The sequence below is a fragment of the Aeromonas sp. Marseille-Q5825 genome, assembly GCF_946892685.1.
GTDB classification, from domain to species: Bacteria; Pseudomonadota; Gammaproteobacteria; order Enterobacterales; family Aeromonadaceae; genus Aeromonas; species Aeromonas rivipollensis.
In genome coordinates, this window is record NZ_CAMPOU010000001.1 from 910,256 (window position 1) to 967,926 (window position 57,671).

43 protein-coding genes, 3 tRNA genes and 1 pseudogene (2 of these 47 running past the window's edge) are annotated in these 57,671 nt (G+C 63.6%); 32 read left to right on the forward strand and 15 right to left on the reverse strand.

Features of this window, described 5'->3' with window-relative positions; translation table 11 throughout:
• Positions 1 to 22 (reverse strand) — tRNA-Asn (locus tag OC537_RS04285); it reaches 54 nt to the left of the window's first position.
• A gap of 2 nt (positions 23 to 24) precedes the next feature.
• Positions 25 to 100: transfer RNA gene (locus OC537_RS04290), tRNA-Asn, on the reverse strand.
• A 545-nt stretch (positions 101 to 645) separates the two neighbouring features.
• Between OC537_RS04290 and dauA the strand changes: the two genes are divergently transcribed.
• Together dauA and OC537_RS04300 are read left to right on the forward strand one after the other, a co-directional pair.
• On the forward strand, positions 646 to 2,382 hold the full coding sequence (dauA, locus tag OC537_RS04295; protein WP_042648100.1) for a C4-dicarboxylic acid transporter DauA: 1,737 nt from the start codon (positions 646 to 648) through the stop codon (positions 2,380 to 2,382).
• 181 nt (positions 2,383 to 2,563) lie between these two features.
• Positions 2,564 to 2,651, forward strand: a tRNA-Ser gene (locus OC537_RS04300).
• A gap of 499 nt (positions 2,652 to 3,150) precedes the next feature.
• Here OC537_RS04300 and OC537_RS04305 read toward each other — a convergent pair.
• Positions 3,151 to 4,365 (reverse strand): hypothetical protein, encoded by a 1,215-nt coding sequence (locus OC537_RS04305; protein ID WP_262109709.1) that lies wholly within the window; start codon positions 4,363 to 4,365, stop codon positions 3,151 to 3,153.
• A gap of 884 nt (positions 4,366 to 5,249) precedes the next feature.
• On the opposite strand from OC537_RS04305, the gene hybO reads away from it, so the two are divergent.
• The 11 genes from hybO to OC537_RS04360 all read left to right on the forward strand — a co-directional run bounded on the left by hybO (position 5,250) and on the right by OC537_RS04360 (position 16,497).
• Positions 5,250 to 6,383: a hydrogenase 2 small subunit gene (hybO, locus tag OC537_RS04310; protein ID WP_262109711.1), complete on the forward strand. Its 1,134-nt coding sequence runs from the start codon at positions 5,250 to 5,252 to the stop codon at positions 6,381 to 6,383.
• Between the two features lie 2 nt (positions 6,384 to 6,385).
• The gene (gene hybA, locus OC537_RS04315; RefSeq protein WP_262109713.1) at positions 6,386 to 7,429 is read left to right on the forward strand and encodes a hydrogenase 2 operon protein HybA; all 1,044 of its coding nucleotides are present in this window, start codon (positions 6,386 to 6,388) and stop codon (positions 7,427 to 7,429) included.
• A complete protein-coding gene (gene hybB / locus OC537_RS04320) occupies positions 7,422 to 8,609 on the forward strand; it encodes a Ni/Fe-hydrogenase cytochrome b subunit (RefSeq protein ID WP_262109716.1) in 1,188 nt (395 codons plus the stop codon). The genes hybA and hybB overlap by 8 nt, the downstream gene beginning before the upstream one ends.
• The gene (hybC, locus tag OC537_RS04325) at positions 8,606 to 10,309 is read left to right on the forward strand and encodes a hydrogenase 2 large subunit (protein WP_262109718.1); all 1,704 of its coding nucleotides are present in this window, start codon (positions 8,606 to 8,608) and stop codon (positions 10,307 to 10,309) included. The genes hybB and hybC overlap by 4 nt, the downstream gene beginning before the upstream one ends.
• Positions 10,309 to 10,839, forward strand: coding sequence for a HyaD/HybD family hydrogenase maturation endopeptidase (locus OC537_RS04330; RefSeq protein WP_262109720.1), 531 nt, complete (start codon positions 10,309 to 10,311; stop codon positions 10,837 to 10,839). Before hybC ends, OC537_RS04330 begins: the two co-directional genes overlap by 1 nt.
• The gene (gene hybE / locus OC537_RS04335) at positions 10,821 to 11,327 is read left to right on the forward strand and encodes a hydrogenase-2 assembly chaperone (protein ID WP_262109722.1); all 507 of its coding nucleotides are present in this window, start codon (positions 10,821 to 10,823) and stop codon (positions 11,325 to 11,327) included. Before OC537_RS04330 ends, hybE begins: the two co-directional genes overlap by 19 nt.
• A 114-nt stretch (positions 11,328 to 11,441) precedes the next feature.
• Complete coding sequence (locus OC537_RS04340) at positions 11,442 to 13,055, forward strand: ABC transporter substrate-binding protein (protein ID WP_262109724.1); 1,614 nt, start codon at positions 11,442 to 11,444, stop codon at positions 13,053 to 13,055.
• Complete coding sequence (locus tag OC537_RS04345; RefSeq protein WP_262109729.1) at positions 13,040 to 14,050, forward strand: ABC transporter permease; 1,011 nt, start codon at positions 13,040 to 13,042, stop codon at positions 14,048 to 14,050. The genes OC537_RS04340 and OC537_RS04345 overlap by 16 nt, the downstream gene beginning before the upstream one ends.
• Positions 14,040 to 14,852: an ABC transporter permease gene (locus OC537_RS04350; protein ID WP_262109731.1), complete on the forward strand. Its 813-nt coding sequence runs from the start codon at positions 14,040 to 14,042 to the stop codon at positions 14,850 to 14,852. Before OC537_RS04345 ends, OC537_RS04350 begins: the two co-directional genes overlap by 11 nt.
• Positions 14,853 to 14,952: 100 nt before the next feature.
• The gene (locus tag OC537_RS04355) at positions 14,953 to 15,741 is read left to right on the forward strand and encodes an ATP-binding cassette domain-containing protein (protein WP_262109732.1); all 789 of its coding nucleotides are present in this window, start codon (positions 14,953 to 14,955) and stop codon (positions 15,739 to 15,741) included.
• 114 nt (positions 15,742 to 15,855) lie between these two features.
• Positions 15,856 to 16,497 (forward strand): ATP-binding cassette domain-containing protein, encoded by a 642-nt coding sequence (locus OC537_RS04360; protein WP_262109734.1) that lies wholly within the window; start codon positions 15,856 to 15,858, stop codon positions 16,495 to 16,497.
• Between the two features lie 328 nt (positions 16,498 to 16,825).
• Here OC537_RS04360 and hypB read toward each other — a convergent pair whose 3' ends face one another.
• Positions 16,826 to 17,674, reverse strand: coding sequence for a hydrogenase nickel incorporation protein HypB (hypB, locus tag OC537_RS04365; RefSeq protein WP_262109736.1), 849 nt, complete (start codon positions 17,672 to 17,674; stop codon positions 16,826 to 16,828).
• Between hypB and OC537_RS04370 the strand changes: the two genes are divergently transcribed.
• Complete coding sequence (locus tag OC537_RS04370; RefSeq protein WP_262109738.1) at positions 17,555 to 17,935, forward strand: hypothetical protein; 381 nt, start codon at positions 17,555 to 17,557, stop codon at positions 17,933 to 17,935. The two genes, hypB and OC537_RS04370, sit on opposite strands and share 120 nt — an antisense overlap.
• Here OC537_RS04370 and hypA read toward each other — a convergent pair.
• The 5 genes from hypA to hypF all read right to left on the reverse strand — a co-directional run bounded on the left by hypA (position 17,913) and on the right by hypF (position 23,191).
• Positions 17,913 to 18,254 carry a hydrogenase maturation nickel metallochaperone HypA gene (gene hypA / locus OC537_RS04375; protein ID WP_171275939.1) on the reverse strand — a complete coding sequence of 114 codons (342 nt, stop codon included), beginning with the start codon at positions 18,252 to 18,254 and terminating at the stop codon, positions 17,913 to 17,915. The two genes, OC537_RS04370 and hypA, sit on opposite strands and share 23 nt — an antisense overlap.
• A gap of 66 nt (positions 18,255 to 18,320) precedes the next feature.
• Entirely contained in the window at positions 18,321 to 19,325 is a 1,005-nt protein-coding gene (gene hypE, locus OC537_RS04380; protein WP_262109741.1) for a hydrogenase expression/formation protein HypE, read from the reverse strand.
• Positions 19,326 to 19,410: 85 nt separating this feature from the next.
• The gene (gene hypD, locus OC537_RS04385; protein WP_262109743.1) at positions 19,411 to 20,523 is read right to left on the reverse strand and encodes a hydrogenase formation protein HypD; all 1,113 of its coding nucleotides are present in this window, start codon (positions 20,521 to 20,523) and stop codon (positions 19,411 to 19,413) included.
• The gene (locus OC537_RS04390) at positions 20,517 to 20,768 is read right to left on the reverse strand and encodes a HypC/HybG/HupF family hydrogenase formation chaperone (protein WP_262109745.1); all 252 of its coding nucleotides are present in this window, start codon (positions 20,766 to 20,768) and stop codon (positions 20,517 to 20,519) included. Before OC537_RS04390 ends, hypD begins: the two co-directional genes overlap by 7 nt.
• Before the next feature lie 5 nt (positions 20,769 to 20,773).
• A complete protein-coding gene (gene hypF, locus OC537_RS04395; protein WP_262109747.1) occupies positions 20,774 to 23,191 on the reverse strand; it encodes a carbamoyltransferase HypF in 2,418 nt (805 codons plus the stop codon).
• Between the two features lie 877 nt (positions 23,192 to 24,068).
• On the opposite strand from hypF, the gene recR reads away from it, so the two are divergent.
• From recR to OC537_RS04440, 9 genes are all read left to right on the forward strand, one after another.
• Complete coding sequence (recR, locus tag OC537_RS04400) at positions 24,069 to 24,668, forward strand: recombination mediator RecR (protein WP_025326665.1); 600 nt, start codon at positions 24,069 to 24,071, stop codon at positions 24,666 to 24,668.
• Between the two features lie 153 nt (positions 24,669 to 24,821).
• Complete coding sequence (htpG, locus tag OC537_RS04405) at positions 24,822 to 26,735, forward strand: molecular chaperone HtpG (protein WP_262109751.1); 1,914 nt, start codon at positions 24,822 to 24,824, stop codon at positions 26,733 to 26,735.
• Between the two features lie 253 nt (positions 26,736 to 26,988).
• On the forward strand, positions 26,989 to 27,633 hold the full coding sequence (gene adk, locus OC537_RS04410; RefSeq protein WP_106887067.1) for an adenylate kinase: 645 nt from the start codon (positions 26,989 to 26,991) through the stop codon (positions 27,631 to 27,633).
• Between the two features lie 153 nt (positions 27,634 to 27,786).
• A complete protein-coding gene (hemH, locus tag OC537_RS04415; protein ID WP_139744348.1) occupies positions 27,787 to 28,761 on the forward strand; it encodes a ferrochelatase in 975 nt (324 codons plus the stop codon).
• A 64-nt stretch (positions 28,762 to 28,825) separates the two neighbouring features.
• Positions 28,826 to 29,218, forward strand: a complete 393-nt coding sequence (locus OC537_RS04420) for an MAPEG family protein (protein WP_262109756.1) — start codon at positions 28,826 to 28,828, stop codon at positions 29,216 to 29,218.
• Between the two features lie 186 nt (positions 29,219 to 29,404).
• Positions 29,405 to 30,709 (forward strand): inosine/guanosine kinase, encoded by a 1,305-nt coding sequence (locus OC537_RS04425; protein WP_171275944.1) that lies wholly within the window; start codon positions 29,405 to 29,407, stop codon positions 30,707 to 30,709.
• 161 nt (positions 30,710 to 30,870) lie between these two features.
• Positions 30,871 to 32,499, forward strand: coding sequence for a methyl-accepting chemotaxis protein (locus OC537_RS04430; protein WP_262109765.1), 1,629 nt, complete (start codon positions 30,871 to 30,873; stop codon positions 32,497 to 32,499).
• A gap of 114 nt (positions 32,500 to 32,613) precedes the next feature.
• The gene (locus OC537_RS04435; protein WP_010674427.1) at positions 32,614 to 32,976 is read left to right on the forward strand and encodes a DUF2750 domain-containing protein; all 363 of its coding nucleotides are present in this window, start codon (positions 32,614 to 32,616) and stop codon (positions 32,974 to 32,976) included.
• Positions 32,977 to 33,148: 172 nt separating this feature from the next.
• Entirely contained in the window at positions 33,149 to 33,643 is a 495-nt protein-coding gene (locus OC537_RS04440) for a hypothetical protein (protein WP_106887063.1), read from the forward strand.
• On the opposite strand, the gene OC537_RS04445 is transcribed toward OC537_RS04440, so the two are convergent.
• Complete coding sequence (locus tag OC537_RS04445; protein WP_106887062.1) at positions 33,606 to 35,246, reverse strand: EAL domain-containing protein; 1,641 nt, start codon at positions 35,244 to 35,246, stop codon at positions 33,606 to 33,608. The two genes, OC537_RS04440 and OC537_RS04445, sit on opposite strands and share 38 nt — an antisense overlap.
• A gap of 187 nt (positions 35,247 to 35,433) precedes the next feature.
• On the opposite strand from OC537_RS04445, the gene glgC reads away from it, so the two are divergent.
• A complete protein-coding gene (gene glgC, locus OC537_RS04450) occupies positions 35,434 to 36,708 on the forward strand; it encodes a glucose-1-phosphate adenylyltransferase (protein ID WP_163149105.1) in 1,275 nt (424 codons plus the stop codon).
• Positions 36,709 to 36,771: 63 nt separating this feature from the next.
• Here the strand turns inward: glgC and OC537_RS04455 are convergent, their stop codons facing one another.
• The 3 genes from OC537_RS04455 to OC537_RS04465 form a co-directional block, all read right to left on the reverse strand.
• A complete protein-coding gene (locus tag OC537_RS04455; RefSeq protein ID WP_262109771.1) occupies positions 36,772 to 38,769 on the reverse strand; it encodes a hypothetical protein in 1,998 nt (665 codons plus the stop codon).
• Positions 38,770 to 38,917: 148 nt separating this feature from the next.
• Positions 38,918 to 39,469, reverse strand: coding sequence for a lipoprotein (locus OC537_RS04460; RefSeq protein WP_025326676.1), 552 nt, complete (start codon positions 39,467 to 39,469; stop codon positions 38,918 to 38,920).
• A gap of 129 nt (positions 39,470 to 39,598) precedes the next feature.
• On the reverse strand, positions 39,599 to 39,766 hold the full coding sequence (locus OC537_RS04465; RefSeq protein ID WP_162627438.1) for a hypothetical protein: 168 nt from the start codon (positions 39,764 to 39,766) through the stop codon (positions 39,599 to 39,601).
• A gap of 24 nt (positions 39,767 to 39,790) precedes the next feature.
• Here OC537_RS04465 and OC537_RS04470 point away from each other — a divergent pair, with 24 nt between their 5' ends.
• The 7 genes from OC537_RS04470 (at position 39,791) to OC537_RS04500 (ending at position 55,355) form a co-directional block, all read left to right on the forward strand.
• Positions 39,791 to 40,954 (forward strand): isochorismate synthase MenF, encoded by a 1,164-nt coding sequence (locus tag OC537_RS04470; protein WP_262109777.1) that lies wholly within the window; start codon positions 39,791 to 39,793, stop codon positions 40,952 to 40,954.
• On the forward strand, positions 40,951 to 42,612 hold the full coding sequence (locus OC537_RS04475) for a (2,3-dihydroxybenzoyl)adenylate synthase (RefSeq protein ID WP_262109779.1): 1,662 nt from the start codon (positions 40,951 to 40,953) through the stop codon (positions 42,610 to 42,612). The genes OC537_RS04470 and OC537_RS04475 overlap by 4 nt, the downstream gene beginning before the upstream one ends.
• 23 nt (positions 42,613 to 42,635) lie before the next feature.
• Positions 42,636 to 43,547, forward strand: coding sequence for an isochorismatase family protein (locus OC537_RS04480; RefSeq protein ID WP_262109781.1), 912 nt, complete (start codon positions 42,636 to 42,638; stop codon positions 43,545 to 43,547).
• Positions 43,544 to 46,633, forward strand: coding sequence for an amonabactin biosynthesis non-ribosomal peptide synthetase AmoF (gene amoF, locus OC537_RS04485; protein WP_262109783.1), 3,090 nt, complete (start codon positions 43,544 to 43,546; stop codon positions 46,631 to 46,633). The genes OC537_RS04480 and amoF overlap by 4 nt, the downstream gene beginning before the upstream one ends.
• 20 nt (positions 46,634 to 46,653) lie before the next feature.
• Entirely contained in the window at positions 46,654 to 47,403 is a 750-nt protein-coding gene (gene dhbA / locus OC537_RS04490; protein ID WP_262109785.1) for a 2,3-dihydro-2,3-dihydroxybenzoate dehydrogenase, read from the forward strand.
• 135 nt (positions 47,404 to 47,538) lie between these two features.
• A complete protein-coding gene (amoG, locus tag OC537_RS04495; protein WP_262109787.1) occupies positions 47,539 to 53,808 on the forward strand; it encodes an amonabactin biosynthesis non-ribosomal peptide synthetase AmoG in 6,270 nt (2,089 codons plus the stop codon).
• On the forward strand, positions 53,805 to 55,355 hold the full coding sequence (locus OC537_RS04500) for an amino acid adenylation domain-containing protein (protein ID WP_410050456.1): 1,551 nt from the start codon (positions 53,805 to 53,807) through the stop codon (positions 55,353 to 55,355). The genes amoG and OC537_RS04500 overlap by 4 nt, the downstream gene beginning before the upstream one ends.
• A gap of 75 nt (positions 55,356 to 55,430) precedes the next feature.
• Here the strand turns inward: OC537_RS04500 and OC537_RS04505 are convergent, their stop codons facing one another.
• On the reverse strand, positions 55,431 to 56,369 hold the full coding sequence (locus OC537_RS04505) for an iron-siderophore ABC transporter substrate-binding protein (protein ID WP_262109789.1): 939 nt from the start codon (positions 56,367 to 56,369) through the stop codon (positions 55,431 to 55,433).
• A gap of 210 nt (positions 56,370 to 56,579) precedes the next feature.
• Between OC537_RS04505 and OC537_RS04510 the strand changes: the two are divergent.
• Positions 56,580 to 57,303: pseudogene (locus tag OC537_RS04510) on the forward strand (4'-phosphopantetheinyl transferase).
• Between the two features lie 75 nt (positions 57,304 to 57,378).
• On the opposite strand, the gene OC537_RS04515 reads toward OC537_RS04510, so the two are convergent.
• Positions 57,379 to 57,671, reverse strand: the 3' end of a protein-coding gene (locus OC537_RS04515) for an amonabactin ABC transporter ATP-binding protein (protein ID WP_262109791.1). The gene runs 535 nt beyond the window's last position; only the last 293 of its 828 coding nucleotides appear in the window; its start codon lies beyond the right edge, outside the window; it ends in the stop codon at positions 57,379 to 57,381.

A 57,671-nucleotide genomic window follows, 5' to 3' on the forward strand; every position in this document is an offset into this window, starting at 1 on the left:
CTACCGACTGAACTACGAGGGAATTGGCTCCTCCTACTGGACTTGAACCAGTGACATACGGATTAACAGTCCGCCGTTCTACCGACTGAACTAAGGAGGAATTGCCTGTCTCGTCGAGACGGAGCGGATATTAATGATCCCCCGGACGGGTGTCAACCCGCCATTCCACGGAAAAATGGCTTTTCGGCCCGTTTGCCCAAAACTTGGGCGTTGTGGACTATTTTCAGCACAATCAGCAGCTTGAGATGCCCTGCCTGCAGCCACGGTTGAGCTGGCCGTGAAGGCGCGCCCCCGACCTGGAGGGGGCGCGGCAATGGATAAGCCGATCATGGAGGGGGTGGTGATGCATGTGCCTCTCGATGGACTTGCCTCTAAGGTGATGGTCGAGGGATGCGGGGAAGATACAGGTTCGTGATGACCGGGTAACTGAAAGGATGGCTGGGAAAATCGGCGATATGCGAGCTATCGATGACAATAATGCGGGGTAATGGCCATTTCTTGATCCTGCCCATCGAATTATCGGGCCGGCTCGGGTATGGTTGCTCTGGATACCATCGCCGCGTCGACAGCTCTGCCGGCCCTTGATGATGATCGGGTGCCGGTTCACTCCGGCCTTTGTCTCCCTCTTCTGGTATTACCCTAGACATGCACAATCAAGCTTCCTTACAAGGCGTGAAGCTGGCTATCGCATTGCGCCAATCCTGCATCGATGAACCCTATAGCGTGGCGCGCTTCGGCCGCGACCTCATCGCCGGCATCACGGTCGGCATCATCGCCATTCCGCTCGCCATGGCGCTGGCCATTGCCAGCGGGGTGCCGCCCCAGCACGGCCTCTACACCGCCATCATAGCCGGCATCGTCATCGCCGTGACGGGGGGCTCGCGCTTCTCCATCTCGGGGCCGACCGCCGCCTTTGTGGTGATCCTCTATCCGGTGGCCCAGCAATTCGGGGTGGGGGGCCTGCTGATGGCGACCCTCATCTCTGGCTTCTTCCTGGTGGCCATGGGGATGGCGCGCCTCGGTCGCCTCATCGAATACATTCCGCCCTCGGTGACCCTGGGTTTCACCGGCGGCATCGCCATCGTGATCGCCACCTTGCAGATCAAGGACTTCTTCGGCCTGCACGTTCCCGAGATGCCGGAAACCTATGTCGGCAAGGTGCAGGCGCTGGCCCATGCCCTGCCCAGCTGGCAGTGGGGTGATACCCTGGTGGGGGTGGCCACCCTGGCGGTGCTGCTGCTCTGGCCAAGATTGCGGCTGCCGGTGCCGGGTCACCTGCCGGCCGTGCTGGTGGGGGTAGGCCTGGGTGTCGGCCTGCACGCCCTGGGAGTGGACGTGGCCACCATAGGCAGCAAGTTCAGCTATACCCTGGCCGATGGTACTCAGGGCATGGGGATACCCCCCATAGCCCCGACCCTGGTGATGCCCTGGGCCCTGCCCGGGCCGGACGGCGCCCCCGTGGTTTGGGATCTGGCGGCCATAGAGCGGCTGCTGCCCGCCGCCTTCTCCATGGCCATGCTGGGAGCCATCGAATCCCTGCTCTGCGCCGTGGTGCTGGACGGCATGACGGGGCGCAAGCACAGCTCCAACGGCGAGCTGGTGGGGCAGGGGCTTGGCAACATACTCGCCCCCTTCTTCGGCGGCATCACGGCGACGGCCGCCATCGCCCGCTCCGCTGCCAACGTGCGGGCCGGTGCCACCTCGCCCATCTCCGGCATAGTCCATGCGCTGGTGGTGCTGGCCGCCATTCTGGTGCTGGCCCCCTGGCTCTCCTGGCTGCCGCTCTCCGCCATGGCCGCCCTGCTGCTGCTGGTGGCCTGGAACATGAGCGAGGCCCACAAGGTGGTGGATCTGGTGCGCAGGGCGCCCCGCTCGGATGTGCTGGTGCTGCTGGTCTGCCTGTCCCTCACCGTCATCTTCGACATGGTCATCGCCATCACCTTCGGGGTGATCCTGGCGTCCCTGCTGTTCATGCGTGAAATCGCCAAGATGACCCGACTGCACAACCTGGCCGAGCACGGCCGTTATGCCAGCGAAGTGCCGGCGCAGACCCTGCTCTACAAGATCAACGGTCCCCTGTTCTTTGCCGCCGCCGAGCGGGTCTTCGAGGAGCTGCTGGCCCAGGTGGGGGAGCACAAGGCGCTGATCCTGCAGATGGAGGCCGTCTCCATCCTGGACGCCGGCGGGCTCTCTGCCTTCCAGCAATTTGCCAAACGCATGGCCAAGTCGGGCGTCCAGCTGAAGGTGGCCGAGTTGCAGTTCCAGCCCCTCAAGACCCTGGCGCGGGCCAAGGTGCGTCCTGTCCCGGGTGAGCTGGAGTTCTACGGCTCGCTAGAGGAGGCTATCAGAGGGGAACATTTGCACGAAGCGATTGAAAATTGACGTAAAGGGATAGGAAACGGCATCTTTTTGGTCAGTTGGTTCGCAAATTGAGCAAACGATAGCAAAAGATGAAAAATGAGATTGACCGGCTTGCTCCTATCCCTTACATTACGCCCCGTTCCAGCGCAGCAGCGCAACGAGCCCGTGTTGGCTGAACACGTTAAACAGCAGTCAAAAATTTGGTGAGGTGTCCGAGTGGCTGAAGGAGCACGCCTGGAAAGTGTGTATACGGCAACGTATCGAGGGTTCGAATCCCTCCCTCACCGCCAAATAAAGTAAAAGGGCCTGTCTCGCGACAGGCCCTTTTACTTTATCCGGTGATGGGCGGCTCGGTTCGAACCCTGGTTCGACAAGGGGGCAGGACAGCCCCCTTGGACAGCCGCAGGCTGCCCGCAGGGCGAGCGCCAGGGATGGCGCGAGTCAATCCCGACCCACCGCCATATTCAAAGCCCGACCTGATGGTCGGGCTTCTTGCATCTGGGGTTATCACATTCCCTGCTGCCCAGCGAGGGGCGGTTCGGTTCGGGCCTTGGTTCGACAAGAGGGCAGGATAGCCCGCTTGGACAGCCGAAGGCTGCCCGCAGGGCGAGCGCCAGGGATGGCGCGAGTCAATCCGGGCCCACCGCAACATTCAAAGCCCGACCTGATGGTCGGGCTTTTTTGTTGTTGGGGTCGTCATCTCCTCGGCTTCAGCGCAGGGTGGCTGTGTCTCCTTGCCGGAGACGGCAATCCGTCCGTCTTATGCCACCTTTTCCTTCCCTATCTGCATCAGAAGATCACCCCCACCAGCCTGTCGAGCAGTGTCTCGAAGGAGAAGAGGGTGAGGAGCAGGGGCAGGAAGGGCACCACAGTCGCGAGCACCAGTTGCAGGAACATGTCCCGACTGAATGGCATGGGCCTGACCTCCTTGATGACGGCATAGGCAGTACCCAGATCGGCGAGGGACTGGATATCCGAGGCGCCGAGCAGGGATTCCCCGTCTCTGTCCGTCGTGCGCAGCCAGCGGTGCTCGAAGCTGCGGCTGTACTCGGCGGCGAGGGCGCCGTATTCCCGCAGTCCCAGACGCTTGGCCGCCAGAATATGGGGAGCAAAGACCGTCAGAGGCGCCAGCACCAGCAGCAAGCCGAAGCCGGCGAGCAGAATGATCTCCGGTTTGTAGGCGGTGAGCACGGCGGCGTCATAGAAGATCCGGTTGGCGATAAAGCCGGCAAGCTGGGCCCCCAGAGCGGTCAGCAGCGGCGAGTAGGCGTAGGCCGAGCCACCGAGAAAGCCGAGGCCGCAGTTGCGATCGGGATGGGTCGGCATGAGGGAGAGGGGGATCCGGGAGACCTGCCAGAGGAAGCGGGTCCAGATCAGGAGCCGATAGAGCCAGCGCAGGAGCAGAAACTGGATGATGGGGTTGCTCACCCAGAAAAACCAGAAACCGGGCAGGGTCAGGGTCGGGCTACCCCCTTCCATGGTGGCGTACCAGGTCGAGGACTCCAGGACGAAGGTGTGGGTCCGGATGAAGTACCCCATAGAGAGGACCAGCAGGATGAGCCCGACTTCCGCGGGGATCGAATTTCGCCAGATCATGGCGCTGCGAATGGCGTCATGAAAGCGTGGCAAGGAGAGCGGCGAGATCAATCCCCGTTCGATGAACTGGCTGACGATCCCCCGGATGCGCTGGTGGACAACGAGTTCGGCGAACACCAGCAAGGAGACGCAGATGAGAAAGCGGACATGGGTCTCTACGTCCAGCAGAAAGGGCACCGCCACCCCTTGCAGCAGGCTGCCGTCCCACCCGCACAGCAACAACAGGGGCAGCCAGCAGATCCCGCTCAGGACGAGGATCCGTCGCCTGATGTGCGCCTCTATGTCACCAAGATGCGCCCGGCTCCACAGCTGATAGAGGGGGCCCCCCAGGATCAGGGAGAAGTTGCTGGGATCGGACAGGGGAGGGCTGAGGGGATCGGGCGGGGTGACAGGCCTGTGATGCGACATGATTGGACCACCTTGCTGTGCGACAAATGTGCTATCCGACCGCCACCGGCTACCTTTGCCACCAGGGTGGAAGGGGAGGCTGCTGCGTGCCGGGATTCGGGCTTGGTGTCATGAGTGCACCATGACGGATCCTCTGAGCTCAGCCTCTTTGCTGGCTGAAAATCCCATATGAAAACAGGATTGGCAGAGGAAAATGACTGCCGTGACGGCGGGTTCCACCGCAATGCCCCTGAGCCAAGCCCCATGGCTATAGGTATAGCGTTTGCCCATGCTCATGGTGTGATAACCAGCCTATTTTGACATCCTTGTTTACTGCGTTTTGCACAGGCATTGCAGATGGAGTGCACCATAGCGTCTGATGCACACAACGGGTGGTTGAATGTCCCGGAAAGGGTTATGTCTGATTGCGAAATGCAGGAAAACCTCCCTGTCGATCAGCATCGATGATTTCTGTCATTCAACCGGCGTCTTGACTCTGCCAATCGCGATCTGTTGATTGATTCTCCTGCAGTCTGGTGGTCTGGAACAAGGGAGTGTTATTTATACCAAGGTGAGATCATGGGGTTAAATGGTCGATTAACAGCATCAAATAGAAAATACTGTGACAACGCTTTCATTTTTCATAACGTATGTTCTGATTAGGGCGTAATTTATATTTATTTAAATCACGATGCGCCAATAAATACTACTTTGTGGGTATGGCGGGTTGCGTATTGAGCTTAATAAGTGTATGTTATATATAGCTTTTTATTTCGCAATGTCGATATCATGGGCAAGTAATGTGTTTCTGTTTGATAAAGATCAACATGGGGGGTAAGGGGTAGGAATAGCATTCCCGCCATTAAGCATTTGTCAAACAATGCTCACTGACGGGAATAAAAAGAATGGTCGAGGATACATTTTTATCGGCTCATGGAATTAATCGCCGTGACTTTATGAAATTGTGCGCCGGGATGGCCGCAACCCTGGGATTAAGCCAGAATGCCGTGGCCAAGATGGCTGCTGCGCTCACCAGCCCCGAGCGACCGCCGGTGATCTGGATTGGCGCGCAGGAGTGCACAGGTTGCACCGAGTCGCTGCTGCGCGCCACCCACCCCACCATCGAAAACCTGATCCTCAATACCATCTCCCTCGAATATCACGAGGTGCTCTCGGCGGCCTTTGGTCATCAGGCGGAAGAGAACAAGCACAACGCCATCAAGCGTTATAAAGGCAAGTATGTGCTGGTGGTGGATGGCTCCATTCCCCTCAAGGATGGCGGTGTCTACTGCATGGTGGCCGGTGAGCCCATCGTCGACCATATTCGCCGTGCGGCCGCCGATGCGGCTGCGGTCATCGCCATCGGCTCCTGCTCCGCCTGGGGCGGCGTGCCCGCCAGTGGTGGCAACCCGACCGGCGCCGTCAGTCTGGAGGAGGCCCTCGGCAATATCGGCACCCCCATCATCAATATCCCGGGTTGCCCGCCCAATCCCCACAACTTCCTCACCACAGTCACCTACTACATCACCTACGGCAAGCTGCCGGCGCTGGACAGCAAGAAGCGTCCGCTGTTTGCCTATGAGCGCCTGATCCATGAGAACTGCGAGCGTCGTCCGCACTTCGACGCAGGCCGCTTTGCCAAGGAGTTCGGCGATGAGGGCCACCGTCAGGGCTGGTGCCTCTACCATCTGGGCTGTAAAGGACCGGAGACCTATGGCAACTGCTCGACCCTGGAGTTCTGCGACGTGGGCGGCGGCATCTGGCCGGTCGGTATCGGCCACCCCTGTTATGGCTGCAACGAGCAAGGGGTCGGTTTTAGCAAGGGGATATTCCAGCTCGCCAAGGTGGAGAACCCGACCCCGCGGGTGGATAAACCCGATGTGAAGATCCAGGAGGGGGGCTATACCTCGCCCACCGCCACCGGTCTCATCGGTGGCGCCCTCGGGGTGCTGGTAGGGGTGAGTCTGATGACGGTGCGTGAACTCGGTCGCCAGCAGAAGCGCCACGAAGCCGGGCAGCACCCATCACGGGAGGAGTGACCGTGAACAGACGCAATTTCCTCAAATTCGCCTCCGTCGGTGCATTGGCGGCGGGCACAGCCGTCCCCGGTACCGCCATGGCGGCGGCCAAGAACAAGCCGCCCATTCCCGGGTCGCTCGGCATGTTGTATGACTCCACCCTCTGCGTCGGCTGTCAGGCCTGTGTGGCGGAGTGCCAGCGCCTTAACGGCAACCCGGCCAATCCGGAGGGAGCACAGACCTGGTCCACCAACGACAAGCTGACGCCCTACACCAACAACATCATTCAGGTGTGGAAGAGCGGCACTGGCGAGCACAAGGATCAGCTGGTGGATGGCTATGCCTACATCAAGAAGCAGTGCATGCACTGCGTCGATCCCAACTGCGTTTCTGTCTGCCCGGTGCAGGCCCTGACCAAAGATCCCAAGACCGGCATAGTTCACTACGATCCGGACGTCTGCACCGGCTGCCGCTACTGCATGGTGGGCTGCCCGTTCGATGTGCCCAAATATGACTACGACAATCCGCTTGGGGCCATCCACAAGTGCGAGCTCTGCAACCAGAAGGGGCTTGAACGGATTGATCAGGGCAAATTGCCCGGCTGTGTCGAGGTGTGCCCGACCGGCGCCGTGATTTTCGGCACCCGCGAGGAGCTGATGGCCGAGGCCAAGCGCCGCCTGCTGGCCACCCCTGGCAGTGAATATGCCTATCCGCGCCAGACCCTCTCCGCCAACGACCCTTATCTGCATGAGGTGCCGAGCTACCAGCCTTACGTCTATGGCGAGAAGGAGGGGGGCGGCACCCAGGTGCTGGTGCTGGCCGGGGTGCCCTACACCAAGCTCGACATGCCGGACTTGCCGGAGCTCTCCTCCGGTGCCCGCTCCGAGCATATCCAGCACACCCTCTACAAGGGGATGGTGCTGCCCATGGTGGTGCTGACCGGGCTCTCGGTGCTCATTCGCCGCAACAGCAAGAAGAATGGCCACGATCACCATGATGACGAGGGCCATGGGCCTGACAGTCACCAGGATCAGGGCTCGGCAAAGGGAGGCAAGGATCATGAGTAATCACAAGGCGCATCCGCTCGGCGGCAAGCTGGTCAGCTGGCCGGTGCTGGTGCTGGCCCCCTTCGCCGTGCTGTGCGGCATGCTTATTCTCAAGCGCCTCTTCTTCGGGCTGGGCTCGGTCACCGATCTCAACGGGGGTTATCCCTGGGGGCTGTGGATCTCCTTTGACCTGCTGATAGGCACAGGTTTTGCCTGCGGCGGCTGGGCACTGGCCTGGGCGGTCTATGTGTTCAACCGGGGCGAGTATCACCCCCTGGTGCGACCTGCGCTCTTGGCGAGCCTGTTCGGCTACTCGCTGGGGGGCCTCTCCATCACCATAGACGTGGGGCGTTACTGGAATTTGCCCTACTTCTATCTGCCCGGCCACTTCAACACCTCCTCGGTACTGTTCGAGACGGCGGTCTGCATGACCATCTATATCGGGGTCATGGCGCTGGAGTTCGCACCTGTGCTGTTGGAGAAGTTCGGCTGGAAGGCGTCACTCATTCGCCTCAACAAGATCATGTTCTTCGTGCTGGCGTTGGGGGCGCTGCTGCCCACCATGCACCAGTCCTCCATGGGTTCCCTGATGATAGTGGCGGGGGAGAAGATACATCCGCTCTGGCAAAGCTACGAGTTGCTGCCGGTCTTCTCCTTGCTCACCGCCTTCATCATGGGCTTCTCCATCGTAGTGTTCGAGGGCTCTTTGGTGCAGGCGGGGCTGGCGGGGCGTGGGCCCAACGAGAAGTCACTCTTCTACAAGCTGACCCAGGTGATCGACATCTTCCTGATCCTGTTTGTGGCGCTGCGCTTTGCCGAGATCGTCATCAACGACAAGTCGGAGTACCTCTCCGAGTGGAATCGCTACGCCTTGATGTTCTGGAGCGAGATCGCCCTGATGATATTCCCGCTGCTGGTGTTCCACTGGGACAAGAGCCGCCGGGATTCGCGCATGTTGTTCCTGGGGGCCCTCAGCATGCTGCTGGGCGCAGCCCTCTGGCGACTGGATTACTCCCTGCTCGCCTTCACCCCTGGCAATGGCTACCACTACTTCCCCTCCGCGGAGGAGGTGCTGATCTCCCTGGGCTTCGTCGCCATCGAGGTGTGTGCCTATTTGCTGTTGATCCGGCTGTTGCCGGTACTGCCATCACTTGAACGTGTTCACCAAGATTATCAGGCCCGAGGGAAAGCCAACGTATGAGCCAACGTATCACCATAGACCCCATCACCCGCATTGAGGGGCACCTGCGTATCGACTGCGAGATCGAAGGCGGCATAGTCACCAAGGCCTGGTCGTCCGGCACCATGTGGCGCGGCATGGAGGAGATCGTCAAGGGCAACGACCCGCGCGACGCCTGGATGATAGTGCAGCGCATCTGCGGGGTCTGTACCTCCATTCACGCCATCGCCTCGGTGCGGGCGGTGGAGAACGCCATCGGCGCCAAGGTGCCGGTCAACGCCCAGTTCATCCGCAACCTCATCATCGCGGCCCACAACATCCACGATCACATAGTCCACTTCTACCAGCTCTCGGCGCTGGACTGGGTGGACATCACGGCAGCCCTTGAGGCCAATCCGCAGAAGGCGGCGGATATTCTCAAGGGGGTCTCTACCTGGTCCCTCAACAGCGCCGAGGAGCTGACCAAGGTGCAGGAGAAGATCCGCGCCCTGGTTGCGAGCGGCCAGCTAGGCATCTTTGCCAACGGCTACTGGGGCCACAAGGAGATGAAGCTGAGCCCTGAGGTGAACCTCATCGCCGTGGCCCACTACCTGCAGGCCCTGGAGTGCCAGCGCGATGCCAACCGCATCGTCGCCATCCTGGGGGGCAAGAGCCCGCACATTCAGAACCTGGCGGTGGGCGGCGTGGCCAACCCCATCAACCTGGATGCGCCCAGCGTGCTCAACCTCGAGCGCCTCATGTATGTGAAGAGCTTTATCGACCGGCTCGGCGAGTTTATCGAACAGGTCTACAAGGTGGATGCCGCCATCATAGCCGCGCACTACCCCGAGTGGCTGGCACTGGGGCAGGGGGCCAAGCACTACCTGAGCGTGCCCGAGCTCCCCACTGACGCCAAGGGGGGCAGCTTCCTGATGCCGGGTGGTTACATCGAGAATGGCAATCTGGCGGGATATCGCCCCATCGAGAGTCATCAAGATGCTTGGCTGATGGATGGCATCGCCGAGAGCAACAAGCACGCTTGGTACAAGGATGACGAACCTCTCAAGCCGTGGGAGGGCAAGACGGAGCCGAACTACACCGGCTGGCAGGATGACGGCAAATACTCCTGGGTCAAATCCCCCACCTTCTACGGCAAGGTGGTGGAGGTGGGGCCGCTCGCAGACTTGCTGGTGAAACTGGCCGCCAAACACCCGGAAACGGTGGCGCACTTCGACCAGTTGAACGGCATCTACAAGGCACTCACCGGCTCTGCCATCAAGACTGAACAGCTGCACTCCACCCTGGGGCGCATCATCGGTCGCGCTGTGCGCTGCTGCGTGCTGAAAGACACCCTGGCGCACCAGTGGAAGGCGCTCATCGACAACATCGGCAAGGGGGACTTCACCGCCTACATCAAGGCCGAGATCCCGGCGGACAAGGAGTTTCGTGGCGTGGGCTTTGAAGAGGCGCCGCGCGGCATGCTCTCCCACTGGGTAGTCATCAAGGAGGGCAAGATCGCCAACTATCAGGCGGTGGTGCCGTCGACCTGGAACTCGGGCCCGCGCAACTTCAATGACGAGCCCGGCCCCTACGAGCAAGCGCTGGTAGGTACCCCGGTGGCCGATCCGGCCAAGCCGCTGGAGGTGGTGCGCACCATCCACTCGTTCGACCCCTGCATGTCCTGCGCGGTCCACGTGGTGGATACCCAAAATGGCGAAACGACTCAGGTGAAGGTGCTGTGATGAACACCCTGATCCTTGGCGTCGGCAACCTCTTGCTGAGCGATGAGGCGGTGGGCGTGCGCATCGTCGAGGCGCTGGGGCGCGAATACCGTTTCGCCCCCGGCATAGAGCTGCTGGACGGCGGCACGGCCGGCATGGAGCTGCTCGAAGCCATGGCCAGTCGCGACCACATCATTCTGGCGGATGCGGTGCGCAGCGGTAATCCGCCGGGCACAGTGGTGACACTGAAAGATGAGGAGATCCCGACCCTGTTTGGCCGCAAGATCTCCCCCCATCAGCTGGGACTGGCGGACGTGCTCTCGGCGCTGCACATGACGGGGGAATCCCCCAAGCGGCTCACCCTGATCGGCATAGAGCCTGAATCCCTCGAACCCCGCATCGGCCTCACCCCGCTAGTGGCGGCCGCCATGGGGGAGGCGACGGATAGGATCTTGACCCTGTTGGCCAGCGTCGGCGCCCCCGCCATCCCGCTCTCTGAGCAGGAAAAAGCTGAACAAGCACGGGAGGGTCTATGGCGCAGTCCCATTTAAGCGAGCTTGATGCCGTGCAGGAGTTCATCGGTTTTGCCACCAATCCTGCGCCCCTGCTGGTGGCCCAGTACGAGCGGATTGCCCGGGAACAGATGCAAGGACTGCCCTTCTATCACGCCACCATGCCCATAGTGGTGGAGTGCGTGCTGTTTGAAGAGCAGTGGCTCGGTTGCGTGCTCACCCCCTGGATGCTGAGCCTGGTGGTGCTGCCGGGGCCGGATCAGCTCTGGCCCGTGCGCAGCAGCAGCGATCGGCTCGCCCTGCAGCTCCCTTGCGGCAACCTGACCTTTATGGTGGGCGAACTGCCCGAGACGGGACAGCTGCTGGCCTGTTCGCTGATGTCGCCGCTCGATCCGCACCTTGGGGCCGAGGAGGGGCGCGCTCTGGTGAGCAGCACCCTCAAGATGCTGCTCTCCTTGCCGGTGCAGCAAGGGGCTGGCGGCGTGGATCTGGGTCGCAGACGGCTGTTCGGTGCGCGCGGGCGTTAGCCTGCCTGCATTGGCAAAAAAGAGACGGGGCCCTATCGGCCCCTCATTCGCTTCTATCGGTGCCACCTTTCTCGCGTTCTCACGCAACCTGGCAACCCATGAACGAGGAATACCATGACCATCCGACCTTGTGATCCACGCGGCGCCGCTGCTGTACTGGCCCTGCTGCTCGGCGCTAGCCCCTGGGTGCAGGCCGCCGTCCCCGCCACTCAGGCGCTGCCTGCCGAACTCAAGCTTGCCATCGGCAGTGAGCCCACCGAAGGGTTCGACCCCCTGCTTGGCTGGAGTCACGGCAGCTATCTGCTGCTGCACAGCCCGCTGCTCAAGCAGATTGCTGGCGATAGTGCGGATCTCGGCTGGCAGGATCTGCTCACCCAAGCGGTGACCCCGAGCAAGGATGGCAAGGGGTGGTTTATTACCCTCAAGCCGGATCTGAAATTCTCCAACGGCGCGCCGCTCACCGCCGAAGATGTGGCCTTTACCTACAACAGCGCGGCCAGGGGCGGCGGCAAGATCGATATGGGCAATTTCGTGAAGGCTGAAGTGGTGTCGCCCACCGAGGTCGCCATCGTCTTGAGCGCCCCCCAGAGCACCTTCGTCAACGTGCTGGGCTCCTTGGGGATAGTGTCAAAGCGGGATTACGATCCCAAGGCGTATGCCCAAAAGCCTGTCGGTGCCGGCCCTTATCGGCTGGTGAGCTTCCTGCCCGGTCAGCAACTGGTGGTGGAAGCGAACCCCTATTACGCCGGCGGCAACAATGATTTCAAACGGCTGGTGTTTGTCTTTATCGATGAGGAGAGCGCCTATGCCGCCGCCCAGAGCAGCCAGCTCGATCTGGTGCGCATCCCCCCGTCGCTGGCGCCCAGCGTGCCTGCCTCACTCAAACTGTGGGTACGGCCGAGCGTGGAGAACCGTGGCATCGTCTTCCCCATTCCGCCTGCGGGCGGCAAGGATGCCAAGGGTTATCCCGTCGGCAACGACGTGACCGCCGATGTGGCGGTGCGCCGCGCCATCAACTACGCCATCGACCGCAAGCTGCTGGCGGATCAGCTGCTGGAAGGGCACGCCATCCCCGCCTACAGCGCGGTGGAAGGCCTGCCTTGGAAGAACCCTGCAGCCGCCTTTAAGGATGGGGATGTCACCCATGCCAATGCCCTGCTCGACGAGGCAGGCTGGAAGATGGGGAGCGATGGCATTCGCCACAAGGGCGACCTGCGCGCCGCCTTTACCCTCTGGTACACCAGTGGCGACAGCACCCGCCGGGATCTGGCGGAAGCGGTGCGCGCCATGCTCAAACCCATAGGTCTCGATGTGAGCCTCAAGTCCGGCAGCTGGGAGCAGGTGGAGCGCGAGATGCATGCCAATCCTGTGCTGATGGGGTGGGGGAGTCTGGACCCCATGGAGCTCTATCACCACTACCAGAGCGGCTCCGGCGGCGTGGAGTTCTACAACCCGGGCTATTACAGCAACCCTGTGGTGGATGGCCATCTCAAGCAGGCGCTGGATGCCACCGACTGGCAGGCGGCCGTGCCCTTCTGGCAGCAGGTGGAGTGGGATGGCAAAACTGGCGCCGGGGTGCAGGGGGATGCCGCCTGGGCCTGGCTGCTCAATGTGCAGCACACCTATCTGGCCAACCGCTGCATCGACCTTGGCAAGGGGGCGCCGGAAATTCACGGTAGCTGGTCACTCCTCAACAACCTGCAGGATTGGCGGTGGACGTGCCGTTAAGTTCGCACTTGAGTCATTCAGGTTATCTGTTGCTAAAAGCCCTGCTGCGTCTGGCAGGGCTGTTATGTCTGGTCTCGGTCGCCACCTTTGTGCTGCTGAGCTACTCCCCCATCGATCCCATCAAGGCCTATATCGGCAACGATCTGCTCCATGTGCCGCCGGAGCAGTACGCCCGCATCGCCGCCCGCTGGGGGCTGGATCAGCCGCTCTGGCTGCGCTACTGGCACTGGTTCGGCCAAGTGCTCAAGGGGGATCTCGGCTACTCCATGCTCTACAACGCGCCTGTGGGCGAGGTGATAGGCCAGCGCTTTGCCGCCTCATTCCTGCTGCTGGCGGGTGCCTGGCTGCTCTCCGGCTTTTTCGGGATTTTGCTGGGCCTCTGCGCCGGTCGCTATCTCAATCGCTGGCCCGATCGCCTGATTTGCCGTTTTGCCTACCTGCTTGCCTCCTTGCCCACCTTCTGGGTCGGCCTGTTGCTGCTGGCCCTGTTTGCGGTGCACTGGCCACTGTTGCCGGTCTGCTGCGCCTGGACGCCGGGGCTCGCTGCCGATGAGGCAGACTGGTTGATGCGATTGCGCCATCTGCTGCTGCCGGTGACCACCTTGGCGCTGCTCGGGGTGGGCAACATCGCCCTGCATACCCGGGGGCGGGTGGCCGAGGTGCTGGCGAGCGACTTTATCCGCTACGCCCGCGCCCAGGGGGATGGCGGCTGGCCCATGCTGCGTTTTCACGTGCTGCGCCACGCCCTGACTCCTGCGCTCTGCCTGCAGTTTGCCTCGCTGGGGGAGTTGATTGGCGGATCCCTGTTGGCGGAGAAGGTCTTCTCCTATCCGGGGCTCGGGCAGGCGACCGTGGATGCGGGGCTGCGGGGGGATATCCCCTTGCTGATGGGCATAGTGCTCTTCTGCACCCTGCTGGTCTTTATTGGCAATACGGTTGCCAGCGTGCTGCTGGCCCGCATCAATCGGGGTTGGGAGGGTGAGCATGCTGTTTAATCCGCTCCCCTCAATGTTGCGTCTGGGTTTTGCCCTGATCGGATTGGCGTTGCTGGCCGCCTACGGCTGGAGCCTCTCTCATCAGGATGTGCCCATGGATCTGCTGGCCCGCCAGCAACCCCCCTCGCTGGCGCATTGGTTCGGGACCGATCAGATGGGGCGGGATCTCTGGTTGCGGGCATTTCAGGGCACTCTCACCAGTCTGGAGTTGGGGCTAGGCACGGCCCTGTGCAGTGGTCTGCTGGCCATGGTGGCGGCCAGTGTCTCGCTCATCCACCCCAGATGCGATGTGGCGGTGCGCCTATTGATCGACGCCATGCTGGCGCTGCCCCATATGCTGCTGCTGATCCTGATCTGCTTCACCGTGGGTGGCGGCATGCGCGGGGTTATCCTGGCGGTGGCGCTCACCCACTGGCCCAAGCTGGCGCTCATTCTCTGCGCAGAGGCGCGGCGGATCGCCTGCAGCGACTACGTGGTGCTGGCCCGCTGTCAGGGGATGGGGGCGCTGCGCCGCTGGCGCACCCATCTGCTGCCGGGGCTTTTGCCCCAGTGGTTTATCGGCACCTTGCTGATGTTTCCCCATGCGGTGCTGCACAGCGCGGCTTTGAGCTTTCTCGGCTTTGGTCTGGCGGCCCACGAGGCCTCCCTTGGCCTGCTGCTGGCCGATGCCCTGCGTTATCTGGCTGGGGGAGGCTGGTGGCTGGCCCTCTTCCCGGGGCTGATGTTGCTGCTGCTGGTACTGCTGTTCGATCAGGCTACCCGCGCCCTGCAGCAGCTCTGGTTTAGGGGTGAAGCATGCTGATATTTGAAACTGCCATCTGGCGTCAGCACAGTCTGGCTGGCGCTGCTGTTCGATCAGGTTACTCGCGCGCCCTGCAACAACTCTGGTTTGGGAGTGAACAATGCTGAGCTTCGACCATGTGACCATAGAGGCTGCCCACTACTCCTGGCTGGGGCGGCGCAGCTGGCAGCCTTTGCTGACCGACATCAGCCTGCAACTGGCACCGGGGGAGATAGTGGCGCTGGTGGGAGGGAGCGGCGAGGGCAAGAGCCTGCTGCTGCAAAGCGCCCTGACATTGCTGCCGGACAACCTGCGCATGCGCGGCACCATCTCCCTCGATGGTAACCCCCTGTGCGACGCCAGCCGTGCCGGACTGCGCGGCCACACCCTCTGCTATGTGCCGCAGGGGGTGAGCGCCCTCAATCCGCTGCTGACGGTGGAGCGCCAGCTGGGGCGTGCGGCACGTCTCTGCGGTCAGAGCGGTTCCCGCGAACGGCTCGGCCAGCAGCTGCTGCGCTATCAGCTGCCCACTGCCACGCTGGACCGCTATCCGCGTCAGCTCTCCGGCGGCATGGCCAAGCGCATTCTGGCCTGCACTGCGGCGCTCGGTGGTGCCCGCTACATTCTGGCGGACGAGATCACCGCCTGGCTCGACGAGGGGCTGGCCTGTCTGCTGCTCAGTCAGTTGCGTGAATTGGCCAATCGGGGCAGCGGCATCCTCTGGGTGACCCACGATCTGGCGCTGGCGGCCCGTTTTGCCGATCGCATAGTCGCGCTGCATCAGGGCCAGGTGAGCGATACCCTGAGCTGCCACCACCTGCGCCAGGGGCAGGGGAGCGAGATGCTCCGTGCCCACTGGCAGGCGCTGCCGGAGTTCAATGCACTCTTCTCGGTGCCGGAGGTTTCCTGATGTTTGCGTCTCTTAAACAGGCAGCTTGCTGCGCGGCAGATATGCAATGGCTGGTATTCAATGTCAGGCCTGGCCGCAGCGCCATTCACGCTTTGTTACCCCGGAGGTCTGTTGATGTTTGAAGTACGGGATCTCACCATTACCCAAGGGAAACGCCCTCTCTGGCAGGGGTTATCGCTTGCGGTGAAAGCGGGCGAGCGGCTGGGGATGTCTGCCCCGAGCGGTTATGGCAAAACCACGCTGGGGCGGGTATTGGCCGGTTGGCAACCGGTTCTGGCTGGCGGGCAGATCCTGCTGAATGGGCAGCCTGCGCCTGAACAGGTAAAAGGCTATAACCCCATCCAGCTGGTGCCCCAGCATCCGGAACTGACCTTCAATCCCTATCGCACCACAGGGCAGGCGCTGTGGGATCTGTGGCGCCCTGATGACGCCATGCTGGCCCGCTTTATGGTCAAACCGGAGTGGCTCAGTCGTAAACCCGGCCAGCTCTCCGGTGGCGAGCTGGCCCGCATCGCGCTGCTGCGCGCCCTCGATCCCCGCACCCGTCTGTTGATTGCCGACGAGGTGACAGCCCAGCTGGATCCGCAAATCCAGCGCCAGCTCTGGCAGGAGTTGATGCGCGAGTGTGAGCAGCGCGGGCTTGGCATGCTGATCTTCAGTCACCAGCAGGCACTTCTGCGCCAGGTGTGCCACCGGCTGATCCGTGTCGGCGAGGGGCCATCCGAGCAGGCGGCTGCCGTGAGCAGCGCGGCCTGATCGCTGGTGTACCCCCTCATCCCCAACCCTTCTCCCGCGAGGGGAGAAGGGAGCAAAATATGCGATTCGTGTGTGCGATCTGTGTGTCGGAATATTTGCAGATACGGCGGCACGATCGGTATCCACGAACGGATTCCCTCTCCCTGGGGAGAGGGCCAGGGTGAGGGGGCGACGCACATGAGAAGCTGGCTGTTTGGCGCAGATAGCCATGCAAGGTTCGAACATAACAAGAGAGGGAGGCCTATGCCTCCCTCTCTTGTTATCAACATTCCCGGCACCTTGGTGGCGGTAGGTTCGATTAGCGCAGCGTAATCGGACGCTCGTAACCTCAGGCGCTGGCGAGCCAGTTGAGCCAGGCGTCCATCCCTTCGCCTGTGGTGGCGCTGACCTGGATCACCTGGATATAGGGGTTGACCCGTTTGGCGTTCTCGATGCAGCGGGCCACGTCAAAGCTGACATAGGGCAGCAGGTCAATCTTGTTGATCACCATCAGCTGAGCGGCGGCGAACATGTCCGGGTACTTGAGGGGCTTCTCTTCCCCCTCGGTGACGGAGAGGATCGCCACCTTGTACTTCTCGCCGAGATCGAAGCTGGCGGGGCAGACCAGATTGCCGACGTTCTCGATAAAGAGGATGCCCCCTTCATTGGCGGGCAGCTGGTGGCAGGCGTCGTGGACCATTTTGGCATCCAGATGGCAGCCCTTGCCGGTGTTGATCTGCACGGCAGGAACGCCGGTGGCACGGATGCGATCCGCATCGGCGCTGGTCTGCTGATCCCCTTCGATTACCGCGCAGGGGCGTTTGTCGGCCAGTTGGCGCAAGGTTTCGCACAGCAAAGTGGTCTTGCCTGAACCCGGGCTAGAGACGAGATTGAGCACCAGCTGGGCCGCCTCGTCGAAGTGTTCGCGGTTGTGGGCCGCCAGCGCGTTGTTCTTGGCCAGCACATCCATCTCGATGGCGATCAGCTGGCGCTGCCCCATGCCGGGTACCGACAATCCCGCTTCCCCTTTGCCGTAGTGCAGATCACCCTGCTGGTGGTCATGGTCATGGTCATGGTCATGGTCATGGCTGTGATCATGGGGATGCGCGTGGGAATGACCGTGGTCATGAGAGTGGGCATGTTCATGATGATGGTCATGAGGGTGATCGTGATGGTGATCATGACCCTCTGCCCCCATAGGTGCCCGTACACCGTGGTAGTGGTGATGGACATCCCCCTGATGGTGATAGTGGTGGTGAATGATCAGGGTGCGCGGCGCGCTCTGCTCATGGGCATGATGATGATCGTGCTCATGGCCATGTTCATGGTGGTGCTCATGAGCGTGTTCATGGTCGTGATCGTGGTGGTGGGCATGGTCGTGCTCATCTTTATGGCCGGAGATCCGCGCCTGGCCGCATCCGCATACGCTACACATATCAACTTACCTCGATGTCGGTGATGCGCAGGCTGTTCCCTTGCGCGACTCGTAATTTGTATCCGCCACACTCGGGACAGGCCTGCCCGCGCTCGGTGAGGGTGACCGTCTGGTTGCAGTCGTAACACCAGGCTTCTGCCGCCTGGTGCTGAAAGTGAAGTTGGGCCCCTTCGACGGCGGTGCCCTTGGCGGCGGCCTCGAAACAGAAGGCAATGGTGTCCGGGTCGACGCAGGAGAAGCTGCCGACCTCGAGCCAGAGAGCGGTCACCTTGTTAAAGCCCCGCTGGGTGGCCTGTTCAGCCGCCAGATCGATGGCGGCCATGGCCAGAGACATTTCGTGCATGGTGGCTCCTTAACCGATATTGGGAGGAGTGACTCCCCCCGGTAATTGGCTGAACGACATGGTCGATCAACAGATCCGCGGCAGCAGTTCCCCCTGCGGCAGCTCCAGATAACGGCGGCTGCCCCAGGGGTTGTTGAGTACCACCTTGTGGCGCTCGCTCGCCTGAACCACGCCTATCTGGCTGGCGGAGGGGTTGAACTGCCGCAAGATGCCCAGCGCGTCCTGCGCCTGTTCGGCAGGCAGGGCCAGTACCATGGTGCCCTCGTTGGCGAGATCATGGGGCTCGAAACCGTAGAGCTCGCACAGGCCCCGCACCGGATCGCACACCGGAATGGCGGACTCCTCCAGCTCGATGGCCACCTGGGAGGCGCTGCTCCACTCGTTGAGCACGGCGGCGAGGCCACCGCGGGTGGCATCGCGCAGGGCGTGGGGGGTGATCCCCGCTTGCAGCAGCGCTTCTACCTGCGGCCAGAGGGTGGTGCAGTCGCTCTTGAGTGTCGAGCCCAGCTGCAGGGCGTCACGGGCCATCAGGATGCAGGCGCCGTGGCTGCCGATATCCCGCGACACCAGAATGGCGTCACCGGCCTTGAGGCTCCGCACCGAAATGCCCCGGCTCTGCTCAGGCCGCGGGAAGGTGCCGACCCCGCTGGTGTTGATGAAGATCTTGTCGGCTGCCCCCTTGGGCACCACCTTGGTGTCGCCGCAGACGATGCTGGCACCGCTTTTGGCCAGCTCTGCGGCCATCGACTCGACGATGCGGGCGAGATCGGCGTAGGGGAAGCCCTCCTCGATGATAAAGCTGGCGCTCAGATACTCGGGCTTGGCCCCCATCATGGCGAGATCATTGACCGTGCCGGCGATGGCCAGCTTGCCGATATCGCCCCCCTCAAAGAACAGCGGCGAGACGGTAAAGCTGTCGGTGGTGAAGGCAACGGGCCCGCTTACCGGCAGCAGGGCGGCATCTTCACCGCGCAGCAGGATCTCGTTGCCAAAGTGGCGAAAGAAGAGGTGGCTTATCAGCTGATTCATCTCGACGCCGCCACCACCGTGGCTAAGTTGGATTTCTCTCATCGGGTCTGGTTCTCCACAAGATTGCCGAAACAGGCTGGTTCATCTCTCCTCATCACCCGACCACCGTGGCTTAACTGAATTTCTCTCATTGGATCCCCATATATCGGTAGTAGGCATTGCAGGCCCCCTCGGAGCTGACCATGCAGCTGCCCATGGGCTGGGTCGGGGTGCAGCCCCGGCCAAAGACTTTGCACTGGTTCGGCTTGGCCAGCCCGCGCAGAATATCGGCGCACTGGCACGCCTTGTGGTCATCGATGGGGGTCTCACTGAGTTGGAAGTGACGCTCCGCATCGCGCCTGGCGAAGGCATCGCGCAGGCGCAGGGCGGAGGCGTTGATATCCCCAAGGCCTCGCCAGCGAAAGTGCTCGCGGGTCTCGAAAAAGCGCTCGACCAGCCGCTGGGCGGCTTTATTGCCGCTGGCAGTGACGGCGCGGCTGTACTGCACCTCCAGCGCGTAGCGACCCTCCACCTTCTGGCGCACCATCATCAAGAGCGCCTCCATCACATCCACCGGCTCGAAACCGCTCACCACCACAGGCACCTGATAGCGATCGACGATAGGCAGGTAGATATCGGCGCCTGTGATGACGCTGACGTGAGAGGGGCCGATAAAGGCGTTCACCTTGGCCACTCCGTCGGCCATCACCGCATGAATGGCGGGCGGCACCAGCACATGGTTGATATGAAACAAGAGGTTCTCAATCCCCTCAGCTTCAGCGGCAGCCAGCAAGGCGGCGGTCATCGGGGTGGAGGTCTCGAAACCTATGGCAAAGAAGACCACGGTCTTTTCAGGGTTCTCTTTGGCGATGCGCAGGGCGTCGAGGGGGTCATAGACCGGGCGGATATCGCTCCCCTTGGCCCGCTGTTGGGCCAGCGTGCCCTTGGAGCCCGGCACCCGGATCATATCCCCCAGGGTGACCAGAATGACGCTGGGCTCTCTAGCCAGTTCGATGGCCTGATCGATGCGCTCTTTGGGCATGATGCAGACCGGGCAGCCGGGGCCATGAACGAACTCTATGCTGGCCGGCAGCAACTGGGGCAGGCCGTACTTCATGATGGTGTGGGTATGGCCGCCGCACACCTCCATCACCCGCAGTGGTTCGGGGAGTAATTTGGCCAGTTCGGTGATCTGGGCGGCGAGGGCGCGGATGACGTCGGGCTGACGAAAGCCCTGAAAGAGGTCATTCAAGGTCAGCATGGCAAGATATCCTGCTCTGGCATCAGGGCCACCATCTGGCGGAAGCTCTCCAGGCTGGCCTGCGCCTCCGCTTCGTCAATCTTGCTCATCACAAAGCCGATATGGAGCAGCACATAGTCTCCCATCTGGAGAGGCTCTTCGAGCAGCATGCAGCTGACGCGCCGCTGCACCCCCAGGGTATCGACGGTGACGCAGTTATCTTCGGGGTGCAGCTGCACCACCTGAGAGGGGATGGATAGACACATGGATTTCAGGACTCCGACAAGGTGGCACAACCGGCTGTGACAGGCTGGTGCGTGGCAATATGGTGGACGGCAAACCAGAGCTGACCCGCGGCGATGCCACCGTCATTGAGCGGCAGGGTTTCAGAGGTTAATACCTGGCGGCCGGCGGCTTCGAGGCTGGGCACAAGCTGGTCCATCAGCACCCGGTTTTGAAAGACGCCGCCTCCCAGCGCCACCGGATAGCCGGGGAAGCGCTCGGACAGGGCAACGACCAGATTGCTGACAGCGCGGATAAAACCGGCGGCCAGGCTGGCAGTGGAGGTGCCTTTGCGTTGTTCGTTGACAAGGGTATTGAGCAGTTCGGCCCACTCGATCTGCAGTGGCCCCTCCGCTGATTGGCTTAGGCCAAAGGCGAGGGGGAAGGGCTGTTCATCGGGGGCCAGTTGCAAGGCGGCTGCTTCCAGCAGGAGTCCCGCTTCTCCCTCGTAATCCGGGGTATCGATCACCCCCAGCAGCGCCGCCACGGCATCGAACAAGCGGCCGATGGAGCTGGTATGAGGTGCGTTGCGACCTAGCTGCCAGAGCTGGTACAGGTTGCTGATCCGCCCAGCGGGCAGTTGCTTGATCAACTGAATGTCGAGGGCGCGGATCTGCTCCACGCCATAGGATTCAAACAGCAGCCCCAGCAGCTGGCGCACCGGCTCGCGAATCGCCGCCTCGCCGCCGATCAGCTTGAAAGGCGCGAGGTGGGCAACACGATCGAAGCCCTTCACATCGGCCAGCAGCAGCTCGCCGCCCCAGAGGGTGCCATCATCCCCAAGGCCGGTGCCATCGAAGGCAACACCCAGCACCGGGCCTGTGATGTTGTGCTCGGCCATCACCCCCAGCAGGTGGGCGTGATGGTGCTGCACCTCGAGGTGGGTCACACCCTGATGGTGGCAATAGCCCTTGGCCCACTGGTGGCTGAGGTAGCCCGGGTGGCAGTCCGAGACCAGCAGTTCGGGTTTGAGATCGTAGAGTTCGCGAAAGGTCGCCAGGGTCTGCTCGAAGTGCTCCTGCATCGGCAGGCTGTGCAGATCGCCGATATAGGGGCTGTAGATGCGCTGGCGGCCGAAGGCGATCGCCAGCTGGTTCTTCTGTTGCGCGCCGACTGCCAGCAGCGGCACCTTGACCGCCTCTTGCAGGCTGGGAGTGCAGGGGGCATAGCCCCGGGCGAGGCGCAACGTCTGGCGCCGCCCGCCCGCCCACTGCACCAGACTGTCGTCGCACGGGTGTAGTATGGGGCGGTTGTGATCCAGGATGCCGTCAATCTCGCTGCCGAGTTCCCTGACTACTGCCTCGCATTCGATCAGAATGGGGCTGCCGCGACCATTGGCGCTGGTGGCCACTAATGGGATCGCGCACGCGTCCAGCAGCAGCTGATGGAGCGGGGTATAGGGGAGCATGATGCCGAGGTTGGGGATGCCGGGGGCTATCCCCTCGGCCAGCGGCGTGGTTGTCAGTAGGGATTCTGAGAGCCGATCATCGTTAATGCGCTTGCGCAGCAAGGTGATGGGTCTGGCCTGAGAGGTGAGCAGCTTCCACTCTGCCTCGCTGCCGGTGACATGCAATTTGGCCTCGGCAAGGGAGCCCATCATCACCGCCAGCGGCTTGCGCGCGCGCCGCTTGAGCTGGCGAAGCCGTGCTACGGCGGGCTCGCTGCGGGCATCACACATCAGGTGATAACCCCCCATCCCCTTGACCGCGATAAGCTTGCCCGCTTGCAGGGCACGTGCCGCTGCTTGCAGGGCATCCTCGCGCTCGGCCAGGGCATCGCCGTGGCCGGATCGCCAGCTGAGATGGGGCCCGCACTCGGGGCAGCTCACCGGTTGTGCGTGGTAGCGCCGATCCAGCGGATCCTCATAAGCCGCAGCGCAGCGCGGACACATGGCAAAGCCCGCCATGGCGGTGTGGGGTCTGTCGTAGGGGAGGCGGCGGATAATCGTGTAGCGCGGGCCGCAGTGGGTGCAGTTGGTAAAGGGGTAGTGATGGTGGCGATCAACGGGGTTGGCCACATCCCGGGTGCACGCCTCGCACATCCCCTGATCCGGCGAGATGGCGACCGTAGCGGCGCTCTGCTGCTGGCTGGCTTTAATTCGAAATTGGCCATGGAACTGGCCGTCGTAGTCGGGATCATGAGCGAGGGGCAGATCCCGCTCGCTGAAATGATCGATTCGGCTGAGTGGCGGCGCCAATTCCCGCAGTTCGCGGGCAAAGCTGGCCAGCTGCTCAGGCGATCCTTCGGCGCCGATAGTGACGCCGTTGGCATCGTTCAGCACATAGCCGGTGAGGCCGTGGCGCAGGGCCAACCCATAGACGAAGGGGCGAAAGCCGACCCCCTGCACTATGCCGTCCATATGAAACTCGCGGCGCAGCCTGGAAGGCGTCCGGGTCCTGGCCGTCATGGCGCCATCCAAAGAGGGGCAGGCGCCCCTCCCTGATAACAAGGGGGCTGCGGGCCCTCCCTGATGACAAGAGGGCAGGGGAGGGCCAGCAGGGGCGGCCATCCGGCGATCATCCTGGGGAATGTCATGCGATATCGAACTCCCGTCTGCTGGCCTGCCGCCACGGCGTCGGCCTCAGGGTGCAACGAACAGGGTTGCAATGGGCGGCGCCGGGAGGGGAAGGGGCCTTGGCTTGGCAGGGAAAAGAGGAAGGTCGGCCCTGCCGCGGGGGCCAAGTTTATCGGGTCAGTGGCCCCCATTACCTTGATCTCGCACCGGTTTGAGTGCCAGACGCGGCGCTTCTTTGCGATCCTGCGAGGCGGGCCCTGTTCGGTATTGGAGGGGCATAGGGTGGGGGAATGGACGGGGCAGTGACGACGCAGCTCATCGAGGTGGGCCCGTTCGCTATTGATGAGGGGCATCAGGTGAGAGAATCGACGGGACAGTGACGGCACAGCTCATCGGGTGCCCCGATAGCGTCCTTGCAGGGGGCCACGTTCAGGGGCGCTGGTGTCGGGAAGGATTTTTTGTTTGGTTTTACTTAATGATGCTCATAAATCGAATAGAAAAATTAAACGACTTGGGCGCTTTTTATCGCCTTGTGAGCCCTGGGTGGCCTTGCGGGGTCGGCATGGGCCTGGAAAGCGGGGCGTCGCCCGGTTTGCCGGGGAGCTGTGTGGCAAGGGGGAGGGGCCATTTGGCGGGATCTGCCATTGGCGGCTGGGGGCGGCTCGGGTATAGTCCTGCGCCAACAAGATAGGTTCGGATGGAGGCGTCGGCGCTGCGTCAGGCAAGCGGGCCGATTCCTCCCTTCGGCGCGGCTTTAAAGGATATCCCCATGAAATTCAGTCCCCTGCTCGATGAGATGATGAAGGCGCTGCAGGTCTTGCCGGGCGTGGGCCCCAAGTCGGCCCAGCGCATGGCGTTCACCCTGCTGGAGCGCGAGCGCAGCGGTGGCCTGCGTCTCGCCTCCCTGCTCAATCGGGCGCTGACCGAAATCGGTCACTGCAGCCACTGCCGCACCTTCACCGAGAACGATCGCTGCGAGATCTGCGCCAATCCCAAGCGCGAGGAGAACGGTCTGCTCTGCGTGGTGGAGAGCCCGGCAGACGTGGCCGCCATCGAGCAGACCGGCCAGTTCTCCGGCCGCTACTTCGTGCTGATGGGTCACCTGTCGCCGCTGGACGGCATAGGCCCGGAGGAGCTGGGGCTGGAGATCCTGGAGCGGCGCCTCAAGGATGAGCACATCAAGGAGCTGATCCTCGCCACCAATCCCACCATAGAGGGGGATGCCACCGCCTGGTACATCGCCGACATGGCCCGCGCCGCCGGGGTGGAGGTGAGCCGCATCGCCCACGGGGTGCCGGTGGGTGGCGAGCTGGAGCTGGTGGATGGCACCACGCTGTCCCACTCCCTGATGGGGCGTCAGCGCATCTAGGCCTGATGGTACAAAAGATGGGCAGCCAAGCCCGCCACCAGGGGCCAGTGTGCAAGTTTGCTCTCAAGTTTGCACTCTGGCCCCTTGATATTTGAAAGGCCAGCCCCATCTAGGTTGGGAATCTGTTCAACCCGACGTTTTGAGGACTGGTCGATGACCCAAAGTGTTCACGCCGAAACCCACGGCTTTCAGACTGAAGTCAAACAACTGCTGAGCCTGATGGCTCACAGCCTCTACTCCAACAAAGAAGTATTCCTGCGCGAGCTTATCTCCAACGCATCCGATGCGGCGGACAAGCTGCGCTTCAAGGCGCTTTCCGATGCCTCTTTGTTCGAAAACGACGGCCAGCTGCGCGTGCGCCTGGTGGTGGACAAAGAGAACAAGACCCTGACCATCTCGGACAACGGCATCGGCATGACCCGGGACCAGGTGATCGAGCACCTGGGTACCATAGCGAAATCCGGGACCGCCGAGTTCTTCAAGCACCTCTCCGGTGATCAAGGCAAGGACTCCCAGCTGATCGGTCAGTTCGGGGTGGGCTTCTACTCCGCCTTCATCGTCGCCGACAAGGTGACCGTCATCTCCCGCGCCGCCGGCACAGAGCCGGGCCAGGGCGTACAGTGGGAATCCGAAGGGGAAGGCTCCTTCACGGTAGCTGACGTGATCAAAGAGGGTCGCGGTACAGACGTCATCCTGCACCTGCGTGCCGAAGAGGAAGAGTTCCTCGACGACTGGCGCCTGCGCGCCGTGGTTGCCAAGTATTCCGACCATATCTCTGTGCCGGTGGAGATGTTCAAGGAGGGTACCCCGGATCGCGAAGAAGATGGCGAGACCATAGTCGGTACCCCGGGCGAGTGGGAGCAGGTCAACCGCGCCACCGCACTCTGGACCCGCAACCCCAAAGACATCAAGGACGAGGAGTATCAGGAGTTCTACAAGCACGTCGCCCATGACTTCGAAGATCCGTTGTTGTGGGGTCACAACCGGGTGGAAGGGGCCCAGGAGTACACCAGCCTGCTCTACATCCCGGCCCGCGCGCCTTTCGATCTCTACAACCGCGAGCAGAAGCACGGCCTCAAGCTCTACGTGCAGCGCGTCTTCATCATGGACGACGCCGAGCAGTTTATGCCGACCTACCTGCGCTTCGTCAAAGGGGTGCTGGACTCCAACGATCTGCCCCTCAACGTCAGCCGCGAGATCCTGCAGGACAACAAGGTCACCGCCTCCCTGCGCAAGGCCTGCTCCAAGCGCGTCCTGACCATGCTGAACAAATTGGCCAAGGACGATAGCGAGAAGTACGCCAAGTTCTGGAGCGAGTTCGGCAACGTGCTCAAAGAGGGCCCGGCCGAGGATTACGCCAACCGCGAGGAGATCGCCAAGCTGTTGCGCTTCGCCAGCACCGCCGGCGAGGGCGAAGCCCAGACCGTCTCTCTCGAGGATTACGTTGGCCGCATGAAGGAAGGCCAGCAGAAGATTTACTACATCACCGCCGACTCCTATGCCGCGGCCAAGAACAGCCCGCACCTCGAGATCTTCCGCAAGAAGGGCGTCGAAGTGCTGCTGATGTGGGAGCGGGTGGACGAGTGGCTGATGAGCCACCTCACCGAGTTCGACGGCAAGCAGCTGGTCTCCGTCACCCGTGGCGAGCTGGACTTGGGCGAGCTGGAGGACGAGGCGTCCAAGCAGGCCCAGGAGGAGGCTGAAAAAGCCAACGCCGGTCTGGTGGCGCGGGTCAAGCAGAGCCTGGCCGATGCGGTGAAAGAGGTGCGTGTCACCCACCGCCTGACCGACTCGCCGTCTTGCATCGTCACCGACGACCACGGCATGAGTACCCAGATGATCAAGCTGATGCGCGCCGCCGGCCAGCCGGTACCGGAGCAGAAGTACATACTGGAGCTCAACCCCGACCACGCCCTGGTGAAGAAACTCGACACCATCGAAGACGAGGCGCTGTTCGGTGAGTGGGTCAGCCTCTTGCACGAGCAGGCCCAGCTGGCGGAGCAGGGCGGCCTCAATGATCCGGCGAGCTTCGTCTCCCGTATCAACCGTCTGCTACTCCAGGCGTGATGTAATTGGCCCACTGCAAGGCAGTGGGCTTTTTTTTGGCCGACGCCGCCCCGGGGCGGCGTTGTCCGCCCTGAGTGTCTGCTGCATTTTCAATCATTTTTCGTGGCAGGGGCCTGCGTCTTTGGTCGCAGAGACGGCGCCAGGGGCTGGTGATAATCTGGCCACTCACACGGGGCGAGCTTGTTAATATGGGCGAAAACGTGTAGTTTTTTGCCTTCTCAAGAATTGAATAACCAATCAATTAGGAGCGTGTATGCGCATTGTTCTGTTGGGAGCACCGGGTGCCGGCAAAGGTACCCAGGCTCAGTTCATCATGGAAAAACACGGTATTCCGCAGATCTCCACCGGCGACATGCTGCGTGCGGCGATCAAGGCGGGTACCGAGCTGGGCCTCAAGGCCAAGGCCGTGATGGACGCAGGTCAGCTCGTCTCCGACGACATCATCATCGGCCTGGTCAAAGAACGTATCGCGCAACCGGATTGCGCCAACGGCTTCCTGCTGGACGGCTTCCCCCGCACCATTCCCCAGGCGCAAGCCATGAAGGATGCCGGTGTGGTGGTGGACTTCGTGCTGGAATTCGCGGTGCCGGACGAAGAGATCGTCAAGCGCATGAGCGGCCGCCGCGTGCACTCCGGCTCCGGCCGTACCTACCACGTGGTGTTCAACCCGCCGAAAGTGGAAGGCAAGGATGACGTGACCGGCGAGGATCTGGTGATCCGTGCCGACGACGAAGAGACCACGGTTCGCAAGCGTCTGGATGTCTACCATCAGCAGACCGCACCGCTCATCGGCTTCTACGGCAAGGAAGCGGAAGCGGGCAACACCCGTTACGTCAAGATCGACGGCACCCAGCCGGTGGATCAGGTCAGCCAGCAGCTGGCGGCTATCCTCGGCTAAAGCTGGTCTTGCCACCGGCATTGCCCGCCGTGCTGGCATCCTCTTGCCACGCTAAGGGCGATCGCCTGGCAACGACATTGAGACAAGGGTCCACACAGGGCCCTTTCTTGCATTATCACAAGCACGACAAACACCCCACGACAGGACGCTAACGTGACCACGAAAACCGGGATCTTGCTCGTCAATCTTGGGACCCCAGCGGCGCCAACCTCGGCGGCCGTCAAGGCCTTTCTCAGTCAGTTCCTGCAGGACCCGCGCGTGGTCGAGATACCTCGCCTGCTGTGGGCCCCGCTGCTGACCTTCGCCATATTGCCGTTTCGGGCCCCCAGGGTCGCCAAGCTCTATCAGCAGGTCTGGACCGAGCAGGGCTCGCCCCTGATGGCCATCAGCCAGCGGCAGCGGGCGGCGCTGGAGCAGGAGCTCAAGCGGGAAGGGGTCGATGTGCCCGTGGTGCTGGCCATGACCTATGGCTCGCCCTCCCTCGACGAGGGCTGGCAGGCGCTCAAGGCCCAGGGGGTCAATCGGGTGATACTGCTGCCGCTCTATCCGCAGTATGCCGCCAGCACCACGGCCGCCGTGTTCGACGGCTGGGCCCGGGTGATGAAGAAGGAGCGCCACCTGCCGGTGATGCGCCTCATCCGCGACTATCACAATCACCCTGAGTACATCCAGGCGCTGGCCATGAGCGTGCGCCGCCAGTGGGAGCAGCAGGGCCAGGGTGAGCACCTGCTGATGTCCTTCCACGGCATTCCCCAGCGCAGCGAGGACGAGGGGGACCCTTACGGTCATCAGTGTCGCCGCACCGCCGCCCTGTTGGCGGAGGCGCTGGGTCTGTCCCCCGAGCAGTGGAGTGCCAGCTTCCAGTCCCGCTTTGGCAAGCAGGAGTGGCTCAAGCCCTATACCGACGTCACCATAGCCCAGCTGGCGGAACAAGGGGTCAAGCGGCTCGATGTGATCTGCCCGGCCTTCTCGGCGGATTGCCTCGAGACCCTGGAGGAGATCCAGGTCGAGAACCGCGCCGTCTTCATGGACGCGGGAGGAGAGCAGTTCCACTACATAGCCGCCCTCAACAGCGATCAGGCCCACATCCGCATGATGGTGTCGCTGATCTGCCGCGAGCTGGCGTGAGGGGGCTTCACGGCCGCGACTATGCGCGCCGGGTGTTCGGGTTCAACGATAAAGGAGTGTCTTGATGATGCATATCACGCTGATCTACGGTGGCCTGCTGGGGCTCTTGTTCCTGCTGCTCTCGTTCTGGGTGGTCAAGCGCCGTGCCCAGTTCAAGGTGATGATAGGGGAAGGGGAGGCGCCCGAGATGCTCTCCGCCATCCGTGCCCACGGCAACTTCGCCGAGTACGTGCCGCTCACCCTCTTGCTGATGGCTCTGTGCGAACTGGCCGGGGTGGGAGCGCTCTGGCTGCACCTGGGTGGGGGGCTGCTGCTGGTGGGGCGCATACTGCACGCCATCGGCATCCAGATCCCCAAGGCGCCGAACAAGCCGCGCCTGTTTGGCACCCTCTTCTTCTGGCTGTCCCTGGGACTCTTCTCGGTGCTGGCGCTGATGCAGGGGCTGTCATTCGGCTGAGGCCAGAGGCCACTTGAGTGCGAAAAACCACCTCAGCGCGAGGTGGTTTTTTGAGGGGGAAAGATCAAACGTTTTCCTCGCAAACCCTTGCCTATACTGACCCCATATTTTAATCGGGCGACTTTTCGGCGGGGTGGATTGTGTTAAAATCCCGCCCCTCTTTCCCCCAGAGCACAGAAGATTGCCATGAAATTTCCCGGTCAGCGCAAGTCCAAACACTACTTCCCGGTCGACAGGCGTGATCCCCTGATCCCGCAAAATCCCCAGCTCACCGAACTGGGTAAGGCCTATGTAGTGGGTATAGATCAGACTCTGGTGGATATCGAAGCCCATGTGGACGAGGACTTTCTGAACCGGTACGGCCTGAGCAAGGGTCACTCCATGCTCATCTCCGACGACGTGGCCGAGCGGGTCTATGAAGAGCTCAAGGCCAACAACATGGTGGTGAGCGAGTTTGCCGGCGGCACTATCGGCAACACCATGCACAACTACTCTGTGCTGGCCGATTCCCACTCCATCCTGCTCGGGGTGATGAGCCAGGACATCCGCATCGGCAGCTACGCCTACCGCTATCTGTGCAACACCTCATCCCGGGTCAACCTCGACTACCTGCAGCCGGTGGACGGCCCTGTCGGTCGCTGCTTTACCTTCATCACCGAAGGGGGCGAGCGCAGCTTTGGCATCAACGCCGGCAAGATGGACCACCTGGATGTGGAGCACATCCCTGAGGCCATCATCAAGGACTCCTCCGCCCTGGTGATCACCGCCTACCTGGTGCGCGGCGCCGACGGCACTCCCATGAAGGAGGCGGCCATGGCTGCCGTCCGTTATGCCCGCGAGGCCGGTGTGCCCGTGGTGCTGACCCTGGGCACCCGTTTCGTTATCGACGAGAACCCCCAGTGGTGGCGTGACTTCATCAGCGAGAACGTGACAGTGCTCGCCATGAACGAGGACGAAGCCGAGGCCCTGACCGGGATCAAAGATCCGCTCGGCGCCGCCGACAAGGCGCTGGACTGGGCCGACATGGTGCTCTGCACCGCCGGTCCCATCGGCCTCTACATGGCGAGCTACACCGAGGAAGACTACAAGCGCGAGACCACCCATACCCTGCTGCCCGGGGTGATCCCCGAGTTCAACATGTATGAGTTCAGCCGCCCCATGGCCCGCGAGAAGTGCCGCAATCCGGCGCGGATCTACTCCCATATCTCCCCCTACATGGGCGGCCCGGAGAAGATCAAGAACACCAATGGTGCCGGGGATGGTGCCCTGTCCGCGGTGCTGCACGACATGGTGGCCAACGCCTATCACCGCATGAATGTGCCGAACTCCGCCAAGCACCTCTCCGAGTTCCTCACCTACTCCTCCCTGGCCCAGGTGTGCAAGTATGCCAACCGGGTGAGCTACGAGGTGCTGGCCCAGAGCAGCCCGCGTCTCTCCCGCGGCCTGCCGGAGAAGGAAGACAGCCTGGAAGAGGTGTACTGGGAGCGCTGATCGCGTCATCCAGTCGACAACAAGAAAGGGTGCCACTGGGCACCCTTTCTTGTTTTTGGGGCTGGATCATGTTTTTGGCACTGCTTTTGCTGTCATCGTGGACAGGCCGCGCCATGGCGACATACCTTGTTAACAACATGTAGCTGGTTCGGGACTAGGGTATGTTGAGACAATGGAGTATCGGCCGGCGCCTGTCGCTGGTGACCCTGATGGTGCTGGCGCTGCTGGGACTGCTGCTGTTCTTCTGCCTGCAGATCTATCAGCAGGGGCTGATGGGGGAGAAGAGTCGCCAGACCCGGGCCCAGGTCGAGACCGCCTACAGCCTGGTGGCCGGATTCGAGGCCAGGGTACGCAAGGGGGAGCTCGACGAGGGGCGCGCCAAGGCCGAGGCCCTCGCGGCGATCAAGGGGCTGCGCTATGGCGAGGAGGATTACTTCTGGATCAATGACAGCCACCCCACCATGGTAATGCACCCCATGAAACCCGAGCTGGACGGCAAGGATCTCTCCGGGGTGGAGGACAAGCAGGGGCTCAGGTTGTTCGTGGCCTTCGCCGATCTGGCGAAGGCGCAGGGCGCGGGAGAGGTGGCCTACTACTGGCCCAAGCCCGGGGTGGAGGAGCCGGTGCGCAAGATCTCCTACATCAAGCGCTTCGCCCCCTGGGACTGGATCATCGGCACCGGCGTCTATGTGGACGACGTCGAGGCCCAGTATCAGGAGGTGCTGCGCACCCTGCTCGGGATAGGTCTGGTGCTGGCCATACTGCTGTTTGCCGTGGTCGGGCTCATAGTGCGCAGCATAGTGGTGCCCCTCTCCCAGTCGGTATCGGCCCTCGGCAACATCGCCAGGGGGGAGGGGGATCTGCGTTTTCGGCTGCCGGAGTCGGGCCGGGACGAGCTGAGCCAGCTCTCGGTCAACTTCAACCTCTTCGCCGGCCAGATGGCGCAGCTGGTGGGGCGCAGCCAGCAGATCACGGCCCAGAACCGGGAGCAGGCGCACCAGCTGGCCCAGATCGTCGACCGGACCGGCGCCATCGTCACCGGCCAGGAGCAGGACACCCTGCGGGTGGCCAGCGCTATGGAGCAGATGACGGTGAGCAGCCGGGAGGTGGGCCAGCACGCGGCCCAGGCCGCCGAGGCGGCGGACTCCGCGCTCAATCTCGCCCAGCACGGGCGTCAGGTGGTGGCCCAGACCAGGGAGACCATCAGCCAGCTGGCGGACGAGATGGTGGAGACGGTGCAGGCGGTGAGCCAGCTCGAGCAGGAGACCCAGCAGATTGGCTCCGTGCTCGACGTGATCCGGGGGGTGGCGGAGCAGACCAACCTGCTGGCCCTCAATGCCGCCATCGAGGCGGCCCGGGCCGGCGAGCAGGGGCGTGGCTTCGCTGTGGTGGCCGACGAGGTGCGCACCCTGGCGACCCGCACCCACAGCTCCACCGACGAGATCCGGCAGATGATCCAGCGGCTGCAGGAGGGGGCGGGCCGGGTGGTCAGTGGCATCACCCAGTTGCAGCAACTCTCCCGCTCCACCGCCGACAGGGCCGGTGATGCCGACGGCGCCATTCATGCCATCGATGGATCTGTGCACACCATCAATGCCATGAATAGCCAGATCGCCACGGCCGCCGCCGAGCAGAGCCGGGCGGCCGAGGAGATCAACCAGCGGCTGGTGGCCATCACCGAGCTGGCGGCGGATGCCCTGGCCCAGAACCGGTTGACCGAGCAGGCGGCAAGCCAGCTGGCGCTCTCTTGCGACGAGTTGGGGGCCCTGGTCGCCCAATATCGAACCTGATGGCGCTTATCCCCGCCTTTTTGGGGATAAGGCTTGAGTCTGGGGGGCTTTTGGGACACCATCAGCCCCATTATTGGCCAGCGTTGGCCGACCGCCTGCAAGAGAGAGACCCCCATGAGCAAACTAACTGACAATCTTGACGCCAATTTCCAGCTGTTCATCGAAGAAGTCCGCGAGTCGGGTCAGGTGTGGGGTCTGCGTTACGGTGAAGACTGGGTGGTGTGCCGCTCCGCCGAGTTCGAAGATGCCGACGTCATGCCGCTGTGGTCTGCCGAGGGCGATGCCCGTCTGCACTGCGTGGACGAGTGGGCGGATTACGAGCCGGAAGTGATCGAGCTCGAAGAGTTTCTCGACATCTGGATCAACGATCTGGACGAAGACGATGTGCTGGTCGGCCCGAACTGGAACGCCGATCTGGAAGGCCAGGAGCTCGAGCCCATCGAGCTGGCCAAGGCGCTGGTTGAGCTGGACGCCTGAACTGTGCTGCACTGATGGCCCCGACGCGGGCCATCTCCGAGACCAGAACCGACGGCTGCGAGGCCGTCGGTTTTTTTATGCCCGGCAAGGGCGCCAAGATGAGCGGGCGATTTGGCTTTGCACCCGTCACCGAGATGGGTCATCATCAACCCTTTGCCGATCGGGAGGTGCCATGTTTGTCTTTGACGTGACTACAGCCGCGGGAGCGCGGGCCCGGATCCGGGTGCAGGCGCTGGATTGGGGTCAGAGCGGTCCCGTGACCTTCCAATGCGACAGCGATGCCCTGGCCCTGGTGCTGCTGACCGGCTGCCGCTGTGATGCGGTGGGCTATTTCGATCTGCTGGCCGGTTGCAAGCCGCTCTATGTGGAGCAGTGGCTCGCCTACCTGCAGGAGAGTGGCCACCTCGACAAGCAGAGCTGCCAGCTGGAGAGCCCGTCCCAGGAGGACTATCTGGCCCGGGCGGGACTGGCGGACGAGGAGCTCAATGCCTTGCTCGGTCAGGTCTACAAGGTGGCCGGTTTCAATCGTCTGCAGATCAACCGTTACCTCAAGAACCGCCACAACCCGACCATGCTGGCGACCCGTTACGATCAGAAGGAGCTGGAGCGCTATCGCCAGCTCAATGACATCATTCTGACCCTGCTGAAGTTGAAACGTCCCCAGTGAAGACCCCCGGATGGGGAATGTCAGGCCTCAGCTCCTGGGGCCGTGCGATCAGATACCCCTGCAATCCGTCCACATACATGCCTTGCAACAACTGCTTCTGACCGAGCTCCTCCACCCCTTCCGCTATCACCAGACAGCCCATGCGATGGGAGACGTCGACTATCATCCGCACGAACTGCTGGTTGGCGATGTCCCGCTCCAGGGTGCCAAGCAGCAGCGGATCCAGCTTCACATAATCCGGCCTCAGCTCATGAAGCAGGGTGAAGGAGTCCATCCCCTTGCCAAAGTTGCGAATGGTGGAGCGACTGCCATGGCGCCTGAGCAGTTCAAACAGCCGCTTTCCACCTATCATGTTGTGTTTCAGGTGCTCCTCATCCAGAGCGAAGACCAGATTGGCGCTGATGTTCGCATCCTTTTGCAGCTGGTGATCAAACCAGATCAAAAAGGCGCTGTTCTGCAGCAGGCAACTGGAGAGGTTGATCCCCCAGCGGTGGGTCTGCTGGTCGAAGGCGCGATACTGGCGCATGACATGGGTGATCAGCATCTGCTCCAGCCGCATCAGCATTTCCAGCCGCTGTGCCATGGCAAAGAGCGTGTCTGTGGGGAGCTGTATGCCTTCTCGATTGCTGAAGCGGGCAGAGATGTCCTGGTAGGGCACCATGTCCCGATTGAACGCCTGCACCGGCTGGCTGAAGAGCGTGATGCAATCTGGCTGCGACAATAGATCCTCCAGCACTCTCTTCCAGTGCTGCTGGCCATGGAGGTTGCTGGAGTGATCATGTTGCTGGATGGCCCAGCCGTTGATGGTCTCAGTCTGAGCCCGTGCCAGGGCGAGATCTGCGCGGGCCAGGATAGCCTCGATATTCTGCGCGCGGGAGAGCTGGGTCAGCCCTGTGTAGGCCACATTTTCCAATTCCCGTTCCCGATGATAATGATCGAAGGCCCGCTTGAACTCCTGCCCCAGCAAATGGGGCGGAATGTTGATGTCAGAGGGGAGCAGCACCGCAAAATCAGAGCCCGAGATGCGATAGACCTGATGCCCGGGAAAGCGGTTGACCACCAGATTGATGAGGTTGGAAATATCCCTGATGTAGGCATCCCCGGACTGGAAGCCGCGCTGGGCATTGAGGCGGGCCAGCTCGGTGGCGCGGATCAGCACCAGGATGGCGGTCTGAGTCGTCTCCTGCAGCAGCAGCTCGGTGAGATCGCGCCTGAATGCATGGCGGTTGCGCAGGCCCGTCATCTCGTCCTGGGTCGCCTGCTGCTGCAGTTCGCTTATCTGGCGATGTGCATCGAGTTCGGCTTCACTGAAGGAGGCAAGCAACTGGCGTAGCGCCGTTTGTGCCTGCGGGCTCTCCAGCATGGCGGGATCCCGTTGTTGCAGCGCCAGCAGCCAGCGCTGCTCCTGCCTCTCCCGCTCCCCCTTGCGCACGCTGTGGGTGAGAAAGAGCAGCAGGGCGAAGCCGATGAGGGTGGTCATCAGGACCAGCAGCAGGGTGAGGGGGGAGGCCGGAGGCGCAAGCCAAAGTCCCTGCAGCAACAGCATGGGAATGCAGACCAGGGCGCTGACCAGCAGCAGATTTCCCTCGTGTTTATTCAACATCGTTTCATCCTTGATGATGCTCGTGATGTAGAAATTCTAATCAAGCCGCCGGCACAAAGCTTGAGTACTCACGCAACTCCATGAAAAGGGCCGTCGGAAAGCCACTAAATGTGAGTGAAAACACTTTCACAGTTCGCAAAAAAAGCGAAGATGGGTTGAAAACAGCCCCAACAGAGCAGAGGTAGATATGTTGCTAGAACCCGTAGACACAGCCAAAGCACGGCAACTATTGAATCAGAGTATGGCCTTGGTGCTCGCAGGGGGACGCGGTAGTCGCCTGAAGCAGTTGACCGACAATCGCGCCAAGCCCGCCGTCCATTTCGGCGGCAAGTTCCGCATCATCGATTTCGTGCTTTCCAACTGCATCAACTCCGGCATTCGCCGGGTGGGTGTGGTCACCCAGTACAAGTCCCACAGCCTGCTGCGTCACCTGCAATCTGGCTGGTCCTTCCTGCGCTATCAGATGAACGAGTTCATCGATCTGCTGCCCGCCCAGCAGCGGGTGGACGAGGTGCACTGGTATCGCGGCACCGCCGATGCCATCTACCAGAACGTCGACATCATTCGTGACTACGGCCCCAAATACATAGTGGTGCTGGCGGGGGATCACATCTACAAGATGGACTATGCCGCCATGCTGCTCGATCACGTGCGCCTTGGCGCCAAGGTGACGGTGGCCTGCATCGAGGTGCCGCGTGCGGAGGCGTCCGCCTTCGGGGTCATGGACATCGACGAGCAGCGCAAGATCCGCGCCTTCGTGGAGAAACCGGCCAACCCGCCCGCCATGCCGGGCAATGACCAGGTCTCCCTGGCCTCCATGGGGATCTACATCTTTGATGCGGAATACCTCTATCAGCTGCTGGAGGAGGACATCCACAATCTGGAGTCCAAGCACGACTTCGGCATGGACGTGATCCCGCGCATAGTGGGAGAGGGCAAGGCCTTTGCGCACCCCTTCACCATCTCCTGCGTCGGGGCCAAGGAGGGGCAAAAGCCCTACTGGCGCGACGTGGGGACTCTGGACTCCTTCTGGGAGGCGAACATGGATCTCGCCTCCGTGGTGCCCGAGCTCGACATCTATGACGAGAACTGGCCCATCTGGACCAGCCAGAACATGTCGCCCCCCGCCAAGTTCGTGCAGGACAGAAACGGCCAGCACGGCATGACCATCAACTCCATGTTCGCGGGCGGCTCCATCGTCAGCGGCTCCTTCGTGCTGAACTCCGTGCTCTTCACCAATGTGCGGGTGCACTCCTTCTGCACCCTGGATCAGGCGGTGATCTTCCCCGGGGTCGAAGTGGGGGCGGGCTGCCGCCTGCGCCGAGTGGTGGTGGACAAGGGCTGCAAGCTGCCCGATGGTCTGGTGGTGGGGGAGAACGCGGACGAGGATGCCCGTCGCTTCTACCGCTCCGAGCAGGGAATCGTGCTGGTGACCAAGGAGATGGTGGCCAAGCTCGGCTGATGAGACTGAGACCAACAAAAAGGGAGCCTTGAAGGCTCCCTTTTTCATGCGGTCATCGCTGACTTATTCGCTGACGATGGCCTTGCCGGCCATCACCATGGCGGTGCCGTGCTTGCCACCGGCGGCGGTGACTTGCGGCACGCCGTCTTCGTCGGTGTCGCCACCGGCGCCGTCGATGACGTTCTCGCCGGAGTCGCCGACCCACTCGGCCATCTGCATGCCGCCGTTGACTGTGCCACGGAACCAGCTAACGTACTGGCCGGTCAGCTTGGCCAGCTCCAGCTCGGGTGCCTTCTCGGCCCCTTCGTTGCGCAGGTTCAGCATGGCAGAGCGCAGGGCGCCGGAGATGGCAGCCTGGGTCCAGGGGGTGTATTCGCCCTGCTTGCCCGCCAGCCAGGTGCCCGCCTTGGCATTGAAGTAGGCCTTGTCGGTGGCGATGAAGAGATCCCGTGCGGCAGTGCGGTACTTGGCATCCGAGGTGGCCAGGAAGGCGGCGGTCAGGCCACGGATGGCGGCAAATTGCGCCTCTATGGATTGACCGGCATCCAGCGACCCGCCCAGGGTCAGGCCGTCGTGGACCAGGCCGTTCTTGCCCACCAGCTTGCCGAGGATGAAGTCAGCTTGCTTGCGCACCAGCTCGAGGGCCTGTTGACCCTGCTGGGTCTTGAGGTTCAGCTCGCCGTTGTCACCGGCGGCGTAACCGACCGGCAAGGCATCCTGGGCGCGCTGGAAGATCTGCAGGGCGACCAGGGCGTAGGCGGCGTCGAAGGTGGTGACGTGAGCGCTCTGCTTGCCCTCTTGCCAGCTGTCCACCAGGGTACCGGCCTTGGGCTCGAAGTGCAGGGCGGCCAGGTTCTTGAAGGTCAGGTTGGAGAGGTTCAGCGCCAGGGAGAAGGCATCGCTGCCAGCCACTGCCTTGCCCAGATCATTGGCCTTGTTGGCGGCCGGGGCGGCGGCGAAGGGGGCGCCGTCAAACACGGCGTGGAAGGCCGGGTTCTGGTTGGTGTTGGCGCTGCGCTGATCGCTGAAGGCGTAGAACTCGGAGAGCGGCCACAGCAGCATCCAGGCATCGCGCAGCTGGGCGGAGCCGTCCACCACCTCAAGCTTGCCGATGGCACCGACGTCGTTCTTGCTGGTTTCGGTCACTTTCACCTGATGGGGGAAATAGACGACACCCTTGGCCGGATCGTACTGGGGGCTGATCTTGGCGCCGAGCTGCTTGCCATCGAAGCCGAGCTGGCCCTGCAGTATGGCCAGCTTGTCGATGGACTGCTCGGTCAGCATCATGCCGTTGAAGCCATCGGCGGCGGAGACGCCGAGCTTGTGCTTGCCATCCTGATCCATGGTGACGGACGCGGCTTCCACCTCTTCATCGCTCTCGGCCACGTGCATGCCGCCGAGGAAGTCCTGGGACCACATCACTTCCTTGAGCAGTATGCCGCCCACGGCCGCCGGGACCAGCAGGTTGTCACTGCCGCTCCAGCGCAGGGTGGCGTAGTCGCGGAAGTAGGCCGGGACCTGGGTCTTGACCGATTTCTCGGTGCCCTTGGCGGTCTTGATGGTGAGCTGATCGCCGTTGACCGGGGCGGTGTTCACCGCTTGGGCGAACTCCGGATTGGCGGCGGCATAGGGCAGGGAGAGGGGATACATGCCTTGGGGCACCTCATCGGCCGGGAAGCCGACCGCATCGGCCATGGCCAGCACCCGCTTGCCAAGGTCGGCCAGGGTGCCACCACGAGCCAGGTTCTGCGGCCCGTTCACCAGGTGCGGGCCCATGCCGGACTGGTAGTTGAGGGCGTACATCGCCTCTTCGGAGTATTCGTAGGATTCGATACCGGCGGCGAAGTCAAAGGGAGTCGGCTCGTCGGCACGGTTGGCGTCCAGCACGTCCAGATCCAGCCCCAGCGCTTCGGCCAGCGGCTCGCCGGAGAGTTCGAATTCGGTATAGGCCAGCATGCTGGCGGCGGTGTTGAAGGTCTTGTCTTCCACCTTGACGGCAGCGTGCGCGGCGCTGCTGAGCAGTGCACAGGCGATCGCCTGCACCAGTACGTTTTTTCTCATGTCCTTTTCACCCATATGTTTGATTTTATTATGACGCTTCTCATGAATCTAAATGAGAATGGTGTGCATTATGAGGCAAGGGAGGAAACTTTAGAAGCGAAAAACCGCGCCCCTGGGGTCTGGGGAGAGGGGGGCGCGGCGGCAGGGGTTACATCAGCTTGAAGGGGATCACCAGACGACCGGGCTCCACCTTGAGGGCCTCGACCTTCTCCTTGATCCTGGCCTCGTTCTTGCGACTGCCATCCAGCCGATAGACAGGGGTCTGGGAGAGGAAGAGGGAGAGGGACTGATTGAAGGTGGGCAGCAGCGGCGTGAGGGCGGCGCCCACGTCGGCCGGCTCTGTCTTGACCGAGATGAGTTCGAGGTCACGCAGGTAGATGGCGCCCTGCTCCGCCACATAGTCCGGGCGGGCACTGAGGGAGAGGCGGATCTTCATCTGCTGGCTGCCAAGGGGGCTCGCCACCTCCAGATCACCGGCGGCATCCAACTCTACCCGATCGGCGCGGGTGCGACCGATGCGACTCTCCATGTCGTCCAGGCGGATCTTGCTCGACATGATGCCGGGGATCCCCAGCTGTTTCTCGAAGGCGACTCGCTCTTTGAGGTACTGGTTGATCTCGCCCTCGCTGACGCTGTACTGGGTGAGGGAGCAGGCCGCCAGCAGCAGGGCGAAGGGGAGCAGAAGCAGGTGCTTTAACATGGGAAGGTTCCATCAAATGGGTGGCAACAACAGATGGCGCCATCTTAGGGGCAAAGCGGGTCGGCCGCCAGTGGGGGCAGCCTGACCCCGTTTCTGTCGCATCCCCCATATGGGGATGGCAATTCGTGTTCATTCGAGTAGCGTTGCCACCCCCTGCGCCAGCAGGCCCGCCGCGGCGCCATAGTGCCAATACCCATAGAAAAGCCCCTGTTTTATCGACTCAAAATCCCATTGACCCCGTGATTTCAAAGCGAGTATTTTACCGCCGCACAAAATCAAACTGATAATCATTATCATTTTGAATCTTTTTGAGGGTGTAACGTGAATACTCGTGTAATGGAAAATGGCGCACCTGCCGAGGCGGACACACCGCCAGACTTCTTGTTTACCTCGGGTCAGGGGAGCCTTGGTGCCTATGACCTGGGTCAACCCATAACGACCCCCGCCGGTGACTGGCCTCTGCTGGCGCAGCAGATAACCCGGGCCCTCGATGCCGCCAGGGCCGCCGGCCAGGCCAACCCCTTGCTCATCGGTGCCTTCGCCTTCGATCCGGCGGAAGCCTCCTGTCTCTATGTGCCCGGCCGCTATGAGCGGGGGGAGCGCGTCGCGCCAGAAGAGCAGGCCACCGAGACCAACAGCGTCATCTCGGTGCAGAGCACCCCGGCGTCGGGTGAATTCAAGGCCTCGGTGAGTGCGGCGCTGGATGCGTTCGCCCAAGGCAAGCTTGCCAAGGTGGTGCTGTCGCGCAAGTTGATCCTCACCCTGCACAAGCCCGCCGACCCCGAGCGGGTGCTGGCCCACCTGATGGCCCAGAATCCCCACGCCTTCCACTTCTCCCTGCCGCTCGGTCAGGGCCGCCGACTGCTTGGGGCCAGCCCCGAGCTGCTGCTGCGGGTCAGCGGGGGAGAGGTGTTCACCCACCCGCTGGCGGGTTCCGCCAGACGGGCGAGCGAGCCGGTGCAGGACGAGGCGGTGGCCCGGGATCTGCTGGCGTCCAGCAAGGATCAGCATGAACACCGCCTGGTGATCGACGAGATCCGCCGGGTGCTGACACCGCACTGCCGCGAGCTGGCGATCCCCCCAGGTCCCACCCTGATGAGCACGGACACCCTCTGGCATCTGGGTACCCCCATAGCGGGCCAGCTGCATGGCAGCGACGCCTCAGTGCTCTCTCTTGCCTGCCAACTCCATCCCACCCCGGCCCTGTGTGGCTATCCTACCGATCTTGCGCGCCAGTTCATCCGCGAGCAGGAGCCCTTCAGGCGCGCCCTGTTCAGCGGCATCGTCGGCTGGTGTGACAGCCAGGGCAACGGCGAGTGGGCCGTGGTGATCCGCTGCGGGGTGCTCGATGGCCATCAGGTCGAGCTGTTTGCCGGCGCCGGTATCGTCGCGGGCTCGGATCCCGCCATGGAGTGGGCCGAGACCGGCACCAAGCTGGGTACCATGCTAAAAGCCCTGGGCCTGGATTTGGAGGTAGCGAAATGAGCGATGCCAACCGCTTCCTGTCCTATACCCGCTGGCCCGAGGCCTTGGCGGAGCGCTACCGCACCAAGGGCTATTGGCGCGGAGAGCCCCTGACCGCCATGCTGGCGCGTCAGTGCGAGCTGGCCCCCGACGCCGAGGCCATCCTCTGCGGCGAGCGCCGCTTCAGCTATGGCGAGCTGGACGCCGCCTCGAGCCGGCTGGCCGCGAATCTGACCCGCCACGGCCTGGGGGTGGGGGATACCGCCCTGGTGCAGCTCCCCAACGTGGCCGAGTTCTATCTGGTGTTCTTCGCCCTGCTTAAAGCGGGCATAGCCCCGGTCAATGCGCTCTTTAGCCACAACCGGCTGGAGCTGGCCTCTTACGCCGAACAGATCCGGCCCCGCCTCTTTATCGGCTCGCTCGCCCATCCGCTGTTTGAGAGCAAGGGTCGCGAGAGCGAGCTGCTGACAACCATAGGCGCCGAGCTGGTGCTGCTGGATGGCGACGGGGGGGAGCTGGGGCTGACCCGCTGGCTGGCGCAGTTGGATGAGAGTGAGCCGGTGAAATGTGGCCCGACTCCGGCGGACGAGGTGGCCTTCTTCCAGCTCTCCGGTGGCAGCACCGGCACCCCCAAGCTCATTCCCCGCACCCATGACGACTATTTCTACAGCGTGCGCCGCAGCAACGAGATTTGTGGCCTCGGTCCCCATACCCGTTATCTGTGCGCCCTGCCGGCCCCCCACAACTTTCCCCTGAGTTCCCCTGGCGCTCTGGGGGTGTTCGAGGCAGGCGGCGCCGTGGTGCTGGCGCAAGATCCCGGCCCTATGAGCTGCTTCCCGCTGATCGCCCGCCACCAGGTCAACCTCTGCTCCCTGGTGCCGCCGGCGGTCTCCCTCTGGTTGCAGGCGGCCGAATCTGATCCGTCCGTCCGCAGTCAGCTTGAGAGCCTCGACCTGCTGCAGGTGGGCGGTGCCAAGCTGGCCGAAGCGGTGGCGCGCAAGATCACCCCGCTGCTCGGCTGCCGGCTGCAGCAGGTGTTCGGCATGGCGGAGGGGCTGGTCAACTACACCCGGCTGGACGACCCCGACGAGAAGGTGATCCACACCCAGGGCGGCCCCATGAGCCCGGACGACGAGGTGCGCGTGCTGGACGAGGCGGGCAATCCGGTCGCCCCCGGCCAGCCTGGCGCCCTGCACACCCGGGGCCCCTACACCTTCCGCGGCTACTACCAGAGTCCGGCTCACAACGCCCGGGTGTTTGATGCCGAGGGCTTCTACTGCTCCGGGGATCTGGTGGTACAGGATGCCGATGGCTACCTCACAGTGGTCGGGCGGCAGAAGGATCAGATCAACAGAGGCGGCGAGAAGATCGCGGCGGAAGAGGTGGAAAACCAGCTGTTGCACCACCCGGCCATCACCCAGGCGGCCCTGGTTTCCATGCCCGACAGCGCCATGGGGGAGAAGAGCTGCGCCTTTATCGTCAGCACGGATCCCGGGTTGAAGCCGCTCGCCTTGCGCAAGTTTCTGCGCGAGCGCGGGGTGGCGGACTTCAAGCTGCCCGACCGTTTCGAAACCCTGGATGCCCTGCCCATGACGGCGGTGGGCAAGATTGACAAGCAGGGGCTGCGCGCGCGAATCGCCGAGATCATCGCAGCCGGCCAGCCCCTGACCACAGCTTAAAACTAAAAAGGAATCATGACGTTATGGCTATCCCAACCCTGAACAACTACGCCATGCCCAGCCAGTGGAAGGCCAACAAGGTCGACTGGACCCTGGATCCCAAGCGCGCCGCCCTGCTGATCCACGACATGCAGGAGTACTTCACCGCGTTTTATGGCGAGGACAGCCCGCTGATTGCCGCGCTCACTGAACAGCTGGTGGCCGTGCGCAAACAGTGCAAGGCCCTCGGCATTCCGGTCTTCTACACCGCCCAGCCCAAGGATCAATCCCCCGAGGACAGGGCCCTGCTCAACGACATGTGGGGCCCGGGTCTGAACAAGAGCCCCGAGCTGCAGCAGGTGGTGGCAGCACTGCGCCCGGTGCCTGACGACACAGTGCTGGTCAAGTGGCGCTACAGCGCCTTCCAGCGCTCCGAGCTCGAACAGATGCTCAAGGAGCTGGGGCGGGATCAGCTGATCATCGGCGGTATCTACGGCCATATCGGCTGCATGATGACAGCCTGCGACGCCTTCATGCGCGACATTCAGCCCTTCTTCCTGGCGGACGGGGTGGCGGACTTCTCCCTGACCGACCACCAGATGGCGCTCGACTACGTGGCGACCCGCTGCGGCAAGGTGATCCCCTGCGAGGAGGTGCTGGCCCTTGCCCCGGCTTCCACTTCTACCACCAAGACCAATTCGCTCCTGACCTACGAGGGGCTCAAGGCGCGGCTGCTGAGCCATATCGACGAGGACGAAGGGGAGTTTGACCCCGACGAGAACCTTATCGACTACGGCCTGGATTCGGTGCGGATCATGGCCCTGCTCACCGAGTGGCGCGCCGCCGGGGTGGAGCTCGGCTTCGTGGACTTGGCCAAGCTGCCGACCCTCAACGGCTGGTGGCGCCTGATCGACGCCAAGCTGGCCGAGCAAAAAAACCTGGAGGTGGTGCAATGAGCCGCTTCCCTCTGACCATACCCCAGCAGGGGCTCTGGTCCGGACATCTGCTCAACGACGACAAGGCGATGTTCAACACCGCCGAGTGCATCGCCTTCGACGGCAAGGTCGACGCTGCCGTGCTGGTGGCTGCGCTCACCCGGGCTGTGGGTGAGTGCGAGGCGCTCAAGGGCCACTTCGAAGAGGATGGGGAGGCGGTCTGCTTCGTCTCGCACGAGCTGCCCCTGGCCTATGAAGATGTCTCCCTCGAGCGCGACGACGAGACGCAGGCCCGCGCCTGGGCCTGGGCGGATCTGCGCCGTCCGTTCGAGTTGACCAAAGAAGCGCCCTGCCGCTTCGCCCTGTTGCGCGGCCCCGGCCGCGATTACCTCTACAGCTGTGTGCACCACATAGCCCTGGACGGCTTTGGCACCACCTTGCTGTTCCAGCGTATAGCCGAGCTGTATGCAGAGGGGCTGGCCGGTGAGATGAACTCCCCATCCCCCTTCGGCTCGTTGGCCGAGGTGCTGGCCGAAGAGCTGGCCCGCGAGGAGGGTGGCAAGAACGCCGCCGCCCGCGCCTTTTGGCAGGAGCAGCTGCAGGCTTGGCCCGATGTGAAATCCTTTGGCGAGACCCGGGCGCCGATTGCCGCCGAATTTATCCGCGAGAGCCGTCCGCTGCCGGCGGCGCTTTGGCAATCCCTGACCGGCTTTGCCGACGAGCACAAGCTGGGCTGGCCCGATCTGCTGCTGGCCGGCCTCTCGGCCCAGCTATCCTTGGCAAGCGGCCAGCGCCAGACCCTGCTCGGCCTGATGATGATGAACCGCATCGGCTCGGCGTCCCTGACAGTGCCCTGCATGCAGATGAATATCACCCCCCTGGCGCTGACACTGGGTGAAGAACTGGATCTGGCGGGGGCCGCCGGCGCCGTGGCCAAGGCCAAGCGCGGCGTGCGCAAGCACCAGCACTACCGCTACGAACTGCTGCGCCGCGACCTTGGCCTGGTGGGGGGCGACAAGCGATTGTTCGGCCCCTTGGTCAATATCATGCCGTTCGATCACGCCCGCCGTTTCGGGCCGCTCAGTGCCCATATCCTCAACATCAGCGCCGGGCCTGTGGAGGATCTCACCATAGAGGTGCAGGTCGGCGCCGATGGTCAGCCCAGACTGGATCTGGACGCCAACCCCGGCTGCTACCAGCAGCAAGATCTGGCGACCATCGCTGATACCCTGTTCTCCCTGCTGGCCCGCTGGCTGGCCCAGCCCGCCCAGACCCTGGGGTCCCTCAAGGCCGACTGGCTGGCCGAGCAGCGGCTGGGAGCCATGATCACGGCTCCGGCTCACGAAGTGATCAAGGTGCGCCCGGTGCTGGACGCGCTCTGCCACTTCGCCGCCCAGACCCCGAACAAGATTGCCCTGATGCAGGGGGAGGCGAGCGTCAGCTACGAGGCACTGCTGGCCCGCTGCGAGCAGATGGCAGCCGCTCTGCAGACGTCCGGCGTGCAGCCGGGGGACAGGGTCGGGGTCATGCTGGCCCGCAGCCCCCAGGCCATCTTCGCCCAGCTGGCTGTGCTGTTGGCGGGCGCCGTCTACGTGCCCCTCGACCCCGAACAGCCGTTGGAGCGCCAGGGTCATATACTGCGCCTTGGGGAGGTCAAGACCCTGATCACCCAGGCCGAGTATCGCCACAAGCTGGCCAGCCTGTTCGAGGGGCGCACTCTCTTGGCCGGGGATCTGGTGAGCGACGATCGGCTCAACCAGCCGGCTGCCGGCCGCGCCGTCGCCTACCTGATGTTCACCTCGGGCTCGACCGGCCTGCCCAAGGGGGTGGCGGTCAGTCATGGGGCGCTGGATCACTTCGCCGCTGCTGCCCGCTGCCGCTATCACCTGAACGAGGGGGCCCGGATGCTGCAATTTGCCCCGTTCAATTTCGACGCCAGCATAGAGGAGGTGTTCGCCACCTTGAGCGCCGGTGCCACCCTGGTGCTGCGCACCGACGCCCTGCTCGAATCCATGGCTGCCTTTGCGGCTGGGGTGGAGCAGATGGAAATCACCCACCTCGATCTGCCCACCGCGTTCTGGAACGAGTGGGTGGTGGCGCTGACGGCGGGCCAGGCCCACATTCCGGCCTCTCTTGCCACCGTCATCATAGGCGGCGAGGCTGTCTACCCCGAGCAACTGGCCCAGTGGCAGCGCCAAGGTCGCCATGACGTGCGCCTGTTCAACACCTACGGCCCCACCGAGACCACTGTGGTGGTCACTACCCAGGAGCTGCAGCAGGAAGACCCGAACCAGGCCCAGCTGCCCATCGGTCTGCCGCTGCCTGGCATGCAGGCGCTCATTCTGGGGGCGGGGGAACAGCCTGCCAGCGAGGGGGAGCTGGTGCTGCTCGGCCCACAGCTTGCCAACGGCTATGTGGGTGGCGTGCAGGGGAGCTTTGAGACCCTTCGGGTCGGTGAGCAGGCGCTGCCCGTCTATCGCACAGGCGATCGGGTGCGGCTGGCGGCCGGCCGGCTGGTCTATCTGGGCCGGCGCGACAATGAATTCAAGATAAGCGGCTATCGCATCCAGCCCGGCGAGGTGGAGGCTCAACTGCTGGCCCTGTCCGGGGTGGACGAGGCCTGCGTGCAGGGGGTGAGTATCGGCAACGTACGCCGGCTGGTGGCCTTCGTGGCCGGCTCCGAGCGCGACAGCCGGGTCATCAAGGCGCAGCTCGCCAGGGTGCTGCCCGCCGCCATGATCCCCACTGACTATCGCCACTATGACCAGCTGCCCCGCACCGGCTCCAACAAGCTGGATCGCAAAGCCCTGCTGGCTGCCTACCAGGCGGGCGGCGAGGCCCTGACCCTCGGCAGCGAGACGGAGAACAGAGTCGGCGCCATCTGGCAGCAGATCCTGGGGCTGGCCACCATGGCGCCTGCGGACAACTTCTTCGAACTGGGGGGCCAGTCCCTGCAGACCATACAGATAGTCAACCGGCTCGGCGCCGAGTTCGGGGTGCAGGTGAAGGTCTCCGACGTGTTCGATCACCCGCGCCTGGATGATTTCTGCCGCTTCCTCGACGGCCTGCTTGCCGAGGACGAAGAGAGCGTGGAGATGGTGTGGTGATGGATAAGGAGCAACAAGCAATGGCCTTTGATTTCAGTGGCAAGCGGGTCTGGGTGACAGGTGCCGGCCGTGGCATAGGGCGCGAGGTGGCAGAGCAGTTCGTGGCCGCCGGCGCCGCCGTGGTGGGGTTGGATCTGGCGTTTCCCGAGGTCGGCTACCCCTATGCCACCCGGCTGATCGATATTGGCGATGCCGCAGCGGTGAACGCCTGCTGTGCAGCGCTGCTGGCAGACGGCGGGCTGGATGTGCTGGTGAACGGGGCCGGGGTGCTGCGCCTCGGCCCCACCGAGAGCCTGACCGACCAGGATTGGCACGACTGCATGACGGTCAACGCCAGCGGCGTCTTCTATCTGCTGCGGGCCCTGGTGCCCCACTTCAAGGCCCAGCGGCGCGGCGGCATCGTCACCATAGGCTCCAACGCCGCCCATGTGCCGCGCATGCAGATGGCGGCCTATTGCGCCTCCAAGGCGGCGGTCACCAGCCTGACCCAGACAGTAGGGCTGGAGCTGGCCCCCTTCGGCGTGCGCGCCAACCTGGTGTCGCCGGGCTCGACGGATACCCCCATGCTGCGCGGCATGCTGCCAAGCGAGGAGGCCATGGCCCGCACCATTGCCGGGCTGCCGGAGCAGTTCAAGCTCGGCATTCCCCTGCGCAAAATCGCCACCCCGGCGGAGATCGCCCATACCGTCCTCTTCCTGGCCTCGGACTTGGCCAGCCACATCACGCTGCAGGATCTGGTCGTCGACGGCGGCGCCACCCTGAGTGCCTGAGGCTTGAGAAACAGATGAACAATATGATTTTGCTGTTGAAACAGCTGGACGGTCAGAGCGTGAAGCTCGCCCTGAATGAGAAGGGGCAGGACGGTTTTTCTTCCCATCGAGCCACGCCGGCTGTCTGAGGTACAGATGAACAATATGATTTTGCTGTTGAAACAGCTGGAACGGCAGGGGGTGAAGCTGGCTCTGAATGACAAGGGTCAGCTTATCTCCCAGTCGAGCAAGGAGGCGGTGACGCCGGCCATCGGCGCCACCATCAAGGCCCACAAGGATGAACTGGTGCGCAGCCTGGCGGCCCGTGCCGCCTTCGAAGAACCTATCGTCGCCGAGGGCGCCCGGCAGGGGCCGCTCTCCTCGTCCCAGAGCGGACTCTGGTTTATCGAGCAGTACGAGGAGGCCTCCCACCTCTACAATATGCCGGTCTATTTTCGCGTTAAGGGAGAGCTGGACACGGCGGCGCTGGAGTTTGCCTTCGACCACCTGTTTGCCCGCCACCCCAGCATGCGCACCCGCTTCATCAAGGACGAGGCGGGCAGGGGGGCGCAGGAGATACTGCCCCACGTGCCCTTCAAGCTGCAGATTGAGGACGTGAGCGCAGAGCCCATTGCCGAGCGGGAGGCCTATGTGGCCAGGCGGGTACGCGAAGAGATTGGGCGCCCCTTCTCCCTGACCCAAGGGGACTTGAGCCGGGTGCACCTCATTCGCCTCGGCAGCCGCGAGCACGTGCTGCTGATCACCCAGCACCACATCATCTCCGACGGCTGGTCGGTCAAGAACATGTTCGCGGATCTCAAGCGCGCCTTTCTTGCCCATCAGAACCGCGAGCCCCTGCAGGTGAGCGAGCTGCCGCTCACCTACATCGACTATGCCCGCTGGTTCAACTCACCGCGTTTTCTCGATTATCACGCCGAGTTCAAGCCGTTCTGGGTCGACCGGCTCGGTGGCAGCCCCGAGGTGCACGGTCTGCCGCTCGACAAGCCGCGCCCGGCCCATCAGGACAGCGGCGGCGAGCTGGTCTTCTCCACCATCGAGAGCGACCTGTGGGAGAGCTTCAAGCGCCTTTGTCAGCGCCACAGCACCTCCAACTTCATCGGCCTGCACGCCCTGTTTGCCCTGCTGATGGTGCGCCAGAGCGGCGAGAAGGAGGTGGTGATCGGCACCCCGCTCGCCTATCGTGAGCGCCACGAAATCGAGTCGCTGGTGGGCTTTTTCGTCAACACGCTCGTGCTGCGCACTCAACTCAGCGGCAAGCCCAGCTTTGTCGATTATCTGCAGCAGTGCCGGGAGGAGGATCTGGCGGCCTTCGATCACCAGCTCTACCGCTTCGAGGCGCTGGCCGAGGCCATCGGTGCCGATCGCACTACTGCCATCAACCCCATCTTCCAGATCATGCTGGTCTATCAGGCCAAGGTGGACTTCAACGATCTCATCCCCGGCTGCCAGCTGGTGGAGGAGACCTCCCCCGTGCTGCCGGCCAAGACCGACATCTCGGTCAAGGTGACCGAGCTGATGGATTCGGTCAGGGTGGACTGGCTGTTTGCCACCGCCCTGTTCGAGCGAGAGACCATCCAGGCTCTTGCCGATCGCCTGCTGCACCTGATGCGCGCCGTGGTGGCGGCCCCCGAGACCGACATCTGGCAATTGCCGCTGGAGGCGGGCACCGACCAGGCCGCCCTGGCCGCCGAGCTTGCCGACCTGCCGCCGGACTACCCGAGCCGCGACACCCTGCTCTGTCATATCGAGCGGCGCGCTGGGAAGTGCCCGGACGCGCTGGCGGTGAGCGACGGTGCGCAATCGTTGACCTATGGCGAGCTGGAGGCGCGCGCCAATCGGTTGGCCTACTGGCTGCAATCCTGCGGCGTGACCCCGGGCGCCGCCATCGGCATCCAGGCCAGACGCGATGTCGCCTTCGTGGTTGCCCTGCTCGCCTGCTGGAAGGCGGGGGCGGCCTATGTACCGCTCGATCCTGCCTATCCCGCCGAGCGGCTGGCCCATATCTTAGGCGATGCAGCCATCAGCCTGGTGCTGGGTGGCGTGCCGGATGTGCGGCTTAGGGAGGCGCTGGCGGGCACGACTGCCGAGTATCACGATCTGCACCAGCTTGCGCTGGACAAGATGCCAACCAGCACGCCTGCACTGCCTCGGGACGCCGCCATGCTGGCCCAGATCATCTACACCTCCGGCAGCACGGGCCTGCCCAAGGGGGTCATGGTGGAGCAGGGCAGCCTGGTCAACCTGATGGCGGATCACGGTGAGCGCATCGCCCTTGGGAAGGATGGCGCCATGTTCAACTGCATGTCCCTCTCGTTTGATGCGGGCAACATGACAGCCTTGCTGCCCCTGTACTGCGGCGCGGCCCTGCACTTCGGCGAGCCGGGCGAGGGGGTGATCGATGCCGCGATCGCTCGGGGTGCCAGTCATATGATTTTGCCGACCGCCTTGCTCGCGAACCTGCTGCCACCGGCGGATCTCGGCTCCCTCAAGGCCATCGGTTTTGGCGGCGAGGCGTGCCCAAGCAGCCTGGTGGAGCGTTGGGGAGAGCGGGTGGCGCTGTTCAACATGTACGGCCCGACCGAGTGTACCGTCACCGCGCTCTGCGCGCGGCTCACCCCGGGGGCGCCCATCACCATAGGTCGACCGGTCAACAACCTGAAGGCGCTGATCCTGGACGAAGGGGGCAACCTCTGCCCGGTGGGGGTGCCCGGCGAGCTCTGCCTGGCGGGGCTGGGGCTGGCCCGCGGCTACCTCAATCTGCCGGAGCGCACCCAGGAGGCCTTTATCGAGCTGGCGCTGGCGGATCGACCCCATCGCCTCTATCGCACCGGCGATCGGGCCCTGCTGCGCCGCGATGGCAACATCCAGTATCTGGGCCGGATAGACGAGCAGATCAAGCTGCGCGGCTATCGCATCGAGCCGGGGGAGATAGAGACCAGGCTCGCCGAATTGTGCCCGGCGATGCGCCAGATCAAGGTGGTGGTGCAGGAGGGGCGTCTGCTCGCTTACGCCTGTTTGCAGGCCGGGGCAAGGGAGCCCGACGGCGATGCCCTGCTGCAGCGGGCCGGCGAGTATCTGCCCGAATACATGGTGCCGGCGCGCCTCTGCTGGCTGCCCGAGATGCCGCTCACCCCCAACGGCAAGCTGGACTTGCGCCGCCTGCCCGCCATTGATTGGCAGCAGAGCAAGGGCGAGCCGCAAAACGAACTGGAGCAGACAGTGCTCGCCATCTGGCAAGGGGTGCTCAAGCAACCGCTCGGGGTGGAGGATGACTTCTTCCGCTTAGGCGGTGACTCCATCCTCAGCATCCAGCTCACCACCCGGTTGCGGGATGCGGGGCTGCACTGCAGCGTGAAGGACGTGTTCGAAGCCAAGACGGTGCGCCGCCTCTGCCGCCAGCTCGGCCAGCAGCAGGCGGTCAGCCACAGGAGCGAGCAGGGCAGCCTGACCGGCGAGTTCCCGCTCCATCCCATTCAGCACTGGTTCTTCGAGCAGGGCTTTGCCAAGCCCGGTCACTGGAATCAGGGGGTGATACTGCGCCTGCCGGCCGGGGTGGACGATGAGGCCCTGCGCGGCTGGCTGGATGCCCTGCGCCAGCACCACGATGTGCTGCGCCTGGCGGTGACCCCGACCGGCCAGCGCTATCTGGCCGAGCTGGCGCTGCCGCCCTTGCCGACTCTGGATGCAGGAACACTCGGCGGGGCTGAACTGCAGGCCCGCCTGACCGAGCTGCAGGGGGGGCTGGATCCCGCCAGCGGTCACACCCTGGCCTGGGCCCGCCTGCGCAACCTGGCCATCGAGGGTGAGGCAGAGCCGGTGGAGGGGCTTTTCCTCGCCTTTCACCATCTGGTCATCGATGCCGTCTCCTGGCGCATTCTGGCCGAGGATCTCGCCCGGGTGAGCAGGGGCGAGCCCCTGCCCGCCAAGGGCAGCAGCTATCGCCAGTGGGGCGAAGGGCTGGCCGCCTACGCCCTGCGCGAAGAGGATCAGCTGGCGTTCTGGCTGGCCCAGGGGGAGGGCAACCAGCGAGGACTGCTGGAAGCACAGCGCGCCGAAAATGGCCGCGCCGCCGCCAGCCTGCTGCAATTGGACAAGGAGACCACGGCCCGCTTGATCGACCCGGCCAATCAGGCCTTCTTCACCCGGGTACCCGACTTGTTGCTGGCCGCCCTGACTCGCACCCTGAGCGAGCTGGGTTATGGCACACGTCACTGCGTGATGCTGGAAGGGCACGGCCGCGAGGCAATCGATGCTGAACTCGATGTGAGCCGCACCCTGGGCTGGTTCACCAGCACCTATCCGCTGGCGCTGGCCGATGAGCCAGAGTGGGATGCGCTGGTGTGCGCCACCAAGGAGCGGCTGCGGGCCGTGCCGGACAAGGGGGTGGGTTTCAACGCACTGCGTCTGCACCATCCCCGTGGCTGGGAACTGCCAGAGGCACTCATCGTCTTCAACTATCTGGGAGTCAGCCATCAGGGCGCTGCAGGTCAGCCCTGGCAGCCCCTGCCGATGGCGCCGGGGGCACCAACTTCCCCTGACAACCTGCCGCGAGAGCTTGTCAGCCTGCACGGGGGCGTCTATGACGGCTGCCTCACCCTGCGCCAGGTCGGCGCTCTCAATCAGCTGGCGAGCGACGCCCTGATGGCGCGGCTAGGGGCCAATATCGAGGCCCTGGTGGTGCACTGCTGCGCCCAGAAGGCCCCGCGCCACACCCCGAGCGACTTCCCGGGGCTTGGACTCTCGCAAGCCGTGCTGGATCGGGTGCTGAGCGGGCGCGAGGTGGAGACACTGCTGCCCATGACGTCCTTGCAGCAGAGCATGTTCCATCACAGGGCGCTGGCGCCTCGTGACACGGCTTACCACCTGCAGACAGAGATAGACTACCACCAGCCGCTGGACATGACGGTCTATCGTCAGGCCTGGCAGGCACAGATCGCCCGCTGGCCCGCCCTGCGCAGCGAACTGGTGCTGGCGGACGGGGTCGCGTTGCAGCGCATCCTGCAACGGGCCGAGCTGCCGTTCCACTATCAGGATCTGGTGGGGAATGCGCAGGCCGAGGCCCATATCGCGGCCTATCGCCAGCAGGATCTGGCCCGGCCCATAGCGCTGGATGTGGCCCCCTTGCTGCGGGTCGCCTGCTTCAAACTGGCCCCCGATCACCACAAGGTTGTCTTCAGCGCCCATCACGGCGTGCTGGATGGCTGGAGCGGCCCTGTGCTGCTGGGCAGCCTGCACAGTCACTATCAGCAACTGATGAAGGGCCAGCTGCCCCAGGCCGAGCCGGATACCGCCTGGCTGGAATTCGGCCGCCATATCGCGAGCCAGGCCCGCACAGCTGAGGCCTACTGGCAGGGACGTGGCGCGCTGCTGGCCAGGCCCAACGACCTGTCCGCCCTATTCGGGGTGGCACTGGAGCAACACCTGACCCAGCACAGACCCGAGGTCTGTGGCGAGACGCTGGCGCCGCACGTGTCGGCACAACTGGAGGCCCGTGCCCGCGAGCTCGGGGTGACCCCGGGGCTGCTGGCCCAATATGCCTGGCATCGGCTGCTGGCCCGCCGCTGTGGCGATGGGGTGACCTTGGTGGGCAATGTGACCCCGGGCCGGGACTATCCCGTCGAGGGAATCACCCAGAGCGTCGGCCTCTATATCAACAGCCTGCCTCTGGCCCTGGAGTGGCGCAACGAGTTAAGCCTGGCCGAGCATATCGCCCAGTTGCAGACGGATTTGATGGCGCTCAATGAGCACGGCACCCAGTCGCTCTCGGCGCTGACGAAAGGCAGGGCGCGCCTGTTCCAGAGCCTGTTCGTGTTCGAGAACTACCCCATGCCGGCGGCGCCTGCTGCCCCCGAGCCCCATCAGCTGGTGCCGCAGTTTGGCACTGTGGTGGAGAAGGTGGAGCTTCCGCTCTCCCTGGTGGTCAATGCCCGGGGCGGCCAGCTCAACCTGCGCCTCGAGTTCGACGGGGATCTGATCCCCATGGCGAAGGCTGAAGCCGTGCTGGCCGCCTGGATAAGTGAGCTGGAGTGGCTGGCGCAGGCGGACTTGAGCCAGCCGGCCAAACCGGCGGCGGCCGTGCTATCCCCAGCGCAAGGGGCAGCTACACCATCGGCAGTCACACAGGTGGCCGCTTCCAGGGCTGAGTCCGGGCTGGTTCAGCCACCTGCCGAGGCACGCGTGCTGGTGGCCCTGTGGCAGCGTCATTGCGGCGTGCCTGGCATCTGGCAGCAGAGCATGCAGGATCTTGGGGTGGACTCGGTGCAGCAGCTTGCCCTGCTGGCGGCCCTCAATGAGGCCTTTGCCGATGGGCGGGCCCCCCTCAGCCTGGGGGATCTCAAGACATACGGCTCCCCCTGCCGGCTGTTCAACCATTGGCTGGTGCGCCAGCCCGAGGAGGTGCTATGACGATGGCGATAGGCTCAGGCAAGGGGGTCGGGGCAAGGGAGCACTCCCTCGGCTCTCGGCTGGCGGCTTGCCTCGCCGCCACCCCGCTGGCCCCCGCCATCCGCCTGGGCGGGGTCGGTATGACTGAGCAAGGCATAAGTGAGCACGGCATGGGCGAGGCTGGCCCCGGCGCCTGGCTCAACTATGGCGAGCTCAGCCTGCGGGTCGGTCAGATCGCCGCCCGCCTGCAGGGGCTGGCGGTGGGAGAGCGGGTCGGCCTCTATCTGGCGCGCAGCCCGGATCTGGTGGCCAGCCTGCTGGCCTGCCTGCGCCTCGGTCTCACCTTTGTGCCGCTCGAGCCTGACTTTCCGCTGGAGCGGCTGCAGGGGATAGCCCGTCAGGCGCGCCTGTCGGCGGTGATCTGTGACGATGAGGCGACGACGCCGGACTTCGGCTGCCCCCTTCGCACCCTCAAGGGGCCCGCCCCTGGCGGGACCCTTTCCTGGCCCAGGGTGGACGACGCCCTGGCCGCCTACATGATGTTCACCTCGGGCTCCACCGGCGAACCCAAGGGGGTGGTCATCAGTCGGCGGGCCCTGCTCTGCTTCCTCGATGGGATCCGCGAGCGGCTCGGACTCTCACCGAGCTGCCACTGGCTCTTTATTACCACCCCGGCCTTCGACATCTCCTTGCTGGAGATGCTGGGGCCGCTCTGGGGCGGTGGCCGGGTGACGGTGGCTGGCGGCGAGCACAACAAGGATCCCCTGGGGATGCTGGCGCTGCTGGCGGCAGACCCCAGTATTAACTTCCTGCAAGCCACCCCGGCCTGCTGGCGCATGCTGCTCAAGGCAGGATGGCAGGGACGCAATACCCTCACTGCCCTGTGCGGCGGCGAGGCGCTGGACTCAGGATTGGCCGAGCAGCTCTGCGCTCGCACCCAGCGACTGTGGAACTGCTACGGGCCCACCGAGGCCACCGTCTGGTCCCTGGTGAGCGAGGTGCGCTGGCCACCGTTTGATGGGCAGATCACCATCAGCCACAGCCTGCCCGGCTACCGCCACTGGGTGCTGGACGAGGCGGGGCAGCCGGTGGCAGAGGGGGAGGCCGGTGAGCTTTGCATCGAGAGCCCGGCCCTATGCGAGGGTTACTGGCGCAAGCCCGCCCTGACGGCGGCCGCCTTCCTGCGCCTGGAGAGCCACCGCCTCTACCGCACCGGGGATAGGGTGCGACTGCTTGGGGCGGACAGCTTCCTCTATCTCGGGCGGCGTGACGATCAGGTCAAGCTGCGGGGCTTTCGCATCGAGCTGGGGGAGGTGGAGGCGGGCCTTCGCCGTCAACCCGGGGTGCAGGAGGCGGCGGTGCGTCTGGTGGGTGAGGGGGATGACGCCATGCTGGTGGGTTACGTGGAGGCGAAAAGCGGGGTGACCCTCAACCGCCTGGCCCTGCGCAAGGGGTTGCAGGCCACGCTACCTCACTACATGGTGCCGGCGCGGCTTATCCTGCTGGATGCCCTGCCCAAGACCGGCAGCGGCAAACTGGATAGAAAGGCGCTGCCCTTGCCGGTGTAGGCGTCCTGCCGAGTCATGGATAACAAGAAGCCCGCATGATGCGGGCTTCTTGTTGGCAGTCAACCGAGGGGGGGCTTAGTGAGTGATGGGGGTCGCGTCCGGCTTGGAGAGCAGCCCCTCGACATCCTCAATGACCCTAAGGGCCGCCTGGGGGCCGCCGGTGGAGGTCCAGAGCGACCCGTCCACGGCGCCGAAGCGCTTGCCCTTGATGGCGCCGAGCTGCTGGAAGGCCGGGGTCTGTTCGGCCTGCTTCATGGCATCCACCGCATCGCCGCTGGCGCTCAGGGTGCCGACCACCAGCCAGTCACCGTCCAGCAGGTTGAGGGACTCGAGGCTGAGGGCCGGGGAGTGGGGGCTCTTGTCGCCTATCTGGTGGGCAGGGCGAGCCAGCCCCATCTCGGTGACCACGCTGCTGGCGAAGGTGCCGCCGTGCATGTAGCTAGGCCCCTTGGGGTTCCAGCGCACTATGCTTACCTGCTCCCCCTGGTGCTTGGCGAGCTTGCTGCGGGCCTGTGCCAGGCGGGCGTCATACCGGGCGAGGAAGGCCTTGGCCTCGGCCTCCTTGTTCATCACATTGGCGCTGCGGTTGAACACGGTTTTCCAGGGCTCGCCCCAGTTGCCGGTGACCACTGTGGGGGCTATCTCCTGCAGCAGAGCCAGGAGCTCTGGCTTGGTCTGGCCGGTGAGGATGAGGTCGGGCTCCAGATCGATGAGTTTCTCCAGGTTGGGGTTGTCGAGATCCCCGACCACCTGGATCGCCTTGCCCGCCTTGTCCAGCAGATAGCGGGGCAGGGTGCCCTGGCCACGGCCGTTGACTGTGCCGACCGGTTGCACCCCCAGGGTCAGGGCGCTGTCGAGATCGAGCTCGCTCAGCACCACGACGCGCCGGGGATCATCGGGGACTGTCTGGGACTGGCCGTTGGCATCGAGCACCTGGCGGGTGCCGGCCTGGGCCTGAAAGCCGACCAGACTGGCCAGCATGAGCGCGGCGGCCAGGGGGGAGGAGATCTTCATGGTTACATCCTTAATGGGTGAAATCGGCGGCACTCTTGCCCCATGCCGGGTGGCCCCTGTTGGTCGTGCCTGCCAGTCAGCCTAAAACCGGGGTCCAAATGGGCGGGGACATGCTACCACAGAAGCGCAAGTGAGAAACATTGTCATTTGTGTTTGTGGTGCTGGCCCTGGCGGTTTTGTTACCATAAGGCTCCATTACGAGGAGCCCAGATGCCCCCTTTACCCCCTATCACCCCCTTCCTTTTGCAACGGGATCACCTGCCGCTGCCAGGCTCCCCAGATCTCCTGTTGCACCGGATCTGCTTCGATGCCGCCGCCTTTACCCCCGCCTGCTTTGCGGCCCAGGGCATGGCGCTGCCTGCCAGCCTGCAAGGGGCAGCCCCCAAGCGGCTGGGGGAGTTTCTGGCGGGACGCCTCGCGGCCCGCGAGGCTCTGTGCCCCTTCGGCCTGGCGGGGAGTACAGTGGCCATAGGGCGCGCCCGCGAGCCGCTCTGGCCTGAGGGGATGGAGGGGAGCATCAGCCACAGCCAGCTGGCGGGGCAGGGGGTGGCGCTCTGCGGGTGCGCCCCGCCCAGGGGGCATGGGGCTGGATCTGGAGGCCTGGCTCGAGGCCGACCAAGCGGCGCAGCTCTGGCCCGGCATAGTCGATGAGGATGAGTGGGGGCGGCTGGAGGCCGGGGCCGGCGCGGTAGGGCTCGACAGATCCCGGGGGCTGACCCTGGTGTTTTCCGCCAAGGAGAGCCTGTTCAAGACGCTCTATCCCAGGGTGGGGCGCTACTTCGACTTTCTCGATGCCCGCTGGCTCACCTTGACGGATCAGACCCTCACCCTGGAGCTTAAGGCCCCCCTGACGCCGACCCTGCCCGCCGGCTGGCGCTGCACCCTGCGCTGGCAACCGCTGCCGGGGGGCGTGCTCACCACCTTGCTGCTGTGAGCGGCGCCCAGGCTCTCCTGCCCCGTCACTGCCCAGACAAAGAAACCGCCATCAGGCGGTTTCTTTGTATCCATCTCAGGCCGACTGCTTGCTTGGCGTCCTGTCCTGGCGCCGACGGGGCACCTCTTCGCCGCGCCGGCGCGGCACTATGACGGGGGCGCCATCGCCGGGGGCGTGCAGTATGTCCACGTCAGTCTGGTAGAGACGATCGATCAGGGACTTGGTCACCACCTCCCGGGCCGGGCCCATGGCCTGGATACCGCCGTCCCCCAGGGCAATCAGCTCGTCGCAGTAGCGGGCGGCGGTGGCGAGATCATGGATCACGATGAGCACCGTCTTGCCCTCGGCGGCGACCCTGTGGATGGCTT

Coding starts and splice junctions, on each gene's coding strand:
- dauA (WP_042648100.1), top strand. CDS start 646: ATGCACAATCAAGCTTCCTTACAAGGCGTGAAGCTGGCTATCGCATTG.
- OC537_RS04305 (WP_262109709.1), bottom strand. CDS start 4,365: ATGTCGCATCACAGGCCTGTCACCCCGCCCGATCCCCTCAGCCCTCCC.
- hybO (WP_262109711.1), top strand. CDS start 5,250: ATGGTCGAGGATACATTTTTATCGGCTCATGGAATTAATCGCCGTGAC.
- hybB (WP_262109716.1), top strand. CDS start 7,422: ATGAGTAATCACAAGGCGCATCCGCTCGGCGGCAAGCTGGTCAGCTGG.
- hybC (WP_262109718.1), top strand. CDS start 8,606: ATGAGCCAACGTATCACCATAGACCCCATCACCCGCATTGAGGGGCAC.
- OC537_RS04330 (WP_262109720.1), top strand. CDS start 10,309: ATGAACACCCTGATCCTTGGCGTCGGCAACCTCTTGCTGAGCGATGAG.
- hybE (WP_262109722.1), top strand. CDS start 10,821: ATGGCGCAGTCCCATTTAAGCGAGCTTGATGCCGTGCAGGAGTTCATC.
- OC537_RS04340 (WP_262109724.1), top strand. CDS start 11,442: ATGACCATCCGACCTTGTGATCCACGCGGCGCCGCTGCTGTACTGGCC.
- OC537_RS04350 (WP_262109731.1), top strand. CDS start 14,040: ATGCTGTTTAATCCGCTCCCCTCAATGTTGCGTCTGGGTTTTGCCCTG.
- OC537_RS04355 (WP_262109732.1), top strand. CDS start 14,953: ATGCTGAGCTTCGACCATGTGACCATAGAGGCTGCCCACTACTCCTGG.
- OC537_RS04360 (WP_262109734.1), top strand. CDS start 15,856: ATGTTTGAAGTACGGGATCTCACCATTACCCAAGGGAAACGCCCTCTC.
- OC537_RS04370 (WP_262109738.1), top strand. CDS start 17,555: ATGGTCATGGCTGTGATCATGGGGATGCGCGTGGGAATGACCGTGGTC.
- hypB (WP_262109736.1), bottom strand. CDS start 17,674: ATGGGGGCAGAGGGTCATGATCACCATCACGATCACCCTCATGACCAT.
- hypA (WP_171275939.1), bottom strand. CDS start 18,254: ATGCACGAAATGTCTCTGGCCATGGCCGCCATCGATCTGGCGGCTGAA.
- hypE (WP_262109741.1), bottom strand. CDS start 19,325: ATGAGAGAAATCCAACTTAGCCACGGTGGTGGCGGCGTCGAGATGAAT.
- hypD (WP_262109743.1), bottom strand. CDS start 20,523: ATGCTGACCTTGAATGACCTCTTTCAGGGCTTTCGTCAGCCCGACGTC.
- OC537_RS04390 (WP_262109745.1), bottom strand. CDS start 20,768: ATGTGTCTATCCATCCCCTCTCAGGTGGTGCAGCTGCACCCCGAAGAT.
- hypF (WP_262109747.1), bottom strand. CDS start 23,191: ATGACGGCCAGGACCCGGACGCCTTCCAGGCTGCGCCGCGAGTTTCAT.
- recR (WP_025326665.1), top strand. CDS start 24,069: ATGAAATTCAGTCCCCTGCTCGATGAGATGATGAAGGCGCTGCAGGTC.
- htpG (WP_262109751.1), top strand. CDS start 24,822: ATGACCCAAAGTGTTCACGCCGAAACCCACGGCTTTCAGACTGAAGTC.
- adk (WP_106887067.1), top strand. CDS start 26,989: ATGCGCATTGTTCTGTTGGGAGCACCGGGTGCCGGCAAAGGTACCCAG.
- OC537_RS04420 (WP_262109756.1), top strand. CDS start 28,826: ATGATGCATATCACGCTGATCTACGGTGGCCTGCTGGGGCTCTTGTTC.
- OC537_RS04425 (WP_171275944.1), top strand. CDS start 29,405: ATGAAATTTCCCGGTCAGCGCAAGTCCAAACACTACTTCCCGGTCGAC.
- OC537_RS04430 (WP_262109765.1), top strand. CDS start 30,871: ATGTTGAGACAATGGAGTATCGGCCGGCGCCTGTCGCTGGTGACCCTG.
- OC537_RS04435 (WP_010674427.1), top strand. CDS start 32,614: ATGAGCAAACTAACTGACAATCTTGACGCCAATTTCCAGCTGTTCATC.
- OC537_RS04440 (WP_106887063.1), top strand. CDS start 33,149: ATGTTTGTCTTTGACGTGACTACAGCCGCGGGAGCGCGGGCCCGGATC.
- OC537_RS04445 (WP_106887062.1), bottom strand. CDS start 35,246: ATGTTGAATAAACACGAGGGAAATCTGCTGCTGGTCAGCGCCCTGGTC.
- glgC (WP_163149105.1), top strand. CDS start 35,434: ATGTTGCTAGAACCCGTAGACACAGCCAAAGCACGGCAACTATTGAAT.
- OC537_RS04455 (WP_262109771.1), bottom strand. CDS start 38,769: ATGAGAAAAAACGTACTGGTGCAGGCGATCGCCTGTGCACTGCTCAGC.
- OC537_RS04460 (WP_025326676.1), bottom strand. CDS start 39,469: ATGTTAAAGCACCTGCTTCTGCTCCCCTTCGCCCTGCTGCTGGCGGCC.
- OC537_RS04465 (WP_162627438.1), bottom strand. CDS start 39,766: ATGATAATGATTATCAGTTTGATTTTGTGCGGCGGTAAAATACTCGCT.
- OC537_RS04475 (WP_262109779.1), top strand. CDS start 40,951: ATGAGCGATGCCAACCGCTTCCTGTCCTATACCCGCTGGCCCGAGGCC.
- OC537_RS04480 (WP_262109781.1), top strand. CDS start 42,636: ATGGCTATCCCAACCCTGAACAACTACGCCATGCCCAGCCAGTGGAAG.
- amoF (WP_262109783.1), top strand. CDS start 43,544: ATGAGCCGCTTCCCTCTGACCATACCCCAGCAGGGGCTCTGGTCCGGA.
- dhbA (WP_262109785.1), top strand. CDS start 46,654: ATGGCCTTTGATTTCAGTGGCAAGCGGGTCTGGGTGACAGGTGCCGGC.
- amoG (WP_262109787.1), top strand. CDS start 47,539: ATGAACAATATGATTTTGCTGTTGAAACAGCTGGAACGGCAGGGGGTG.
- OC537_RS04500 (WP_410050456.1), top strand. CDS start 53,805: ATGACGATGGCGATAGGCTCAGGCAAGGGGGTCGGGGCAAGGGAGCAC.
- OC537_RS04505 (WP_262109789.1), bottom strand. CDS start 56,369: ATGAAGATCTCCTCCCCCCTGGCCGCCGCGCTCATGCTGGCCAGTCTG.